At 72.0% G+C, this 57,671-nt stretch carries 42 protein-coding genes and 1 pseudogene (2 of these 43 only partly in view); 12 read left to right on the top strand and 31 right to left on the bottom strand.

What is annotated here, in order from left to right:
• From ACLIN4_RS25865 to ACLIN4_RS25835, 7 genes are all read right to left on the bottom strand, one after another.
• Positions 1–1,147 carry the 5' portion of a proline--tRNA ligase gene (locus tag ACLIN4_RS25865; RefSeq protein ID WP_100046239.1) on the bottom strand. 557 nt of this gene lie to the left of the window's left edge, so the window shows 1,147 of its 1,704 coding nt (coding positions 1–1,147); the start codon lies at positions 1,145–1,147; its stop codon lies beyond the left edge, outside the window.
• A 73-nt stretch (positions 1,148–1,220) separates the two neighbouring features.
• The gene (locus tag ACLIN4_RS25860) at positions 1,221–1,766 is read right to left on the bottom strand and encodes a GNAT family N-acetyltransferase (protein ID WP_289913118.1); all 546 of its coding nucleotides are present in this window, start codon (positions 1,764–1,766) and stop codon (positions 1,221–1,223) included.
• A gap of 65 nt (positions 1,767–1,831) precedes the next feature.
• Complete coding sequence (locus ACLIN4_RS25855; RefSeq protein WP_107480465.1) at positions 1,832–2,680, bottom strand: GNAT family N-acetyltransferase; 849 nt, start codon at positions 2,678–2,680, stop codon at positions 1,832–1,834.
• A gap of 100 nt (positions 2,681–2,780) precedes the next feature.
• Positions 2,781–3,938 (bottom strand): flavodoxin-dependent (E)-4-hydroxy-3-methylbut-2-enyl-diphosphate synthase, encoded by a 1,158-nt coding sequence (gene ispG, locus ACLIN4_RS25850; RefSeq protein ID WP_100046236.1) that lies wholly within the window; start codon positions 3,936–3,938, stop codon positions 2,781–2,783.
• A 225-nt stretch (positions 3,939–4,163) separates the two neighbouring features.
• Entirely contained in the window at positions 4,164–5,456 is a 1,293-nt protein-coding gene (locus ACLIN4_RS25845) for a M50 family metallopeptidase (RefSeq protein ID WP_289910857.1), read from the bottom strand.
• An 8-nt stretch (positions 5,457–5,464) separates the two neighbouring features.
• Positions 5,465–6,721: a 1-deoxy-D-xylulose-5-phosphate reductoisomerase gene (gene dxr / locus ACLIN4_RS25840; RefSeq protein ID WP_219184834.1), complete on the bottom strand. Its 1,257-nt coding sequence runs from the start codon at positions 6,719–6,721 to the stop codon at positions 5,465–5,467.
• 171 nt (positions 6,722–6,892) lie between these two features.
• Complete coding sequence (locus tag ACLIN4_RS25835; RefSeq protein WP_290013397.1) at positions 6,893–8,848, bottom strand: acyl-CoA dehydrogenase family protein; 1,956 nt, start codon at positions 8,846–8,848, stop codon at positions 6,893–6,895.
• 320 nt (positions 8,849–9,168) lie between these two features.
• Between ACLIN4_RS25835 and ACLIN4_RS25830 the strand changes: the two genes are divergently transcribed.
• Positions 9,169–10,182: a LacI family DNA-binding transcriptional regulator gene (locus ACLIN4_RS25830; protein WP_381912621.1), complete on the top strand. Its 1,014-nt coding sequence runs from the start codon at positions 9,169–9,171 to the stop codon at positions 10,180–10,182.
• Between the two features lie 166 nt (positions 10,183–10,348).
• Positions 10,349–12,391 carry a TIM-barrel domain-containing protein gene (locus tag ACLIN4_RS25825; protein WP_411576276.1) on the top strand — a complete coding sequence of 681 codons (2,043 nt, stop codon included), beginning with the start codon at positions 10,349–10,351 and terminating at the stop codon, positions 12,389–12,391.
• 65 nt (positions 12,392–12,456) lie between these two features.
• Here ACLIN4_RS25825 and ACLIN4_RS25820 read toward each other — a convergent pair whose 3' ends face one another.
• The 7 genes from ACLIN4_RS25820 to ACLIN4_RS25790 form a co-directional block, all read right to left on the bottom strand.
• Positions 12,457–13,164, bottom strand: coding sequence for a glycoside hydrolase family 12 protein (locus tag ACLIN4_RS25820; RefSeq protein WP_411576275.1), 708 nt, complete (start codon positions 13,162–13,164; stop codon positions 12,457–12,459).
• Positions 13,165–13,202: 38 nt separating this feature from the next.
• Positions 13,203–15,437: a glycosyl hydrolase family 95 catalytic domain-containing protein gene (locus ACLIN4_RS25815; RefSeq protein ID WP_411576274.1), complete on the bottom strand. Its 2,235-nt coding sequence runs from the start codon at positions 15,435–15,437 to the stop codon at positions 13,203–13,205.
• Entirely contained in the window at positions 15,434–17,410 is a 1,977-nt protein-coding gene (locus ACLIN4_RS25810; RefSeq protein WP_411576273.1) for a beta-galactosidase, read from the bottom strand. Before ACLIN4_RS25810 ends, ACLIN4_RS25815 begins: the two co-directional genes overlap by 4 nt.
• A complete protein-coding gene (locus ACLIN4_RS25805; RefSeq protein WP_411576272.1) occupies positions 17,410–19,635 on the bottom strand; it encodes a 1,4-beta-glucanase in 2,226 nt (741 codons plus the stop codon). The genes ACLIN4_RS25810 and ACLIN4_RS25805 overlap by 1 nt, the downstream gene beginning before the upstream one ends.
• 171 nt (positions 19,636–19,806) lie before the next feature.
• On the bottom strand, positions 19,807–20,733 hold the full coding sequence (locus tag ACLIN4_RS25800) for a carbohydrate ABC transporter permease (RefSeq protein WP_107478788.1): 927 nt from the start codon (positions 20,731–20,733) through the stop codon (positions 19,807–19,809).
• A 23-nt stretch (positions 20,734–20,756) separates the two neighbouring features.
• Entirely contained in the window at positions 20,757–21,794 is a 1,038-nt protein-coding gene (locus ACLIN4_RS25795) for an ABC transporter permease (protein ID WP_107478787.1), read from the bottom strand.
• 26 nt (positions 21,795–21,820) lie between these two features.
• On the bottom strand, positions 21,821–23,509 hold the full coding sequence (locus ACLIN4_RS25790; protein WP_289910158.1) for an extracellular solute-binding protein: 1,689 nt from the start codon (positions 23,507–23,509) through the stop codon (positions 21,821–21,823).
• A gap of 390 nt (positions 23,510–23,899) precedes the next feature.
• Between ACLIN4_RS25790 and ACLIN4_RS25785 the strand changes: the two genes are divergently transcribed.
• Positions 23,900–26,755: a glycoside hydrolase family 3 C-terminal domain-containing protein gene (locus ACLIN4_RS25785; RefSeq protein ID WP_289910160.1), complete on the top strand. Its 2,856-nt coding sequence runs from the start codon at positions 23,900–23,902 to the stop codon at positions 26,753–26,755.
• A 44-nt stretch (positions 26,756–26,799) separates the two neighbouring features.
• Here ACLIN4_RS25785 and ACLIN4_RS25780 read toward each other — a convergent pair whose 3' ends face one another.
• Entirely contained in the window at positions 26,800–27,510 is a 711-nt protein-coding gene (locus tag ACLIN4_RS25780) for a response regulator (protein ID WP_107478784.1), read from the bottom strand.
• Positions 27,507–28,709 carry a sensor histidine kinase gene (locus ACLIN4_RS25775; RefSeq protein WP_381912629.1) on the bottom strand — a complete coding sequence of 401 codons (1,203 nt, stop codon included), beginning with the start codon at positions 28,707–28,709 and terminating at the stop codon, positions 27,507–27,509. The genes ACLIN4_RS25780 and ACLIN4_RS25775 overlap by 4 nt, the downstream gene beginning before the upstream one ends.
• 142 nt (positions 28,710–28,851) lie before the next feature.
• Here ACLIN4_RS25775 and ACLIN4_RS25770 point away from each other — a divergent pair, with 142 nt between their 5' ends.
• The 3 genes from ACLIN4_RS25770 (at position 28,852) to ACLIN4_RS25760 (ending at position 31,636) form a co-directional block, all read left to right on the top strand.
• Complete coding sequence (locus ACLIN4_RS25770) at positions 28,852–29,982, top strand: glycosyltransferase 87 family protein (protein WP_411576271.1); 1,131 nt, start codon at positions 28,852–28,854, stop codon at positions 29,980–29,982.
• Positions 29,979–31,124 (top strand): glycosyltransferase family 4 protein, encoded by a 1,146-nt coding sequence (locus ACLIN4_RS25765; protein ID WP_382023021.1) that lies wholly within the window; start codon positions 29,979–29,981, stop codon positions 31,122–31,124. The genes ACLIN4_RS25770 and ACLIN4_RS25765 overlap by 4 nt, the downstream gene beginning before the upstream one ends.
• Before the next feature lie 98 nt (positions 31,125–31,222).
• On the top strand, positions 31,223–31,636 hold the full coding sequence (locus ACLIN4_RS25760; RefSeq protein ID WP_382023024.1) for a cytidine deaminase: 414 nt from the start codon (positions 31,223–31,225) through the stop codon (positions 31,634–31,636).
• Positions 31,637–31,718: 82 nt separating this feature from the next.
• Here the strand turns inward: ACLIN4_RS25760 and ACLIN4_RS25755 are convergent, their stop codons facing one another.
• The 3 genes from ACLIN4_RS25755 to ACLIN4_RS25745 all read right to left on the bottom strand — a co-directional run bounded on the left by ACLIN4_RS25755 (position 31,719) and on the right by ACLIN4_RS25745 (position 37,416).
• Positions 31,719–33,164 (bottom strand): aldehyde dehydrogenase family protein, encoded by a 1,446-nt coding sequence (locus tag ACLIN4_RS25755; protein ID WP_369179808.1) that lies wholly within the window; start codon positions 33,162–33,164, stop codon positions 31,719–31,721.
• A 296-nt stretch (positions 33,165–33,460) separates the two neighbouring features.
• Entirely contained in the window at positions 33,461–35,143 is a 1,683-nt protein-coding gene (locus tag ACLIN4_RS25750) for a PucR family transcriptional regulator (RefSeq protein ID WP_289910175.1), read from the bottom strand.
• Positions 35,144–35,292: 149 nt separating this feature from the next.
• Positions 35,293–37,416, bottom strand: a complete 2,124-nt coding sequence (locus tag ACLIN4_RS25745; RefSeq protein ID WP_269956024.1) for an ATP-binding protein — start codon at positions 37,414–37,416, stop codon at positions 35,293–35,295.
• A 266-nt stretch (positions 37,417–37,682) separates the two neighbouring features.
• On the opposite strand from ACLIN4_RS25745, the gene gabT reads away from it, so the two are divergent.
• Both gabT and ACLIN4_RS25735 read left to right on the top strand, forming a co-directional pair.
• Positions 37,683–39,017, top strand: coding sequence for a 4-aminobutyrate--2-oxoglutarate transaminase (gene gabT / locus ACLIN4_RS25740; RefSeq protein ID WP_107476603.1), 1,335 nt, complete (start codon positions 37,683–37,685; stop codon positions 39,015–39,017).
• 532 nt (positions 39,018–39,549) lie between these two features.
• Positions 39,550–40,236 (top strand): phosphatase PAP2 family protein, encoded by a 687-nt coding sequence (locus ACLIN4_RS25735; RefSeq protein ID WP_289910179.1) that lies wholly within the window; start codon positions 39,550–39,552, stop codon positions 40,234–40,236.
• Here ACLIN4_RS25735 and ACLIN4_RS25730 read toward each other — a convergent pair.
• The 8 genes from ACLIN4_RS25730 to ACLIN4_RS25695 all read right to left on the bottom strand — a co-directional run bounded on the left by ACLIN4_RS25730 (position 40,175) and on the right by ACLIN4_RS25695 (position 49,870).
• Complete coding sequence (locus tag ACLIN4_RS25730; RefSeq protein ID WP_411576270.1) at positions 40,175–41,986, bottom strand: chitinase; 1,812 nt, start codon at positions 41,984–41,986, stop codon at positions 40,175–40,177. The two genes, ACLIN4_RS25735 and ACLIN4_RS25730, sit on opposite strands and share 62 nt — an antisense overlap.
• Positions 41,987–42,073: 87 nt before the next feature.
• Positions 42,074–42,532 carry a hypothetical protein gene (locus ACLIN4_RS25725; protein ID WP_100044591.1) on the bottom strand — a complete coding sequence of 153 codons (459 nt, stop codon included), beginning with the start codon at positions 42,530–42,532 and terminating at the stop codon, positions 42,074–42,076.
• A gap of 131 nt (positions 42,533–42,663) precedes the next feature.
• Positions 42,664–44,091, bottom strand: a complete 1,428-nt coding sequence (locus ACLIN4_RS25720; protein WP_107476601.1) for an NAD(P)/FAD-dependent oxidoreductase — start codon at positions 44,089–44,091, stop codon at positions 42,664–42,666.
• Positions 44,092–44,126: 35 nt separating this feature from the next.
• Entirely contained in the window at positions 44,127–44,927 is an 801-nt protein-coding gene (locus ACLIN4_RS25715; protein ID WP_100044589.1) for an ABC transporter permease, read from the bottom strand.
• Complete coding sequence (locus ACLIN4_RS25710; protein WP_107476600.1) at positions 44,928–45,857, bottom strand: ABC transporter permease; 930 nt, start codon at positions 45,855–45,857, stop codon at positions 44,928–44,930.
• The gene (locus ACLIN4_RS25705; RefSeq protein WP_107476609.1) at positions 45,857–47,026 is read right to left on the bottom strand and encodes an ABC transporter ATP-binding protein; all 1,170 of its coding nucleotides are present in this window, start codon (positions 47,024–47,026) and stop codon (positions 45,857–45,859) included. Before ACLIN4_RS25705 ends, ACLIN4_RS25710 begins: the two co-directional genes overlap by 1 nt.
• 5 nt (positions 47,027–47,031) lie before the next feature.
• Entirely contained in the window at positions 47,032–48,279 is a 1,248-nt protein-coding gene (locus tag ACLIN4_RS25700; protein WP_107476599.1) for a polyamine ABC transporter substrate-binding protein, read from the bottom strand.
• A 55-nt stretch (positions 48,280–48,334) separates the two neighbouring features.
• Positions 48,335–49,870: a gamma-aminobutyraldehyde dehydrogenase gene (locus tag ACLIN4_RS25695; protein ID WP_382024892.1), complete on the bottom strand. Its 1,536-nt coding sequence runs from the start codon at positions 49,868–49,870 to the stop codon at positions 48,335–48,337.
• Between the two features lie 258 nt (positions 49,871–50,128).
• On the opposite strand from ACLIN4_RS25695, the gene ACLIN4_RS25690 reads away from it, so the two are divergent.
• A complete protein-coding gene (locus ACLIN4_RS25690) occupies positions 50,129–50,689 on the top strand; it encodes an NADAR family protein (protein ID WP_257101464.1) in 561 nt (186 codons plus the stop codon).
• A gap of 56 nt (positions 50,690–50,745) precedes the next feature.
• On the opposite strand, the gene ACLIN4_RS25685 is transcribed toward ACLIN4_RS25690, so the two are convergent.
• Positions 50,746–51,438, bottom strand: a complete 693-nt coding sequence (locus ACLIN4_RS25685; protein ID WP_289910194.1) for a DUF4190 domain-containing protein — start codon at positions 51,436–51,438, stop codon at positions 50,746–50,748.
• A 152-nt stretch (positions 51,439–51,590) separates the two neighbouring features.
• On the opposite strand from ACLIN4_RS25685, the gene ACLIN4_RS25680 reads away from it, so the two are divergent.
• From ACLIN4_RS25680 to ACLIN4_RS25670, 3 genes are all read left to right on the top strand, one after another.
• Positions 51,591–52,652, top strand: coding sequence for an adenosine deaminase (locus ACLIN4_RS25680; RefSeq protein ID WP_107476598.1), 1,062 nt, complete (start codon positions 51,591–51,593; stop codon positions 52,650–52,652).
• Between the two features lie 13 nt (positions 52,653–52,665).
• Positions 52,666–53,385: a glycerophosphodiester phosphodiesterase gene (locus ACLIN4_RS25675; RefSeq protein WP_289910198.1), complete on the top strand. Its 720-nt coding sequence runs from the start codon at positions 52,666–52,668 to the stop codon at positions 53,383–53,385.
• Positions 53,386–53,535: 150 nt separating this feature from the next.
• Positions 53,536–54,696 (top strand): serine hydrolase domain-containing protein, encoded by a 1,161-nt coding sequence (locus ACLIN4_RS25670; protein ID WP_411576269.1) that lies wholly within the window; start codon positions 53,536–53,538, stop codon positions 54,694–54,696.
• Here the strand turns inward: ACLIN4_RS25670 and ACLIN4_RS25665 are convergent.
• The 3 genes and pseudogenes from ACLIN4_RS25665 to ACLIN4_RS25655 form a co-directional block, all read right to left on the bottom strand.
• A pseudogene (locus ACLIN4_RS25665) lies at positions 54,674–55,227 on the bottom strand (HXXEE domain-containing protein). The gene ACLIN4_RS25670 and the pseudogene ACLIN4_RS25665 overlap by 23 nt on opposite strands.
• Before the next feature lie 16 nt (positions 55,228–55,243).
• A complete protein-coding gene (locus tag ACLIN4_RS25660) occupies positions 55,244–56,434 on the bottom strand; it encodes an ABC transporter substrate-binding protein (protein WP_411576268.1) in 1,191 nt (396 codons plus the stop codon).
• Positions 56,435–56,597: 163 nt separating this feature from the next.
• Positions 56,598–57,671: the 3' portion of a gamma-aminobutyraldehyde dehydrogenase gene (locus ACLIN4_RS25655; RefSeq protein WP_411576267.1), read on the bottom strand. 366 nt of this gene lie beyond the right edge of the window; the window shows 1,074 of its 1,440 coding nt (coding positions 367–1,440); its start codon lies beyond the right edge, outside the window; the stop codon is at positions 56,598–56,600.

The raw sequence follows: 57,671 nt of genomic DNA, 5'->3' as shown, positions 1-57,671 counted from the left end.
CCTCGAAGTCGCGGCCGGCGACGACGTTCTTCGCGTGTGTGTGCTCCTTGTTGGCGCCGGTGATCCAGGCGGTGCCGGGGGCCACGCGGGGGTCGGCGATGTACTTGACCTTCTCGCCCAGTCCCTGCGGGCCGACGTAGCCGCGGACCAGGTCGGGGCGGCCGACGAAGTCCTCGGCGGTGACCAGCTCGACGGCGGCCGGGGCGAAGTGCGCCTCGACCTTGTCCATGTCGACCTCGCGGTCGCCGGGGACGCCCACCGCGACAATCTCGCCGTCCACCTTGACGAGGAGGTTCTTGAGGGTGGCGGAGGCCGGGACGCCGAGGGAGGCGGCCAGGGTCTCGATGGTCGGGGTGTCGGGGGTGGGGATCTCCTCGGCGGCGGGTGCGTCCGTCGCGTCCACCGGCTGGAGGGCGTAGGTGATCGCCTCGGTGTTGGCGGCGAAGTCGCAGTTCGGGCAGTCCGCGAAGGTGTCCTCGCCGGCCTCGGCGGGGGCCAGGAACTCCTCGGACTTGGAGCCGCCCATCGCGCCGGCGGTCGCGGCGCAGATGCGGTAGTCGAGGCCCAGGCGCTCGAAGATGCGCTGGTAGGCGGCGCGGTGCAGGGCGTAGGACTCGGCGAGGCCCTCGTCGGCGACGTCGAAGGAGTAGGAGTCCTTCATCAGGAACTCGCGGCCGCGCAGGATGCCGGCCCGGGGGCGGGCCTCGTCGCGGTACTTGTTCTGGATCTGGTAGAGGATGACCGGCAGGTCCTTGTAGGAGGACGCCTGGTCCTTCACCAGGAGGGTGAAGATCTCCTCGTGGGTGGGGCCGAGGAGGTAGTCGCCGCCCTTGCGGTCCTGGAGCCGGAAGAGTTCGGGGCCGTACTCGTCCCAGCGGCCGGTGGCCTCGTAGGGCTCGCGCGGCAGCAGGGCGGGGAGCTGGACCTCCTGGGCGCCGATGGCGTCCATCTCCTCGCGGACGATGCGCTCGATGTTGCCGAGGACCTTCTTGCCGAGCGGCAGCCAGCTCCACAGACCGGCGGCGGTGCGGCGCACGTACCCGGCGCGGACCAGCAGCTTGTGGCTGAGGACCTCGGCGTCCGCCGGGTCGTCGCGCAGCGTCTTCGCCATCAACTTCGACATGCGCTGGACCTGTGCGTTGGCCATGGTTCTCGTGTCTCCTGCTGCGTAAGGGTGGTGCTAGGAGGTTAGCCGGGTGGTCCGGTGCGGTGGAAATCGGTTATCGACCGGCCGGTGACCGCCTGCGCAGCGGGAGCGGGGCTCCCATCACCGCGTACGGCTTGGGGGCGCTGGGGAAGAGGACCCGTCGGGCGAGGTCCTGGTAGCCGAGGGAGCGGTAGAGGCCGCGGGCCGGGCTCTCGGTGTCGATCGCGGAGAGGATCGAGCGGGGCTGGGTGGCGGCGTCGGTGATCGTGGTGATCAGGGTGCGGCCGACGCCGTGCTTCTGGTGGGCCGGGTGGACGTGGAGTTCGGTGATGACGAAGGAGTCGTCGAGCCAGGCGTCGTTGCCCTGGGCGCGGAGGTAGGGCTCGACGACGGTGGACCACCAGTGGGAGCGGTCGTTGGGCATGCCGTAGACGAAGCCGACGAGGTGGCCGCCGACGGTTGCGCCGAGGGCTCGGGCACCGGGGTAGGTCATGTGACGCAGGACGATCTGGCGCCGGACGGCGACCTCGTCGGGGCCGAGTCCGAAGGCGGCGGCCTGGACGGCCAGGGCCTCGTCGACGTGGGCGGAGAGGTCCAGCGGGCCGATCACGACGTCCATGGCGGGGAGCCTACAGGGGCGTTCCGGTGGTGTGCCCGGTCCCCCGCGCCTCGGGGGTGACGGCTTCAGAACAGCACGCTCATGAAGGCGCCCACCTCTCGGAAGCCCACCCTTCGGTACGTGCGTCGGGCCGCCGTGTTGAAGTCGTTGACGTACAGGCTCACCACGGGGGCGACGTCCGCCAGGGCGTAGCGCAGGACCGCCGCCATGCCCGGTGCCGCGAGGCCCCTGCCCCGGTACTCGGGGGCCACCCACACGCCCTGGATCTGGCAGGCGCGGTCGGTGGCGGCGCCGATCTCGGCCTTGAAGACGACCTTGCCGTCGGCGTCGAAGCGGGCGAAGGAGCGGCCGGAGCCGACGAGTTCGGCGACCCGGGCCTGGTAGAGGAGGCCGCCGTCGCCGGCCAGCGGCGAGATGCCGACCTCCTCGGTGAACATCGCCACGCAGGCCGGCATGATCCGCTCCATCTCGTCCTTGCGGACGCGGCGGACGTACGGGTCGGGGGCGATGTCGGCGGGGAGGTGGTCGGCGACCATGAGGGGCTGGTGGGCGCGTACCTCGCGGGCGGGGCCCCAGCCGGGTTCGAGGAGCCGCCACAGCTGGGCGGTGGTGTCGGCGGGGCCGACGATGGAGGAGCAGCGGCGGCCGGCCCGCCGGGCGCGGTCGGCGAAGGCGCGGACGGCGCGCGGGGTGGCGCAGATGGGGACGAGGTTGGCGCCCGCGTAGCACAGGGACGTCAGCATGCCGTGCTCGTACCAGCCCCACATCTCGCCGCCGAGACGCCACGGGTCGAGCCCGGCGATCTGCACCCGGGCGGTCACGAAGGCGTTCGCGACCGGCTCGCGGTCGAGGATGGCGAGCGCGGCGTCCAGGTCGCTCGGTTCGAGCACGCGGGAGGTGGTCTGCGTCAACACGTGCGGGGGCCTCACCCTGAGATCTGCTGGTCTCCGCACTGTACCTGCCACGAATATGCCGCGCCGCCCCCCGGGGCGACGCGGCAGGAGCGGCGGTGGGTCAGCCCGCGACGGACACCGAGGGCTCGCCGGAGGTCACGCCGTCGGCCTCCATCTGCTCGGCGATCTTCATGGCCTCCTCGATGAGGGTCTCCACGATCTTGGACTCGGGGACGGTCTTGATTACCTCGCCCTTGACGAAGATCTGGCCCTTGCCGTTGCCGGAAGCCACGCCGAGGTCGGCCTCGCGGGCCTCGCCCGGGCCGTTGACGACGCAGCCCATGACGGCGACGCGCAGCGGGACGTCCATGCCGGTCAGGCCGGCGGTGACTTCCTCGGCGAGCTTGTAGACATCGACCTGGGCGCGGCCGCAGGACGGGCAGGAGACGATCTCCAGGCCGCGCTGGCGCAGGTTCAGCGATTCCAGGATCTGGATGCCGACCTTGATCTCCTCGACCGGCGGGGCGGAGAGGGAGACCCGGATGGTGTCGCCGATGCCCTGGGAGAGCAGCGCGCCGAAGGCGACGGCGGACTTGATGGTGCCCTGGAAGGCGGGTCCGGCCTCGGTGACGCCGAGGTGGAGCGGGTAGTCGCACTGGGCGGCGAGCTGGCGGTACGCCTCGACCATGACGACCGGGTCGTTGTGCTTGACGGAGATCTTGATGTCCCGGAAGTCGTGCTCCTCGAAGAGGGACGCCTCCCACAGGGCGGACTCGGCCAGGGCCTCGGGGGTCGCCTTGCCGTACTTCTGGAGCAGGCGCCGGTCCAGGGAGCCCGCGTTCACGCCGATGCGGATCGGCGTGCCGTGGTCCTTGGCCGCCTTGGCGATCTCCTTGACCTGGTCGTCGAACTTCTTGATGTTGCCCGGGTTCACCCGGACCGCCGCGCAGCCCGCCTCGATCGCGGCGAACACGTACTTCGGCTGGAAGTGGATGTCGGCGATCACCGGGATCTGCGACTTCTTCGCGATCACCGGGAGGGCGTCGGCGTCGTCCTGGGTGGGGCAGGCCACGCGCACGATCTGGCAGCCGGACGCCGTCAGCTCGGCGATCTGCTGGAGGGTCGCGCCGATGTCGGACGTACGGGTCGTGGTCATGGACTGCACGGACACGGGGGCGTCGCCGCCCACCGCCACGGGCCCGACCTGGATCTGCCGGCTCTTGCGGCGCTCCGCGAGCCTGGTCGGAACGTCCGGCATGCCGAGAGAAATCGCAGTCATCTGCTGTGCAACCCCAAGTCGTGGATCAAGGTCCGGTCCCGTCAGCGGCGGGCTCCGGCATTCGAGATTACGGCACGGACATGAACGTCCGGCACACGGTGTACGGGAGATGCGCCCTTTGGCGTCCATCTGCCGTACGACGGGCGTGAAGCCCGGTCCGGAGGGACATACTCCCTGGATCGGGCTTCACGTCGGACCATACGAAAGGTCTGGTTCGTACGGGGATCAGCTGATCCGTACCGGGTTGACGACGTCCGCCACCAGGACGAGCAGTGTGAAGCAGACGAAGATGCCCGCCACCACGTAGGCCACCGGCATCAGCTTCGCCACGTCGAACGGTCCGGGGTCCGGGCGGCGCAGCACCTTGGCCGCGTTCCGGCGCAGCGACTCCCACAGGGCGCCCGCGATGTGGCCGCCGTCCAGCGGCAGCAGCGGGAGCATGTTGAAGAGGAACAGGGAGAGGTTGAAGCCGGCCACCAGCATGACGAACATCGCGAGCTGCTGGGTGGGCGGGATGTCGAGGGTGGCGATCTCACCGCCGACCCGGGCGGCGCCGACGACGCCCATCGGGGAGTCGGCCTCGCGGGGTCCGTCGCCGAAGGCCGCGTCCCACAGGGCGGGGATCTTGGACGGCAGCGCGGCCAGGGAGTCGACGGCGTCTCCGACCCGGTCGCCCATCCACGTCACGGACTGGCCGAAGTCCTGTTTGACCACGCCGGTGGCGGCGCTGAAGCCGAGGAAGCCGGCGGTGACGTACTCGCCCTCGACGATCTGTCCGTTGGCGTCCTTCTTCGCGACCTGGTTGGTGGCGATGGTCGCCTGGAGGGTCATCTCCCGGCCGTCGCGCTCGACGACGACCGGCACCGTCTCGCCGGGGTTGGCGCGGATCATGTTGGACAGGCGGTCCCAGTCGTCGGTGCGTACGCCGTCGAAGGCGACGATCTTGTCGCCCGCGCGGAGACCGGCCGCGGCGGCCGGCGAGGCCGGGTCGGACTTGGTGCAGTCGTCGCGGTTCTCGCTCTGCGAGATGACGCACTGGGAGACGGAGCTGACGGTGGTGGTCTGCTGGGAGATGCCGAAGCCCATCAGGACGGTGAGGAAGAGCACCACCGCCAGGACGAGGTTCATGAACGGACCGGCGAACATCACGATGACGCGCTTCCACGGCTTGCGCGTGTAGAACAGGCGCTTCTCGTCACCGGGCTGCAGTTCCTCGAAGGCGGCCGAGCGGGCGTCCTCGATCATGCCGCGCCAGGGCGAGGTGGAGCGGGCCTCCAGCTTGCCGTCGGCGCCGGGCGGGAACATGCCGATCATGCGGATGTAGCCGCCGAACGGGATGGCCTTGACGCCGTACTCGGTCTCGCCCCTCTTCCGCGAGAAGAGCGTCGGCCCGAAGCCGACCATGTACTGCGGCACGCGGATGCCGAACATCTTGGCGGTGGAGAGGTGCCCCAGCTCGTGCCAGGCGATCGAGAACAGCAGGCCGACCGCGAAGACGACTATGCCGAGGATGAACATCAGGGTCGTCATGCACGGGCCTCCGCCGTCTGTGCCGCCAGTTGCCGGGCCCGGGCGCGTGCCCAGGTCTCCGCTTCGAGGACGTCCGGGACGGTGAGCGAGGTTCCCGTACGGGGGGTGCCGTGTTCCTCGACCACCCGCGTGACGGTCTCCATGATCCCGAGATACGGCAGCGCGCCGGAGCGGAACGCCTCGACGCACTCCTCGTTGGCGGCATTGAACACCGCCGGGGCCGTGCCCGCGAGCTGCCCGACGTGCCGGGCCAGGTTCACCGAGGGGAAGGCCTCGTTGTCGAGCGGGAAGAACTCCCAGGTCGAGGCCTTGCTCCAGTCGAAGGTGGGGGCGGCGTCGGGGACGCGTTCGGGCCAGCCGAGGCCGACGGCGATGGGCCCGCCCATGTCGGGGGGCGTGGCGTGGGCCAGTGTCGATCCGTCCGTGTACTCGACCATCGAGTGGACATACGACTGCGGGTGCACGACCACCTCAATGCGGTCGAAGGGAATGTCGTAGAGGAGGTGGGCCTCGATCACCTCCAGGCCCTTGTTGACGAGGGTGGCCGAGTTGATCGTGATCACCGGGCCCATGGCCCAGGTGGGGTGGGCGAGGGCGTCCTCGACGGTGACGGCCGCCAGCTGCTCCCTGGTGCGTCCCCGGAAGGGGCCGCCGGATGCGGTGACGACCAGCTTGCGCACGTCGGCGCGGGTGCCGGCGGCCAGCGCCTGGAAGAGGGCGGCGTGCTCGGAGTCGACCGGGATGATCTGCCCCGGCTTGGCGAGGGCCTTGACCAGCGGGCCGCCCACGATGAGCGATTCCTTGTTGGCGAGCGCGAGGGTGCGGCCCGCTTCCAGGGCGGCCAGGGTCGGGGCGAGCCCGATGGAGCCGGTGATGCCGTTGAGGACGGTGTGGCAGTCGGAGGCGGCGACCTGGGTGGCCGCGTCCGGCCCGGCGAGGATCTCGGGGAGCGGCTCCCCGCTGCCGTACTGCGCCCTCAGGGCTTCCCGCAGCGCCGGTACGACGTCCTCGCGGGCGACGGCGACGGTCCGCGCCTTCAGCCGGTACGCCTGCTCGGCGAGGAGGGCGACCCGGCCGCCGTTGGCGGACAGGGCGGTGACCCGGAAGCGGTCCGGGTTGCGCAGCACGAGGTCGATGGCCTGGGTCCCGATCGACCCGGTGGACCCGAGGATCACCACGTCCTTCGGGCCGTCGCCCGCCACCGGGTCGTACACGAGGTGGGGGTCGGCGAGGGGGGCTGGACTGTCGCTCATTCCCCCATTGTGGCCGCAACGGCCCTCCGGGAGGACAGCGCGTCCCTCGCACGGGTGTCGCGCTGCCCGCAGGGGGTAGGGGCGGGGCCCTTCCGGCGTTCCCGCCGGGGCGCGGACGGCCCCGGCGGGAACCCTGACGCGCCCCGGCGGGAACCCTGACGCGCGACCGTCCTACCTGATGGGCCGGTGGACGTTGGCGCGCCGTGTTTCTCCGGGGGTGGCGTCCGCGATCCAGGGGCCTTCGCCCGACGGATCGACGATGCCCTGCTCCAGCCACTCGTAGGCGCCGCCCAGTACGCCCTTGACGACCTTGCGGTCGGTGTCGTCAGTGTTGGTCCACAGGCGGCCGAAGAGTTCCTCGACGCGGATGCGGGCCTGGCGGCAGAAGGCGTCCGCGAGCTGGTAGGCCTCGCGGCCGTGGTCGCCCTCGGCGCGCAGGTGCTCGGCGCGGACGCAGGCGGCGCTCATCGCGAACAGCTCCGCGCCGATGTCGACGATCCGGCCCAGGAAGCCCTGCTTGGTCTCCATCCGGCCCTGCCAGCGGGACATGGCGTAGAAGGTGGAGCGGGCGAGCTTGCGGGCGGTGCGTTCGACGTAGCGCAGGTGCCCGGACAGGTCCCGGTGACCGGGCGGGTGGAAGTCGGCGTACGAGCGCGGGAGCTGTCCCGGTCCGGCGATGAGCTTCGGCAGCCACTTGGCGTAGAAGACGCCCGCCTGCGCGCCCGCCCGCGCCTTGTCGGACAGGGTCTTGTCGGGGTCGATCAGGTCGCCGGCGACCGAGAGGTGGGCGTCGACGGCCTCGCGCGCGATCAGCAGGTGCATGATCTCGGTGGAGCCCTCGAAGATGCGGTTGATGCGCAGGTCGCGCAGGAGCTGTTCGGCGGGGACCGCGCGTTCGCCGCGGGCCTCGAGGGAGGCCGCGGTCTCGAAGCCCCGGCCGCCGCGGATCTGGACCAGCTCGTCGGCCATCAGCCAGGCCATCTCCGAGCCGTAGAGCTTGGCGAGGGCCGCCTCGATGCGGATGTCGTTGCGGTCCTCGTCGGCCATCTGGGAGGAGAGGTCCAGGACGGCTTCGAGGGCGAAGGTCGTCGCCGCGATGAAGGAGATCTTGGCGCCCACCGCCTCGTGCAGCGCGACCGGCTTGCCCCACTGCTCGCGCACCGCCGACCACTCACGGGCGATCTTCAGGCACCACTTGCCGGCGCCCACGCACATGGCGGGCAGGGAGAGGCGGCCGGTGTTGAGGGTGGTGAGGGCGATCTTGAGGCCGGCGCCCTCCGGGCCGATGCGGTTCGCGGCCGGCACGCGCACCCGGTGGAAGCGGGTGACGCCGTTCTCCAGGCCGCGCAGGCCCATGAAGGCGTTGCGGTTCTCGACGGTGACGCCCTCGGAGGCGGCCTCCACGACGAAGGCGGTGATGCCGCCCTTGCCGCCCGTCCCGTCCGCGGACTTCGGGACGCGGGCCATGACGACCAGCAGGTCGGCGACGACGCCGTTGGTGGTCCACAGCTTCACGCCGTCGAGGACGTAGTCGTCGCCGTCCCGGACGGCCGTGGTGGCCAGGCGGGCCGGGTCGGAGCCGACGTCCGGCTCGGTCAGCAGGAACGCCGAGATGTCGGTGCGGGCGCAGCGCGGCAGGAACGTGTCCTTCTGCTCCTGGGTGCCGAACATCTTCAGCGGCTGCGGCACGCCGATCGACTGGTGGGCGGAGAGCAGCGCGCCGATCGCGGGGTTCGCGGACCCGACCAGGGCGAGGGCCTTGTTGTAGTAGACCTGGGTGAGGCCGAGACCGCCGTACTTGGTGTCGATCTTCATGCCGAAGGCGCCCAGCTCCTTCAGCCCGGTGATCACCTCGTCCGGGATGCGGGCGTCGCGCTCGATCACGGCTCCGTCGATCTTCGTCTCGCAGAAGTCGCGCAGCTTGGCGAGGAACTCCTCGCCGCGCTGGACGTCCTGGTCGGCGGGGAGCGGGTGGGGGTGGATGAGGTCGAGACGGAAGCGGCCGAGGAAGAGCTCCTTGGCGAAGCTCGGCTTGCGCCAGTCCTGTTCGCGGGCCGCCTCCGCGACCTGGCGGGCCTCACGTTCGGTGACGGTGGGTCGGGAGGAGGGGGTGGTTGGTGCGGACATGAGGCTCACCTCGCCGCGAATCGGCATCGGGGGACGGTACGCCCGCGGAGGTCGCCGCGATTCGTCATACGCGAACTTGCGGACGTACGTTACTAGTCGGTGCTACCCGATCGTATGTACCCGATTACGGACGGCCCCACCACCCTTCGTGCGGCCGTTCGGCCGACGCACCCCGGGCAGGGCTGCGGGGGACAAAGCTGTCGAAGCGCTTCGACAGACTATGGACACTCACCCTCGGTGAAGCTACTGTCGAACCACCCTCACCCGTAGTTGCCCGCCCCGCGCGCTGTCGAAGCGCTTCACACATCTTGGAGAGCTGGATGGTCACCCTCGCCGAGGTCGCCCAGCACGCCGGAGTCTCGGCGAGCACGGTGAGCTACGTCCTCAGCGGCAAGCGGTCCATCTCCACCACCACCCGCCTGCGGGTCGAGGAGAGCATCCGGGAGCTCGGCTACCACCCGAACGCCGGCGCCCGCGCCCTGGCCAGCAGCAGGTCGAACATCATCGCGCTGATGATCCCGCTGCGCACGGACATGTACGTGCCGGTGATGATGGAGATCGCCATCGCGGTCGCGACCACCGCACGCACCCACGGGTACGACATCCTGCTGCTGACCGGCGAGGAGGGCCCCGACGCGGTGCGCCGCGTCACCGGGAGCGGGCTCGCCGACGCGATGATCCTGATGGACGTCGAACTCGACGACGAGCGGCTGCCGCTGCTGCGGGGCACCGACCAGCCTTCCGTGCTGATCGGGCTGCCCGCCGACACCACGGGGCTGACCTGCGTCGACCTCGACTTCCGGGCGACCGGCGCGCTGTGCGTGGAGCACCTGGCGAAGCTGGGGCACCGCGACATCGCCGTCATCGGCGAGGCCCCCGCGGTCTACGAACGGCACACCGGCTTCGCCGAGCGCACGCTCGACGGGCTGCGTTCCCGCGCGCGGGAGCTGGGGCTGCGGCTGCTGCACCGGCCCTGCGAGGGCGGGTACGACGCGATGGCCGCCACCTTGGCCCGGGTCTTCGACGAGCGCCCGGACACCACCGGGTTCGTCGTCCAGAACGAGTCGGCGGTCGAGCCGCTGCTCGCCCTGTTGCGCCAGCAGGGCCGGGCGGTGCCCGAGGACGTGTCGGTGGTCGCGGTCTGCCCCGAGCAGGTCGCCGTCCAGGCCTCGGTGCGGCTCACGTCCGTCGCCGTGCCCGCGCAGGAGATGGGCCGCCGCGCCGTGGAGCAGCTGATCGCCAAGCTCGACGGGCACGGCAGCGACGAGGTCGTGCTGCTCGCGCCGGAGCTGACGGTGCGGGCCAGCTCGGGCCCGGCACCCGTCCGGTCGTAGCGCTGCCCCTCCCCTGGCCCGTCGTCCCTGGGGCCGTCCTCTCCCAGCCAGTCCTCTCCCGGCCCCTCTCACCGAGCCTCGGACCTTCCTCGCTCGCGTTCCTCCCGCACGGCCTTCCTCCCGCAGTGCCTCTTCCACCCACAGGAACTCCCCAGGAGCATGCCTCGTGACTCAGCCTGCCCAGACACCGCCCAAGGTCAGCCTCGCCCAGTCCTCCCCCACCGTCGGCACGCTCCGCGAGCGGGACGGGGCGCTGGAGTGGAGCGGCCGTCAGGAAACCGTACGGATCGAGCCGTGGGGGCCGGACGCGGTCCGGGTCCGGGCCCGGCTCGGCGGCCCCGTGCTGGAGGATCTCCCGGGCGCCCTGCTCCCGGACGTCCCGGCGACCGGGAGCACCGTCAAGATCGAGGGCGGGCACGCCACGCTGACCGTGGGGGCGCTGACCGCGGAGGTCGACGCCGAGGGACTGGTCCGCTTCGTGCGGACGGCCGACGGCGGTGAGCTGCTGGCCGAGGAGCGCGCCCACTTCTGGTGGCCCGGCCCGCGCCTGTACACGGCGGTCGGCAACGGGTACCACCGGCTGGAGCAGCGGTTCGCCGCCTACGACGACGAGAAGCTGTACGGCCTCGGCCAGCACCAGCACGGCCGCCTCGACCAGAAGGGCCTGGTCGTGGACCTGGTCCAGCGCAACGCCGAGGTGTCCATACCCGTCCTCACCTCCAGCCGCGGCTACACGCTGCTGTGGAACAACCCGGCGATCGGGCGCGTGGAGCTGGCCCACAACGGCACGCGCTGGGTCGCCGACTCCGCCCGCCAGATCGACTACTGGATCACCGCCGGCACACCGGCCGACACCCAGCGCCGCTACAGCGCGGTGACCGGCCGTACGCCCATGCTGCCGGCGTGGGCGGCGGGCTTCTGGCAGTGCAAGCTGCGCTACCGCACGCAGGACGAACTCCTCGCCGTCGCTCGGGAGTACAAGCGGCGCGGACTCCCCATCGACGCCATCGTCTGCGACTTCTTCCACTGGACACACCTGGGCGAGTGGAAGTTCGACCCCGCCGAGTGGCCCGACCCGGCCGCCATGGTCCGTGAGCTGGACGAGCTGGGCATCAAGCTGGTGGTGAGCGTCTGGCCGTCGGTGTCCCCGCTCTCCGAGAACCATCCGGTCATGGAGCAGCGCGGCTGGTTCATCGGCACCCAGTACGGCCCGATGGCGCACGCCGACTGGCCGGACAAGGAGGTCGCGTCCACGGTCCAGGTGGCCTTCTACGACGCCACCAACCCCGAGGCCCGCGAGTTCGTGTGGTCGAGGGTCAAGGAGAACTACCTCGACCCGTACGGCATCACCGCCTTCTGGCTGGACGCCTGCGAGCCCGAGCTGAAGCCCGGCTTCCCGGAGAACCTGCGCTACTGGGCGGGGCCGGGACTGGAGGTCGGGAACCTGTACCCGGCCGAGAACTCCCGCGCCTTCGACGAGGGCCTGCGCGCCGCCGGCGTGGACGAGGTGATCACCCTCAACCGCTCGGCGTGGGCGGGCAGTCAGCGCCACGGCGCCGCGCTGTGGTCCGGGGACATCGGCACCGACTTCGCGACCCTGCGCCGCCAGGTCGCGGCCGGTCTGAACACCGCCCTCTCCGGCATCCCCTGGTGGAACACGGACATCGGCGGCTTCCACGGCGGCGACCCGGACGACCCGGCGTACCGGGAGGTGCTGGTCCGCTGGTTCCAGTTCGGCGCGCTGTCCCCGCTGATGCGCCTGCACGGCTTCCGCGACCCCGGGATGCCGCTGGGCCCGGACATGACCGGCGGCCCGAACGAGGTGTGGTCCTACGGCGAGGAGGCGTACCCGGTCCTGGAGAGGTACCTGTGGCTGCGCGAGCGGCTGAAGCCCTACGTCCTGGACGTCATGCGCGAGGCGCACGAGGACGGGCTGCCGGTGATGCGGCCGCTGTTCTTGGAGTTCCCCGAGGACCGGGCCGCGTGGGACGTCGACGACGCCTACCTCCTCGGCCGGGACCTGCTGGTCGCACCGGTGCTGACGGCCGGGGCGACGGAGCGCACGGCGTATCTTCCGGCGGGCGCGCGCTGGACGGACGCGTGGACGGGCGAGACGTACGAGGGCGGGGCCGCCGTGACGGTGGACGCGCCGCTGGACCGGATTCCGCTGTTCCTGCGGGACGGGGCGCGGCTGCCCGTCGCGGAGTAGACCGGAGGCGGACGCGAAGGGACCGGCCCCGGATGGGGCCGGCCCCCGGCCGTGGTGCGGTGGCGTCAGCCGCCGCTGACCGTCAGGTTGTCGGTGCGGAAGTCGAGTCCTCCCGCGGACGAGGTGATCTCGTAGCCGAACTGCACGTCACCGATGGTCTCGTTGCCCATCCAGCCCTTGGTGTCCTTGATCCACTTCAGGATCGGCAGGATGTCGACGGTGCCGGAGTTCGAGTCCGAGGTGCGAAGGAACGAGAAGACCTCGTTGGCCCCGTTGTCGCCCTTGTAGACGTTCCAGGTGTGACCGCCGAGACTGACGGTCCCCTGCGCGGTGCCCAGCGGGCCGACGGCGCCGTTGTGGTTGACCCAGAGCATGATCTCGTAGTCGTAGTCCGTGTCCCAGATGTCGTACGAGGTGTTGTACGCGCCGGACGTCGGGACCGTGACGTCGTAGCTGCTGCGGAGCGACCCGAGGGAGGCGATCGGCTTGTTGATCACCTTCTTGGCGTTCGGGTAGGACTTGATGCCGCCGGTGTTCGGGTGGTCGGCCCAGACGCCCCATTCGGTGCCGGAGTTGGCCCAGACGCACTGGCTGCCGGCGCCGGAGCCCCAGATGTTGTTGTAGAGGGTGTAGCCGTTCAGGGTCGTGTTGCCCCACTGGTCGCAGGAGTTCCAGACGGCTGCCTGGGCGGGGGCGGAGGCGAGGCCGGCGGTGGCGCCTAGCGCGAGGGCCGGGGCCAGCAGGGCGGTCAGGGTGCGGGTGCGTGGTGCCATGGCGTTTCCTTCCATGGGTGGGGGGAGGTGCGCGGGTGCTACCGCGTCTTCACGCTGATGACGCGGTCCTCTCCGGCGACGAGGTCGAGCGGTTCGGTGCCGGAGGGAGTCCTGAGTTCGATGCGGTGCGTGCGGCCTGGGCGCAGGACGGCCGTCGCCTCGCCGCCGGGCGTCCAGGCGAGGTCGAGTACAGCCCCGAACCGGGTGCGTACGCCCTTGATCTCGCCCTGCTGGCAGGACGCCGGGAGGGCGGGCAGCAGGACCAGCCGGCCGGGGGTGGACTGCACGAGCATCTCGATGAGCACGGCCGGCAGGGCGTGTGCGGCGTCCGCGTTGTAGACGTCTCGGTGGGGGTAGTGCGCGCTCATCAGGGAGGCGTGGAAGTAGTCGCCGTCGAGCACCCGGCCGAGGGCGTGGGCGACCCGGTCGCCGTCGCGCAGGCGTGCGGCGATCAGGGCGTGGTGGAGGTGGCCGTGGGCGGAGTCGTTCTCGGCGCCGCGCAGTTCGAGGGCGCGGTGGGCGGCCTCGGCGAGTCCGGGGGTGTCGTAGGGGTTGATCTCGTCGAGCGGCCAGACGCCGTAGAGGTGGCTGAGGTGGCGGTGGTCGTAGGTGTCCGTCAGGCCCGGCCGGGCCCATTCGGCGAGCGCGCCGTCGGCGTTGACCCGGTGGGGCGGGAGGCGGTCGGCGAGCGCGCGCCAGCGGTCGGCGTGCTCGGGGTGGCGGTCGGCGGCGGTCAGCAGGGCGTGCCGGGCGGCGGAGAGGTCCATGGCCGCGTCGACGGTGCCCCAACTCGCGTTCGCGGGGCGGTTCTCCGGCGAGTAGGAGGGGACGACGGCCACATGGCCGTTCTCGTCGGTGCGGGTGAGGAAGTCCTCGTAGAACAGGGCGGTTTCGGCGAGCGCGGCGGTGGTGCGGGGGTCGCGGGTGCCGTACGTCTCGTCGTGGTCGACGAGGGGCTTCAGCAGCCAGTCGGCGCCCGCCGTCCACAGGTGCAGGGGGTACTCGCGGCTGAAGTGGTACGTGTGCCCGGACTCGCCGTCGGTGTGGGAGGGAGCGACGACGCCCCGGGTGCCGAAGATCGCGCGGGCGTTGTCCCGCCAGTCCGGGAGCTGCCGGTGGACGAGGGCCGCGTGTGCCTCGGTGACCTCGGGGAGGGCGGCGGCGGCCGCGGAGGCGGTCTGGAGGTTGAGGTTGGCGTTGGTGGTGAACGCTCCCGACCAGGCCGTGTCCCAGTCGCCGGTCCACAGGCCGGTCAGGCGGGGCGGCAGCATCCCGCTGGCGGAGAGCAGGTGGTAGCGGCCGGCCGCGAAGAGCCGTTCCAGGAGCGCCGTGCCGCGCGGGCGTTCGAGCAGCGCGGAGCCCGGCAGGGCGCGTTCGGCGGGGTCGGCGGCGAGGTCGAGGGTGACGCGGTCGTAGGCGGTGCGGTGCAGGGCGAGGTGGCGGGCGAGGAGGCCCTCGTACGACGCCCCGTCCGGCAGGTCGCGCAGGGCGCGGCCCTCGGCGACCGCGTCCAGCTCGCCGGTGTGCCGGCGCACCCGGGTGAGGAGCAGGACCTCCGTTGCGCCCTCGACGAGTACACCGGGCGGTACCAGCTTCGTGGTGCCGCCGGTGACGGCGACCAGGGTGACGCCGGTGTACGCCAGGCCGCTGTCGCCGGGGTACCGGGCGCGCAGGCTGAGCAGGGCGCCCTCGGGGGTGAGGACGGCGCCGTGGCCGACGCCGAGCCCTGCGGGGGCGCCGGGCAGGCCGGGGTCGAGGGACAGGTCGAGGGTGAGGTGCGGGGCGGTGACCTGCTGGACGATCACGTCGTCGGCGCGGGAGACGAAGACACGGCTGGTCCAGGCGCCGCAGGTGGCGGTGGTCTCGCCGGTGGTGAAGTCGACCCGGCGGCAGTAGGGGGCGTCGGTGTCGCCGGGCGGCCGGTTCAGGCGGAGCCGGAAGGCGGGGTGGAAGGGGCGCACCCATTGCAGCGGGCGGCCGTCGGTGAAGCCCTCGGCCGCGGTGGTGTCGCCGCTCAGCAGGCGGTCCTGGAGGGCGGGGAGTTCGGCGGCGAGCCGGGGTGGCCGGCGGTGCTCCTCGTCGCCGGCGGGGCGGACGAGGGTGTGGTGGGTGACGACGACCCGGTCGGCGTGCGGATCGCCGAACACGAGGGCGCCGTGGCGGCCGTTGCCGCTCAGGAAGGCGTCCTCCCAGCGGGCGGCCGGTTCGGGCTCCCAGGTGCCGTGGACGGGCGTGCCGCTCGTGGCCGCGCCGGATGCGGGTGCGCCCGTCATGAGGCCGGCTCCGTGAGGACAGCGACGCCGTAGCGGCCGAGGGTGACGCGGTCGGTGACGGTCTCGCCGGTCAGCAGGTCCCGGTGGGTGCCGGGGACGTCGACGGTGACCGGTTCGCGGCCGTGGTGGAGGAGGAACAGCTGCTCTCCGCGGCGTACGGCCTCGACCTCGGCCGGGAGTCCGTCGAGCACCGGGCGGACGCCCGCGTCGGCACAGGCGCGGGTGAGGAGGTCGCGCAGCGCCCCGGGCTCGGGGAGGGTGGAGACGTACCAGGCGCGGTCCTTGCGCAGGACGGCCGGGAGCCCGTCCAGCTCGCCGCCCTTGTAGGGGACGGTCTCGGTGGCGGTGCCGTCGGGTTCGATCTCCTCCGACCACAGGGTGCCCCGGAATCCGTCGCAGGCGGCGGTCTCCTCCGTCTCCAGCGGCCACCACTCGTGCAGGGTCCGGATGCCGAACAGCTCGCGCAGCCGGGCGTCCATGCCGCCGGGCCTGACCCGGTCGTCCTCGTCGGCGATGCCGGTGAGGAAACCGCAGACGAGGGTGCCGCCGCGGCGGACGTGGGCCAGGAGGTTGTCGATCGCGGCGTCGGTGAGGGCGTAGAGCTGGGGCACGACGACCACGCGGTAGGGGGTGAGGTCGTGTTCGGGGTGGGCGAAGTCGGTGGTGAGGTGGGCCTCCCACAGGGCCCAGTGCCAGGCGTGCAGGACGTCCGGGTAGTCGAAGCGGGTGGAGGGGCGGCCGTCCTGGGCGCCGGCCCACCAGGAGTGCCAGTCGTGCAGGACTGCGACGTCGGCCGTGACGTGGGTGCCCGCCACGTGCGGGCCGAGCTTCGCCAGGTCCGCGCCGAGCTGCCTGACCTCCTGGTACGTCCGCCCCCGCTCCCCCGCGTGACCGACCATCCCGGAGTGGAACTTCTCGGCCCCCTGCCTCGACTGCCGCCACTGGAAGTAGCAGACGGCGTCGGCGCCGCGCGCCACGGCCTGCAACGACCACAGGCGGTTGAGGCCGCGCGGCTTGGGGTGGTTGGCGCCGCGCCAGTTGACCGGTCCGGCCGCCTGCTCCATGAGCATCCACGGGCCGCGCGCCTGGGAGCGGGTCATGTCCTGGACGAGGGCGCCGTGCTGGGCGCCGAGGGGGTCGCGCGGGTCCGGGTAGAGGTCGACGGAGACGACGTCCTCCTCCTCGGCCCAGCGCCAGGCGTCCTGGCCGAACCACAGCGGCATGAAGTTGGTGGTGACCGGCAGGTGCGGGGTGTGGCGTCGGACGATGTCGCGCTCCGCGGTGAAGCACTCCAGGAGCATGTCGGAGGTGAAGCGCCGGAAGTCCAGCACCTGGGTGGGGTTCTTCAGGTAGTGGGTGCGGCGGGCCGGGAGGATCTCCTCCCAGTCGCCGTAGCCCTGGCTCCAGAAGGCCGTGCCCCAGGCGGTGTTGAGGGCGTCGAGGGTGGAGTACCTGTCCTTGAGCCAGCGGCGGAAGCGGACGGCGGCCTCGTCGCCGTGGTCGGAGGTGCAGTACTCGTTGTTGATGTGCCACATCGTGAGCGCGGGGTGGCCGGCGTAGCGGGCGGCCAGGGCCTCGGTGACGGCGGCGGCGTGGCGGCGGTAGGTGGCGCTGGAGTGCGAGAAGTGCTGGCGTCCGCCCCACCGCTCGGTGCGGCCGTCCTCGTCGACGGGCAGGGTGTCCGGGTGCAGCCGGCCCAGCCACGGCGGGGGCGACGCGGTGGGGGTGGCGAGGACGACGCCGATGCCGTGCGTGTGCATCAGGTCCATGAGGCGGTCCAGCCAGCCGAATTCGTACGCGCCGGGGCGCGGTTCGAGCCTCGCCCAGGAGAAGACGCCGAGGGTGACCGAGTTGACGCCGGCGGCCTTCATCAGGCGGACGTCCTCGTGCCAGGTCTCCTCCGGCCACTGCTCGGGGTTGTAGTCGCCTCCGAAGAGGACGCGGTTGCGGGTGGTGTCCGCGAGGCTGGGCATCAGGTCGGTTCTCCGTACTGGATGCCGCGCCCGTTGGTGGCGAGGTAGACGCGGCCGTGGACGCGGGGGTCGCCGGTGATGGTCTCGCCGGTCCAGCCCCACTGGTGCTGGTCGTCGTTGATCCGCGTCCAGGTCCGCGCCTCGTCGTCGGAGCGGTAGACGGCGGTGATGGCCTCGGTGGAGCCGACCTGGTAGATCGCCGGGTAGTCGGCGCCGTCGGCGGCCTTGCCGAAGCCGAGGGTGTGGGAGGCCCAGCAGCTGTCGACCTTGGTGAAGGTGGTGCCGCCGTCGGTGGAGCGGTAGAGGCCGTTCCACTTGGTGCTCAGCCACAGGTCGCCGCTCCGGCCGGGCGCCGCGACCAGCTTGAACTGGCTGTCGCCGGCGGGTAGTCCGGTCGCGCGGGCGGTGAAGGAGCGGCCGCCGTCCGCGCTGGCGAGCAGCGTCCCCGCATCGGTGTCGTAGGCGTAGAGCACCGTCGGGTCCACCGGGTCGGCGACCGGCGTGGCGCCCTTGGGGAAGGAGGGGACCTCGGTCCAGGTCGTGCCGTTGTCCGCCGAGCGGTATGCCGGGTGCTTGGTGCCGTCCCAGTGCACGAAGGACCACAGCAGCACACTGCCGTCGGCGTTGGTCGCGATCGGTCCCGGGGCGTCCTTGGCGATGCCGGGCTGGGACGCGAAGGGCGCCCAGGTGATCCCGCCGTCGCGCGAGTAGGCGCCGTTGCCGTGGTCTCCCCAGCCCGCCCGCACGACGTACGCCGGTCTGCGCGCGGCCTGCGCGAGTCCGGTCGCCGATCCGGACACCGGGTTGGTGGCCATGCCGCGCGCCGGGGACGCCGTGAGCCGCTCGTGGTACATGACGCCGATGTCCCGCGACCCGCTGAGCAGGTGGGCCCGCCCGCGCGGGGGTGAGATCAGCTGGGTCACGGACGTCTCCTCCAGGCCGCGGATCTGCGGGGCCCAGTGGCGCAGGTCGCGGGTGCCGTAGAGGGTGGCGCCGGTGCCGTACACGAGGTGCTTCGAGTCGTACGGGTCGAGGGCGACGGCCTGGATCCACCAGCCGAACTTGGGCTGCTCCTCGCCCCACCGCAGGTAGGGGGTCTCGGACACGTCTAGGACGGCGGACTCCTTGAGGGACGTCCAGGTGCGGCCTCCGTCGGTGGTCCGGAACAGCGTGTCGACGGCCGCCCACCGGTTGTTGGTGGAGACGACGACGGTGCCGGGGCGGCGGGCGTCGACGGCGACGCCTCCGTATCCGAAGCTGTCGGTGGAGCCGTCGTCGCCGGTGCCTCCCGGCTCGACCGGTGTGACGTCGGTCCAGCGGCCGTCGGTGGTGCGCAGCTTGTGCACGCTGCCGGTGGACTGCCCGTTGGGTCCGGGTGCGTCGGCGTACGTCACGTACAGCTCACGGCTGTGGGCCTCGTACGCGGCGCGGACCGGGACCTTGGCCGCGGTGCCGGAGGGCTGCCCGGGGACGGCGTGCCAGGTGGTGCCGTCGGTCGTGCGGAACAGGTTCGGTGCGCTGCCGTCGGCGTCGCCCCAGCCGGCGTGGACGGTGCGGCCCGCGGCCACGAGGAGGGTCACGCCCTGACCGGTGGCGGTCGCGGTGGCGGGGAAGCCGGGGGCGGGGGCCCAGGTGGCGCCACGGTCGGACGACCTCCACAGGCCGTCGTGCCGGGTGCCCAGCCAGAGGGTGTCGCTGTCGCGGGGGTCGACCAGCAGCCGCTCGCCGGTGCCCCGGCCGTCCTCGTTGGCGCCGAGCTTCACGGTGAGGTCGGTGCGCCGCCAGGTCCTGCCCCGGTCCTCGGAGCGCAGGATCGCGCCGTTGCCCGACCACGCCTGGGAATAGGTGCCGCAGGCCAGGTAGAGCCGGTCCGGGTGGGCGGGGTCGACGGCCATCGCCTCGACGCCCAGGAGGTTCCAGTCGTCCCAGCCGATGTGGTCGAGCAGCGGGGTCCAGCGGGCGGCGCGGTCGTCCCAGCGGTAGGCGCCGCCGATGTCGGTACGGGCGTAGGCGAGACCGCGGACGCGGGGGTGGAAGAGCACGCCGGTGATGAATCCGGTGCCGCCGATGACGACGTTGCGCCAGCGGTAGGCGGCGGTGCCGTCCGCCGCGTCCTCGGCGGCGTGCGCACGCCGGGGTGCGACGGGGACGGCGGTGAGTGCGGCGGCGGCCGCGGTCCCGGCGAGAACGGCACGCCGGCTCGGGCGTGACACGGACGCATGCATGACATACCTCGTTCTGTGCGGCTCGGGGAGGGACGGGGCGGGGCGTGCGTGAGGGGTCCGTCGTGGCCGGCCGCTGGTCAGGAGCGGACGGCCACGGCGGGGATCAAGGGGCGGGTGGCCACGGCGGGGATCGAGGGGCGGACGGCCACGGCGGCGATCGAGGGGCCGGCGTCAGCCCTTGACCGCGCCGGTCAGCATCCCCTTCTTGAAGTGGCGCTGGACGAAGGGCGACAGCACGGCGACGGGCAACAGGGCCATGACCATGACGGCCATCTGCACAGCCAGGCCGGACAGCTCACCGGTCTTGATCGCCTGGCCGAGGCCGACCGGCGCCTCCTGCTTCTGCACGAGCTGGATCATGACGTTCTGCAGGGGCAGCATGTCCTGGTCGTTGAGGTACAGGGAGGCGTTGAACCATGCGCTCCAGTAGCCGACGGCGTAGAACAGGGTGATCACCGCGACGACCGCGCGGGACAGCGGCAGCACGATCTGCCACAGGATGCGCAGGTCCCCGGCGCCGTCGATGCGGGCGCTGTCGATCAGTTCCTGCGAGATGCCCATGAAGAAGCCGCGCAGCACCAGGATGTTGAAGACGCTGATCGCGCTGGGCAGGATCAGCGCCAGGTAGCTGTCGGTCAGGCCCAGGGACTGCACCAGCAGGTAGGTGGGGATGAGGCCCGCGCTGAAGAACATCGTGGCCAGCAGCACCATGAGGATCCAGCGGTGGCCCAGCGAGCCGCTGCGGGACAGCCCGTAGGCGCACAGCACCGACACCGCCATCGAGAACAGGGTGCCGACGAGGGTGACGCCGATGCTGACGAGCGCGGCCCGGGTGACCTGGCCGCCGCTGAGCAGTTCCTGGTAGGCGACGAAGGTGATGTCCGTCGGGATCATCACCAGACCGCCGGCCTCGTCGATGGCCTTGCGCGAGGAGAGGCTGGTGACGACGACGATCCACAGCGGGAACAGGATGCCCAGGCAGGCCAGGAGCAGGACCAGGCCCTTGCCGGCGAGCCCGGCCGGGCTGGGCTTCTCCTCCCACACCGGCCGGGGCGGGGCCGCCCAGCGGCTCGGCCTGCGTGCGGGTTCGTGGCTCACGGCGGTCGTTTCCTGAACGGCGGTCACTTCTTGTACACCCCCTGCTCGCCCATGAGGTGGGCCACCTTGTTCGCGATGAGGACCAGGCCCAGACTGATGACGCCCTTGACCAGCCCCGCGGCGGCGGCGTAGCCGAAGTCCTGGTTGCGCACGCCGTTCCACCACACGAAGGTGTCGAGGACCTCCGCGGCTCCCGGTCCGACGGCGTCGCGTTGCAGGAGGATCTGTTCGAAACCGACCGTCAGGGCGTCGCCGACGCGCAGCACCAGCAGCAGGGCGATCACCGGGCGCAGGGCGGGCAGCGTGACGTGCCACATGCGGCGCCAGCGGTTGGCGCCGTCCATCGCGGCGGCCTCGTACAGGTCGGGGCTGACCGAGGCGAGGGCGGCGAGGAAGACGATGATCCCCCAGCCGGCGTCCTTCCACACGCTCTGCGCGGTGACCAGGAACTTGAAGGTCTCCGGGTCGGTCATGAGGCTGAGCCCGTCGTACCCGTGGTCGCGCAGCAGCTGGGAGAGGAGCCCCGCTCCGCCGAGCAGCTGCTGGAAGACGGCGATGACCAGCACCCAGGAGAAGAAGTGCGGCAGGTAGAGGATGGCCTGCGCGACGGCCCGGACGCGGGGCCGGACCACGCTGTTGATGAGCAGCGCGAGCAGGATGGGGACGGGGAAGTACAGGACGAGCTGGAGCACGAAGAGCACCAGCGTGTTCTGCACCGAGTTCCAGAAGGCGGAGTCCTCGAAGATCCGCTGGAAGTTCTCCAGCCCCACCCAGGGGCTGTGCAGGATGGAGACGATCCCGTTGTCGCTGATGTAGGGGTCGTACTCCTGGAAGGCGACGACGTTGCCGAGGATCGGTACGTAGTTGAAGAGCAGTACCAGCAGGACGGCCGGCAGCGTCATCAGCAGCAGTACGCGGTCCCGACGGAACCTCAGTCGCAGGCTGAGCTTCCCCGTGCTCGGCTTGCCCTTCCGGGGGCCGGTGGCGTCGCCGGACGCCACCGGGGTCTTCTTCGTCGCATCGGCCTCGGCCCTGGCCCGAGGCACCGTGCTGTTCGACACGGCCGTTCTCCTTGCCTCGGTACCGGTCAGCCCGTCGCCGTGCCGTTCTCGTCGAGCAGCTTCTTGTACCAGTCGCGCAGCTTGTCGCCGCCCTTGCTCCGCCAGTCGGAGACGGCCTGCTGCATGTCGCTGATCTTCTTGCGGCCGCGGATGACGTCGTCCTCCAGCTGCTCGAAGTCGTTGGAGAGGTTGGTCCAGCGGGCGGGCTCGACGATCTGCATGCCGTAGAACGTGGACTTCTTGGTGAAGGCGCCCATCCGCTGCTGCCACTCCACCTGCCCCTTGGCGACCTCGGGGAAGTCGGGGTGGGCGATGGTCGGAGCGGGGCTCGCGACCATCACGTAGGCGTTCATCACGTCGATGTTGCCCTGCTCGGTCTTGGTGGGCACCCCGTCCTTGACGGTGTAGTGGGTGCCCTCGACGCCGTAGTTGGTGGCCATGTACTCCTTGGTCCCGTACGGCGCGGCGGTCGTGTTGGCGACGGCCAGCACGTCGCGGATCACGGACTCCGGGGCGTCCTTGTTGACGAAGGCGAAGATGCCGGCCGGGTTCTGCGCCCACAGCGTGGGGTCACCGCCGTCGTGTCCCCAGATGTCCATGCCCCAGATCTTGAACTCGGGGTTCTGGACGGCCTGTTCGGCGGTGCGGCTCCACCACTGCGAGGAGTCCTGGTTGTAGACGAGGAACTCGCCGGCGGCGAACTTGGGTCCGGGGTCGGCGGCGTTGGACTTGCCGAGCTTGGCGTCGGGGTGCACGACGCCGGCGGCGAAGAGCTTGCGCGTCCACTCCAGGGCCTCGAGGTACTCGTCGGTCTCGATGCGGTAGACCAGCTTGCCGTCGACCTCGTTCCAGCCGAGGGACTTCTCGTTGCCGGAGAGCACACCGAAGGCGTTGAAGGCGGTCCACTTCATGTCCAGGCAGGCCCAGCGCTTGGCCTTCGCGTTGGTGGCGTCCTTGGCCAGCGCCATGAACTCGTCGCAGGACCGGGGGACTTCGTAGCCCTCCTTCTCGAAGATGTCCTGCCGGTACAGCGGCACGATGCCGGTGACGTACGAGGACGGCATCGGCAGGCCGCGCAGCTTGCCGCCGAAGATGGACCGCTGCCAGGCGTCGGTGGGGATCGCCGCGAGGTTGGGGTACTCCTTGACCGCGTCACCGGAGAGGTAGGGGCCGAGGTCGGCGAACTTGCCGATGATGGCGCTGGGTATCTTGCCGGTCATGTTCCAGCCGGGCACGACCACCACGTCGGGCACCTCGCTGGAGGCGAGGACCGCGCCGAGCTTCTGGTCGTAGGTGTTGCCGTCCTGGTTCTGCCAGACCACGTCGACGCCGATGAGGTCGTTCATCGCCTTGTAGTAGGCGTTGTCCTCCTTCGGCGGGGAGCCCCAGAACGGCGACATGATCGTGACCCGGCCGCCCTTGCCGAGCTTCTTGGGCACCGAGGTCTTCAGGTCCGCGAGGTCGAGCTTGCCGGTGAAGCCGATCGCGGAGCCGTTCTTGCTGGGGATGTCGGGGGTGACCACGTTGCTGGCCACGTACGCCGGCAGCAGCTTCTTGGCGTCCTTGCCCGACGTGGTGCCGTCCCGCGAACCGCCGTCGGACCCCCCGCCGCAGGCGGAGAGCAGCGGCACCCCTCCCGCCACCGCTGCGGTGACGGCCGCGGTGGAGGCGAGGAACTTTCTCCGGCTGGGACCGGAGGCGGCGTTCGGCGTCATTGCGTCAACCCTTCATGGCGCACCAGGACACCCGGCGGTGGCCGTCGGCTGCGGTGTCTTCACTGGAACTGGCTGAGCTGAAGCGGTCGTCGGAGGAATGCGCGGTTCCGGATGCACCGGAAGGTGCGTCCTCGGTTCACCGTCTCCGTAGTCGAAGCGCTTCGATGTTGCAGTGAGGTTAAGTGAACGTCTGGGGGCGCACAAGGGTCGCTTCCAAGATTCCTCCGAGGTTTGCCGGGCCGGACGGCGACTCACCGTGGTCATACGGCACTTGGATTGTGACGAGAGGCCGGAGTCGGTGTGCGCATACGGCTTGACACCCACCATGACGCCGACTGAGCATCGAAGCGCTTCGAAAGCGCTGCCGCTCCATCGCAAGGGGAACCTCACGTGACCGCACCCACGCCGCCCACGCCGCCTTTCCGCGATCCGCACCTGCCGTTCGGGAAGCGCGTCGACGACCTGCTGTCGCGGCTCACGCTCGACGAGAAGACCGCCTTCCTGCACCAGTTCGCCCCCGCCGTCGAACGCCTCGGTATCGCCGCGTTCCGCACCGGCCAGGAGGCGCTGCACGGGGTGGCCTGGATGGGGCCGGCGACCGTGTTCCCGCAGGCCGTGGGTCTCGGCGCTACCTGGAACGAGGACCTGGTGCGCCGCGTCGGCGAGGCGGTGTCCAAGGAGGCCAGGGCGATGCGCGCCCGCGACGAGCGCGTCGGCCTCAACGTCTGGTCCCCGACCGTGAACCTGCTGCGCCACCCCCTGTGGGGCCGGAACGAGGAGGGCTACTCCGAGGACCCGAAGCTCACCTCGGCCATCGCCACCGCGTACACCCGCGGCCTGCGCGGCGACCACCCGACGTACTGGCGCACCGCGCCCGTCCTCAAGCACTGGCTCGCGCACAACAACGAGACCGACCGGGACACGTCCTCGGCGTCCGTCCGTCCGCGCGTCCTCCACGAGTACGACCTGCGCGCCTTCCACGAGACGGTGGAGGCGGGCGCGGTGGCCGGGGTGATGCCCGCCTACAACCTGGTCAACGGCCGCCCCAACCACGTCTCCCCGTACCTCGGCCGGCACCTGCGCACCTGGACCGAGGACGACCTCCTGGTCTGCTCGGACGCGGGCGCGCCCTCCAACCTGGTCGACTCCGAGCACTACTTCGACACACACGAGGAGGCGACCGCGGCGGCGCTGCGGGCCGGCGTGGACAGCTTCACCGACCACGGCACGGACTCCTCGAAGATCGTCGCCCGCGTCCGGGGCGCCCTGGAGCGGGGCCTGCTGACCGAGGCCGACATCGACACCGCCGTACGCCGGCAGCTGTCGGTCCGCTTCCGGCTCGGCGAGTTCGACCCGGAGCGGGACCCGCACGCCGTCACGGCGGACACCGCCACGGACTTCGACACGCCGGAGCACCGGGAGCTCGCGCGGGAGGCGGCCGAGCAGGCAGTGGTCCTGCTCAGGAACGACGGTGTGCTGCCGCTGGCCCCCGACACCCGGATCGCCGTCGTCGGCCTGCTCGCCGACGAGTGCAAGCTCGACTGGTACAGCGGCACGCTCATCCACCGCTCCACTCCGCTGGAGGGCCTGTACGAGCGCTTCGGCGCCGAGCGGGTGAGCTTCGCCGAGGGGGTGGACCGGGTACGGCTGCGCACCCGTGACGGCAGGTTCCTGCACGTACTGCCCGCGGACGACTCCCCCGCCGAGTCCCGGGGTGCCGAGGGCGCCCTCGATCCGGCCCTGATCGCCGGCCGCACCGACCTGCCGCCGCTGACCGCCGACGCCACCGGCACCGAACTCTCGCTGGCCGACTGGGGCGAGGGCGTCCTCACCCTGCGCGCGCCGGACGGCCGGTACCTGTCCGTCGCCGAGGACGGTTTCGTGCGCGCCTCCGCCGACCAGCCCGGCGGCTGGGTCGTCCAGGAGACCTTCCGGCTCGAACCCCATGGCGACGGTCACCTCCTGCGGCACTCGGGAACGGGTCGCCCTGTCCATGTCGCCGCCGACGGCCTGAAGGTTGCCGCGGACGACGCGGACGCCGAGGTCTTCGAACTGGTCGTCGCCGAGCGCGGCGAGGACGCGGTGGCGCGGGTGGCGGCCGGGGCGGACGTGGTCGTGGTGGTGGCGGGCAACGACCCGCACATCAACGGCCGGGAGACGGAGGACCGTACGACCCTGCGGCTGCCGGCCCACCAGGAGCGCCTGCTGCGCGCCGCCCGCGCCGCCAACCCGCGCACGGTGCTGGCGCTGGTCTCCGCCTACCCGTACGCGGTCGAAGCCGACGCGCTCCCGGCGGTGCTGTGGACGGCGCACGGCGGTCAGGCGGCCGGCACCGCGCTGGCCCGGGTCCTCGCCGGTGACGTCTCCCCCGCCGGGCGGCTCCCGCAGACCTGGTACGCCGACGACGCCGACCTGCCCGGCCTGCTCGACTACGACGTGATCGGCAGCCGCCAGACCTACCTGTACTTCGAGGGGACGCCGCTCTTCCCGTTCGGGCACGGCCTGTCCTACGCGTCCTTCGGGTACGCGGACCTCTCCGCCCTGGCCGGGGACGACGCGGTCCGCGTGTCCTTCACCGTCACCAACACCGGGCAGGTCACCGCCGACGAGGTGGCCCAGCTCTACGCCCGCGCCGAGGAGCCCTCGGTCCCGCGCCCGCGCCGGGAACTGCTGGCCCACCGCCGGCTCACGCTGGCCCCGGGCGAGCGGGCCGAGGTGTCCTTCGACGTCCCGCTGTCCGCGTTCGCGTTCTGGGACGTCGCGCACGGCCGGTGGCGGCTGGAGCAGGGCCCGTACGCGCTGCTGGTGGGCGCCTCCAGCGAGGACGTGCGCCTGTCGACGACCGTGACCCTCGCCGGGGACCCGGCCGCTCCCCGTCCGGTCCGCGAAGCCGGCCTGGACGCGGCCGACTTCGACGAGCAGAGCGGCACGGAGATCGTCGACCGGACGAAGGTGTCGGGCGACGCGGTGACGCCTGCGGGCGGCGGCTCCGGTGAACTCCTCTTCCGCTCCTGCGACTTCGGTCCCGGGGTCACCTCGGTGACCTTGTCGGTGGCGGGCGGGGGCACCGCGGAACTCTCCCTGGACGGAGGCCCGTCGGCGGCGGCACTGTCGCCGCGGACGCCCACCGCGGGGCCCTACGACTACGTGGAACTCGCCGCCGACTTCCCCGCCGACGGCGTGCACGACCTCCGCATCAGGCTGCGCGGCTCTCTGCGGCTCGCGCACGTCGGCTTCTCCGGTTGAGGGTCCGGAACGGCCGACGCGGGGCAGGGGCCCGGCACCGGTGACTACCGGCGCCGGGCCCCTGGCTCACCGCCCGCCCGGACCAGCCCCATCTCGTAGGCCACGATCACGGCCTGCGCTCGGTCGCGCAGCTGGAGCTTGGTGAAGAGGCGGTTGATGTGGGTCTTCACTGTGTGGTCGGTGATGGTGAGGCGGTCCGCGATCTCCGCGTTGGACAGCCCTCGGGCGATCAGGGTCAGCACCTGGGTCTCCCGCGCCGTGAGGTCGGCGGGCGGGCGGACGGGCAGCCGGGAGGCGCGCGCGTGGACGAACTCGGCGATCAGCCGCTTGGTGATCTCCGGTGACAGCAGGGCGTTGCCGTCGGCCACCACCCGCACGGCGTGCAGCAGTTCGGGGAAGGTGGCGTCCTTGAGCAGGAAGCCGCCCGCTCCGGCCGCCAGCGCGTCGTACACGTACTCGTCGAGGCCGAAGGTGGTCAGCATCAGCACCTTCGTCGCGCCCTCGGAGGCGGCCAGGATCTCCCGGGCCGCGTCGATGCCGTTCTTGTGCGGCATCCGGATGTCGAGGAGGGCGAGGTCGGGGCGGGTCTCGGCGGCGATGCGCACCGCCTGCACACCGTCCTCGGCCTCGCCGACGACGTCTATGTCCTCCTGGGTGTTCAGGAGGTTGACGAAGCCGGTGCGTACGACCGCCTGGTCGTCAGCGACCAATGCCCTGATCACATGTGTCTCCGTCTCCAGCTCCACGGGGGTCATCCGGTCCCCCAGGGAAGTTCCGCCTCCACGAGGAAACCACCGTCAGGGCCCGCGCCCGCCCTGAGCCCGCCCCCCACGAGGGCCGCCCGCTCCCGCATCCCGGTCAGGCCGTGACCGGTACCGGTGCCGGGCTCCGGGCGGGCGCCGGGCGCGGGGCCGTCGTCGCGGATGTGCAGTCTGAGCACCCTGTCGGCGCCGTAGTCGACCTCCACCACCGTACGGGCGCCGGGCGCGTGCTTGCGTACGTTGGTCAGCGCCTCCTGGATGATGCGGTAGGCGGACAGCTCCCACGCGGCGGGCAGCACCACCCGGTCGCCGGTGATCCTGAGTTCGGCCGTGCCACCCACCGCACGGTGCTGATCCATCAGTTCGGCGAGGTGGTCCAGAGTCGGCTGGGGTTCGGTGAGCGCGGTGTCACTCCTCGGGGTGCGCAGGACTCCGAGGAGACGGCGCAGTTCTGCCATCGAGGAGCGGGCGGTGGTGGCGATCTGCTGGAAGCCCTCCCGGGCCTCGGGCGTGAGCCCCGGGGTGGTGTACGTGGCGCTCTCGGCCTGGACGGCGATCATCGACACCGAGTGGGAGACGATGTCGTGCAGCTCGCGGGCGATGGCGGCCCGCTCGGCCTCGGCGGCCTGCTGCCGCTCCATGGCGATCAGCCGGGCCTGCGCCAGGTGACGTTCGTTGCGCGTCTCCTCCCGGGAGCGCACCGCGTCACCCATCATCACGGCCCCGAAGATGACCACGCTCAGCAGGAACGACTCGGCGAACAGACTGAGCGAGCCCTTCTCCCAGAGCGCGGGCACCGGCAGCTCCATCCGCGACCAGGTGTTGATGTGCACCAGGTTCACGCACAGCGCGCCGAGCGCCCCGCCCGCTACGGCGGCGGCGGGGTGCAGTACCCGGTTCCGGCCGAGTGAGTAGCAACCGATCAGTCCACTCGCCGTGATCGAGAGGTACAGGTTGACGTCCCCGGCGAACCCGATGAGCCCCGCCGCGACCGTGAGCATCGCGACGGGCGGGAAGGACCGCCGCCACATCAGCGAGGCGGCGGACACGAGCACCCCCACCGTGGTCGTGACGGACCCCGGAAAGGCGATCAGTTCCGTGACGGCGCCGGCGGTCAGGACGCCGCCGGTGACCCACGGGTAGGCGGGCGCGGCGATCCAGGCGTGGAACCGCTGCTGTAGCGACGTACTCATGCCCCCATGATCCAGGCGGGGGCCGCGCCACACGTCACCGCTCGGGTTGAGATGGCGGGTGGATCTCGTACCACGGGTTGAGTCCCGAGTACGCAGCCTCGGTTGACGCCGTCCGGCCTGCGGGTTCCTAGCGTCGACCGGCATGAGGAAGACCCTTGAGGAGCAGGCCGCGAAGTACGCCGCCCGCCCCGTCGAACGGTACGCGTGGGCCGGGTGCGCGCTCGTCGCATCCGGGTTCGCGCTCGTGTCCGACGTGGCGCCGCACCGGGTGTGGGGGTTGACGGCGGGTGCGGGGTACGCGGTGGCGGCGTTGCTGATGTCGGGTTCGGGCGCGCGCCGCGCGGCCCGTGCGGTCGCCGTGCTGGGAGCAGTGGTGGTGCCGCTCGTCGGCCTGGTGGCCGCGGGGCTCGGGCAGTTGGAGGTCACGGTCGTCGAACGGTCGGGGCGGCTGCTCGCGACGACCGGGAACCCGTACGTCACCGAACCCTCGGCCGTGGCCGACTTCAATCCGTACCTGCCCGGGACGGCGCTCTTCGGCCTGCTGCCCGGGGACGCCCGCTGGTGGCTGGACGGTGTGTTCGTCGCGGCCCTGGCCGGCGCCGGGCTGCACAGGGTGTGGTTGCTCGCCTGCCCGCTGGTCGCGCTCCCTCTCGCGGTGGGCGGAGTCGACCTGCCGGTGGTCGGCCTGATGTGCCTGGGCGTCTCACTCGCCGGGCGGGGGCGTACGGGCCCGGCCGGCCTGGTGATCGGTGCCGCCGCCGCCCTCAAGTGGACCGCCTGGCCGGCGCTTCCCGTGGTCCTCGCGCTGATCGTCGTGCGCCAGGGCTGGCGGGCCGCGCTGCGGTTCGCGGCCGTGGGCCTGTCCACCGCGACGGCGGCGGTGTTGCCCTTCGTCCTCGCCGATCCCCACGGCTTCTACCGGAACGTCGCCGCGTTCCCTCTCGGTCTCACCGCCACCGCCTCCCCCGCCGCGAGCCCGCTTCCCGGACATCTGCTGGCAGCGCACGTCCCCGGCGGCACGGTGATCGCGTCGGCGCTGCTCTCCGCGGCCGCGCTGCTGATCGCCCTCTCGCTGGCGGTGCGCCCTCCCGGGACCGTGCGGGACGCGGCCGGCCGGCTGGCGCTCGGTCTCGCCGTGGCGACGGCCCTGATGCCCGCGACGCGCTTCGGCTATCTGGTCTGTCCACTGGTGCTGGGAGTACTGGCCCACCGATCGGCGGACCGCGGCGCCGCGGTCACCCCTTCGCAGGAGAAGAAGGCGGCCATCGCATGACGAGCCCGTCTCGCGCCCGCACGCTGATCGTGACCAACGACTTCCCGCCCCGGCAGGGTGGCATCGAGACCTTCGTCCGCGAACTGGCCGACCGATTCCCGCCCGATGAGGTGGTCGTCTTCACCTCGACGCCGACGGACACGGCGGCCCCCGAAACCGGCGAGGACTTCCCGTACCCGGTGATCCGCCATCCGGTCCGGACCCTCCTGCCCACGCACCGGACCACCCGGCACGCGGCGTCCGTGGCCCGCCGGTACGGCTGCGACCGGGTGTGGTTCGGCGCGGCGGCACCCCTCGGACTGATGGCGGGACCGCTCCGGCGTGCGACGGGCATCCGGACCGCCGTCGCCACCACCCACGGCCACGAGGTGTGGTGGGCCCGTGCGCCCGGAACCCGGGGGCTGCTGCGCCGCATCGGCGCGGAGGTGGACACGCTGACCTGGCTGGGCGGGAGCACCCGGGGTCCGATCGAGTCCGCCCTCGCGCCCGGGACGCGAACCGCCCGCCTGGCCCCGGGCGTGGACGCCCGGGCCTTCCATCCCGCTGTGGACGGCGCCCCGGTCAGGACGCGACACGGCCTGGGCCACCGCCCCGTGATTCTCTGCGCGGCCCGCCTGATCCCGCGCAAGGGCCAGGACACCTTGATCAGGGCGTTGCCCTGGGTACGCAGGGCGGTGCCCGACGCCGTACTGCTCCTGGTCGGCGACGGCCCGTACGCCCCCGCGCTGCGCCGTCTCGCGTTCGACGAGGGTGTCCTGGACTCCGTCGTCTTCGCCGGCGGTCACCCCCATCGCGCGCTCCCGGCGTTCTACGCCGCCGCCGACACGTTCGCCATGCCCTGCCGTACCCGCAAGCGCGGCCTGGAGGTGGAAGGGCTGGGCATCGTCTACCTGGAGGCCGCCGCGTCCGGACTCCCGGTCGTGGCGGGCGACTCGGGCGGTGCCCCGGACACCGTACGCGAGGGCGAGACGGGCCATGTCGTCGACGGCAACTCGGTGGCGGCGACGGCGGACCGGCTGATCCGGCTCCTGCGCGATCCCGCACTCGCCCGCGCGATGGGCGCGAAGGGACGCGACTGGGTGCGCTCGGAGTGGACTTGGGATCGTTCCTGGGCGGTGTTGAGGGACCTGCTGTCGGGGTAGCCGGCGAGGTCCGGCACAGTGGGCCCTCCGGCCGAACCCCCGCGCACCGGCCCCCCGCTGACGGCCGCGCGCCGCCCGGAACCGACGAAAGCAGGACGATGACCACGCAGCACCATCCCGTCGACCACGAACTCGTCGAGGCCGCGGCGCACGTGGCCCGCACCCGTTGCCGGGGCGACAACCACACCATGGCCGCCGCGGCCCGTGCCCGGGACGGCCGGATCGTCACCGCGGTGAACGCCTACCACTTCACCGGCGGTCCCTGCGCCGAGCTGGTCGTCATCGGCGCGGCGGCGGCCCAGGGCGCCTACGAGCTGGACACGATCGTCGCCGTGGGCGACCGCGACAGGGGGATCGTGCCGCCGTGCGGCCGGTGCCGTCAGGTCCTTCTCGACTACTTCCCCACCCTGAAGGTGATCGTCGGCGACGGTGACCTCGTCCGGGCTCTTCCGGTCGCGGAACTGCTCCCCGAAAGCTACGTCTGGGCCGACCACCAGCTGGACGCGGACTGAACCCCGCCGCCCGTCACCGGAACGCACCGGCGGCCCGAACCCCCGCACAGTGGGTTCGGGCCGCCGGCCTTTCAGGGGTGGGTCACAGGGCGAGGCCCGTCAGGACCAGCACCCGCTCGTAGGTGTAGTCGTCCATCGCGTACTTGACGCCCTCGCGGCCCACGCCGGACTGCTTGGCGCCGCCGTACGGCATCTGGTCGGCGCGGTAGGAGGGGACGTCGCCGATGACGACGCCGCCGACCTCGAGGGCGCGGTGGGCGCGGAAGGCGGCCTGCAGGTCGTGGGTGAACACGCCCGCCTGGAGGCCGTACTTGGAGTCGTTGACGGCGGCGAACGCCTCGGCCTCGCCGTTCACCTTCTGCACGCTGAGGACCGGGCCGAAGACCTCCTCGCAGGCGAGGGTGGTGTCCGCCGGGAGGTCGGTGAGGACGGTCGGCGCGTAGGAGGCGCCGTCGCGCTTGCCGCCGGTGTGGAGGGTGGCGCCCGCCGCGACGGCCTCGTCGACCCAGGACTCCACGCGCTCGGCGGCGGCCTCGCTCACCAGCGGGCCGACGTCCGTGGCGTCGTCGTTCGGGTCGCCCGTGACCTGGGCCTCGACGGCGGCGACGATGCGCGGCAGCAGGCGGTCGTAGACGGCGGCGTCGGCGATCACGCGCTGCACGGAGATGCAGGACTGGCCGCCCTGGTAGTTGGAGAAGGTCGCGATGCGCTGCGCGGCCCGGTCCAGGTCCTCGTCGCTCGCCCAGTCGCCGAGGACGACGGCCGCGCCGTTGCCGCCCAGTTCCAGGGTGCAGTGCTTGCGCGGGACCGAGTCCATGATCGCGTAGCCGACGGTCTCGGAGCCCGTGAAGGAGATGACCGGCAGGCGCTCGTCCTGGACGAGGGCGGGCATCTTGTCGTTGGACACCGGCAGGATGCTCCAGGAACCGGCGGGCAGATCGGTCTCGGCGAGCAGTTCGCCGAGGATCAGGCCGGAAAGGGGCGTGGCGGGGGCCGGCTTGAGGATCATCGGCGCGCCCGCGGCGATCGCGGGGGCGATCTTGTGGGCGCACAGGTTGAGGGGGAAGTTGAACGGCGCGATGCCGAGGACGACGCCCTTCGGGAAGCGGCGGGTGAGGGCGAGCCGGCCCTGGCCGCCCGCGTCGGTGTCCAGGCGCTGGGCCTCGCCGCCGTTGAAGCGGCGGGCCTCCTCGGCCGCGAAGCGGAAGACGGACACCGCGCGGCCCACCTCGCCGCGGGCCCACTTGATCGGCTTGCCGTTCTCGGCGGAGATCAGGCGGGCGATCTCCTCGGTGCGCTCGACCAGCCGGCGGCTCACGTGGTCCAGGGCGGCGGCCCGGGTGTGGGCGGGGGTGGCGGCGAACTCGTCCCGTACGGCGTACGCGGCGGCCACGGCCTCCTCGACCTGGGCGTCGGTCGGGAGGCTCACCGTGCCGACGTGGCTGCCGTCCCAGGGGGACGTGACGTCGAAGCCGGCCTCGCCGGTGGCCTGGCGGCCGGCGAGCCAGAAGGCGTGGGTGGAAGTCATTGTGGAGTCCCGGCCCTTCCGCGTTGGGGTGTGTGCGTACGTGCGTACGGGGTGCGGGGTCCACGGTAGGGCGGGGGACGGTGGGGGGCGTTTGTCCGGGGTGTAGTGGTGGGGACGGGTTGTTCGACGGTGTGGCAAAGGTGGGGTGGACGTGGTGGCGCGCGGCTCGTGGCCGGTGGGGTTCTCGCCCCCCGCCGCCGCCCCGTCCCTGGGGGCCGCGCGCCCCGTCCCTGGGGATTTCGCGCCCAGACCCCCGCTTTCGGCCCGGACGGCCTCGTCCTCGATCGCCGGGGGGCCTATTCGGACGACGTCGCCTTCAATGCGAGCCACAGCTCCATCCGGACGTCGGGGTCGTCCAGGGAGCGGCCGAGGATCTCCTCCACCCTCCGCATGCGGTAGCGCAGGGTGTGCCGGTGGACGCCGAGGTCGGCGGCGGCCGCGTCCCACTGGCCGTGGCGGGAGAGCCAGGCGCGCAGGGAGGCCACGAGGTCGCCGCGGCCGGTCGCGTCGTGGTCCCGCAGGGCGCGCAGCAGGCCGTCGGCGAAGGCGCGTACCGCGTCGTCGGCCAGGAGCGGCAGGACGGAGCCGGCCGCCAGGTGCTCGTGTTCCACGCAGACGCGCCCGCGCCGGCGGGCCACCGACAGGGCTTGTTCGGCCTGTTTGTAGGCGGTGGACGCGGCGATGGGCCCGGACGGCGCGGACAGGCCCACGACCAGGCCCTCCACGTCGCCGTTCGGCGTCGGTTCGGGCGCCGGGCGGGTGCCCTCCAGCCCCCTCGCGTACTCGACGCAGGCGGCGACGGCCGCGCCCTCGTCCGCGGCCAGCGCCACCAGCCGCTCGCCCTCGGGAACGACGAGCACCGCCTCACCGGCGCGGGCCGCCGCCGACTCCACGACCTCGGCGAACGCACCGAGCGCATCGGCGCCCGGGTCGGCGGCGGCCGACGCGGCGGAGGACTTGGCCGTGGCGGCGCCCCCGCGCGCCTGCCCGCCGGCGTGCGCCCGCGCGGCGGACGCCGAGGCCGACTCGGCGACGATGATCCGGAAGGGGGCGTCCAGCAGGCCGCCGTACAGGTCCCCGGCGACCGTGCGCGCGTGGTCGGGTTCGCCGGCCAGCAGCATGCGCAGGACGGCGCCGTCGATGCGCAGCCCGGCCTCGTGCAGGGAGCGTGAGCGTTCCGTGGTGAGGGTCAGCAGGGCGATGGCGGAGTGGACGGCGTACCGCTCGGCGGTGCCGGGGGCGGCGGCGGTGCCGACGGCGAGGGCGGAGCGGGGCCTGCGGGAGGTGCCGAGGGAGTGGAGTTCGACGCGGTCGGCGTTCTCGGGGTGGTCCGGGTGTTCGCCGCCGCCGACGACCGAGGAGGCGGGAGCCGGGCGCTCCCGCAGCCGCTGCACGTCCGCCGTGAGGCGCGCGGCCCTGCGGCCGGCCCACTCCGGGGCCGCGGCGACGACGGCGCCCGAGGCGTCGTACAGCGCCGCCCAGCCGTCGACCTGCGCGGCGAGCGCGGCGAGCAGCCCCTCCGGGCCGTCGGTGAGCGCCTTCCTGGTCAGCTCGCGCTGGGCGGCGAAGCCCGCGGTGACCGCCCGGTACTGGTCGGCGGCGATGGCGGCGGACACGGCCTTGCTGATGGCGAGGAAGGGCGTGCGGCGGGGCACCTCCAGCAGCGGCAGCCCTTCCTTGCGGGCCGCTTCGACCAGCGCCTCGGGGATCTCGTCGTAGTTGACGCCGACGGCGAACCCGAGGCCCACCACCCCGGCGCCGGCCAGCCGCTTCACGTACCGGTGCATCGCGTCGGGGTCCCCGGCGTCCAGCTTGAGCGCGGTGATCAGCAGCAGCTCCCCGCCCTCCATGTAGGGCACGGGGTCGGCCAGCTCACTGACGTGTGCCCAGCGCACCGGCACGTCGAGGCGGTCCTCGCCCGCGCGCACGGTCAGCTTGAGCGCGGAGTGGTGGACGAGCGAGGCGAGCGTGGGGGGCATGGGGGCCTGGGCCTTCGGGTCTGCGTCGGTGAGGTGGGTGGGGCGGGATGGTCGTACGGTGAGACGTCTGTGATCTTTTGGCCGTCGCGTATGAACGACCTGTGTCGATTCTGCCTCACTGTACGGTCCCCGGGGGCCCGCCGGTCAGGTCACCCGCGCAGGTCCACCAGGAGCGGCGGCGCGTGCTCGCCCTTGACGCTGGTCAGTGACAGCACGGCGTGCCCCGCCGGTACCGCGTGCGCCAGCTCGGACGCCGACCAGCGCTCGCGCTCGACCTGGCGTACGGTCACCGCGCGCGCGGTGGGCGCCTTCCCGGTGATCACCCGGCGGAGCATGTGGACGGCCTTGCCCGCCGGGGTCTCGGCGATGATCTGGCGGTCGGTGACGTCCCGGGCCTCGGTCCACTCCTTGCCCCACACCTCGGCGAAGTCCTGCCCGTCCCAGGGGGTGAGCCCGGACAGCGCCATCCGGCAGCCGATGGCCCCGAGCAGCGGCCCGCGCAGGGGGCGCGGTACGTCGTCCAGGGTGCGCAGGGTCAGGACGACCCCGGCGCCCGCCGAGCGCAGCCGCTGCACGCCCCGCACGGCCTCCGGCGTCACCACACCGCTCGCGTCGTCGATCACCAGGCAGGCGAAGAGGGACCGGTCCTCCCGCACCGAGACGCTCGCCGTGAACTGGGCGAGGATCAGCCGGGCCAGCATCCGGGACGCGTCGGCGTGCCCGCGCTCGGGCAGGTCGATGCGGACCCGGACGGGGTGGTCGAGGGCCTTGAGGGAGAAGGGGCGGGACTGGCCCGAGGTGTCGAAGAAGGGCGCGAAGGCGGGCCGGTCGAGCAGTGCGACCCGGTCGGCCAGGACGCCGCCCACGTCGCCGGGGTGGCCCATCTGCCGTTCGCGGGCGTCCAGCTCGCGCAGCAGGGAGTCCTGTCCGGCAGCCCGCAGTTTCTGGCGCAGCTCGGTCAGCGGCCCGGGGGTCCCGTCGAGGAGCTGCCTCAGTTCCGGGACACCGGGGAAGCGTCCGTGCACCGCGCGGAACGGGCCGAGGAGCTGGGCGAGGACGGTGGCGGAGCGACGGGTGTCGCCGCCCGTGTGCGGGTCGGCGAGGTCGCCGACCAGGGCTTCGGCGAGGACGACGGCGGCCTCGTCCGGGTCGGTGGTGCCGCCGTACAGGTCGAGGTCGTACACGGAGTCGGGGTTCCCGATCCGTACGACCACGTCGTAGGCGTCGGCCGGGCCGAGGTCCGCGCCCGCCGCGCCGACCACGACGACCGCGGCGCGCCCGGCGAGCGCGTGCAGGCACAGCGACTCGGTGAGCGGCCGCACCAGGCTGCCGGTCTTGCCGGAGCCCGCCGGGCCCACGGCGAGCAGGGAGGTGCCGAGCAGGTCGGGGCCGAGGGCGAGGCCGACGCCGCGGTAGGCATAGGGGTTGCGGGCGTCGTCGGCGGCGGTCCCGATGCGTACCTGCCCGGTGACCAGGTCGTGCCGGGCCTGCCGGACGGGCAGGTCGCGGGCGCCGGAGGGGTGGGGGCAGGCGCCGGAGCCGTGGGTGAGCACCGCGTCCGTGAAGGTGGCGAGGCTGTGCCGGCCGCTGCGCACGCCCTGCCAGGCGCGGGTGATGCGAGCGTGGTCGACGTCCCGCATGAGGCCCTGGCGCGCTTCCCTGGCGAGCCGCTCGGCGGCGTCGTGGGCGCCGGCGGCGCGCAGGGCGGGCCAGTCGACGGGGTCCTCGTCGGGAGCCGCTTGCGGCTCCCGCGGCGCGGGGCGTCGCAGCCGGGGCTTGACGAGCCGGCGCCAGACCTCGTCCCAGCGGCCCAGCCGACCGACCCCGATCATGATCGCGAGCACGACGAGCAGGGTGTAGCCGTCCCAGACGATGAGGTTGACGATCTGGCTGTCGCTGGTGCGCCAGGAGTCCGGGGTGAGCAGTTCCAGGGGGAGGATCCACCAGCCGCCCAGGTAGCCGTTGGCCAGGAGCGACCAGATGAGCCACCCGACCAGGAACGCGATCAGTGCCCCGCTCAGCAGCTGCCTGGTGGGCATCTGCTCCGGCTCCTGTGCCGACCGCGGCCGGTGCCCGAACCGCCACACGCCGGGCAGCGCCTCGGGACGGGCGGTCCGCAGCCACGCCACGAACGCGGAACCGTCCGGCAGGGGCGGCGCCCCCGGAGGCGCCGGCGGCCGCGGCGGCATCGAGGGGACCTCCGGAGGCCCCGCCGGGCGCGGCACAGGATTCGCATGCGTACCCCGCGCGTCCCGCATCCCGTCGCTGTCCATCGCCCGTGCCCCCTGACCAGCCGCTCCGTCCACCATCAGCGAGCCAATCTAACGCCCTCCCAAGGGGAGTTCACCGCTTACGCGGCCGGGCCCGCACCGACGTGTCCACAGGTCGCCGTATCCATCACCTGTCCACCACGGACAACCGGCACCGCGGACAACGCCCACATGGAGCATGCCCGCTCCCCCGTCCCGGTCCTAGCCTGCGAGAAAAGAAGCCAAGCGTCCGTAAGATCCCACAGATCGCGCAAGACCCAGGAGCCCCCATGACCGCACTTGAGCAGGAGCGCCGCGTCGTCACCGCCATCCCCGGCCCGAAGTCGCAGGAGCTGCAGGCCCGCCGCACGGCCGTGGTCGCGCAGGGTGTGGGCTCCACGCTCCCGGTCTTCGTGACGCGCGCCGGCGGCGGCGTCATCGAGGACGTGGACGGCAACCGTCTGATCGACTTCGGTTCCGGCATCGCCGTGACCTCCGTCGGCGCCTCCGCCGAGGCCGTGGTGCGCAAGGCGTCCGCGCAGCTCGCCGACTTCACCCACACCTGCTTCATGGTGACGCCGTACGAGGGCTACGTCGCCGTCGCCGAGGCGCTGGCCGAGCTGACCCCGGGCGACCACGCCAAGAAGTCGGCCCTGTTCAACAGCGGTGCCGAGGCGGTCGAGAACGCCGTCAAGATCGCGCGTGCGTACACCAAGCGGCAGGCGGTCGTCGTCTTCGACCACGGCTACCACGGCCGCACCAACCTCACCATGGCGCTGACCGCGAAGAACATGCCGTACAAGCACGGCTTCGGTCCCTTCGCGCCCGAGGTGTACCGCGTGCCGGTCGCCTACGGCTACCGCTGGCCGACCGGTGCCGAGAACGCCGGCCCCGAGGCCGCCGCCCAGGCGATCGAGCAGATCACCAAGCAGGTCGGCGCGGAGAACGTGGCCGCGATCATCATCGAGCCGGTGCTCGGCGAGGGCGGCTTCATCGAGCCGGCCAAGGGCTTCCTGCCCGCGATCAACCAGTTCGCCAAGGACAACGGCATCGTCTTCGTCGCCGACGAGATCCAGTCCGGCTTCTGCCGCACCGGCCAGTGGTTCGCCTGCGAGGACGAGGGCATCGTCCCGGACCTGATCACCACCGCGAAGGGCATCGCGGGCGGTCTGCCGCTCGCCGCCGTCACCGGCCGCGCCGAGATCATGGACGCCGCGCACGCGGGCGGCCTCGGCGGCACCTACGGCGGCAACCCGGTGGCGTGCGCGGGCGCGCTCGGCGCCATCGAGACGATGAAGGAGCTGGACCTCAACGCCAAGGCGAAGAACATCGAGGCGATCATGAAGTCCCGCCTCACCGCCATGGCCGAGAAGTTCGACGTCATCGGCGACGTCCGGGGCCGCGGCGCGATGATCGCCATCGAGCTGGTCAAGGACCGCGACACCAAGGAGCCGAACCCGGAGGCGACCGCCGCGCTCGCCAAGGCCTGCCACGCCGAGGGCCTGCTGGTCCTGACCTGTGGCACCTACGGCAACGTGCTGCGCTTCCTGCCCCCGCTGGTGATCGGCGAGGACCTGCTGAACGAGGGCCTCGACATCATCGAGCAGGCCTTCGCCCGCGTCTGAGCGAGCACCCGTGCACGGCGCCGGGGGAACCCGTGAACGGGCGCCGGACGAGCACGTGCGCGAGGACCCGAACGCGCATCTGAGCTGCGTTTCGCACGCCTGGCGCGGCGAACCGCAGAGCGTGTGAAGAACGTGTGCGGGGTGGATGGCAGGACGCCGATGGCCCTGTCCTCGGCCCACCCCCTGCCGTAGGTTCTACGCAGATGAGAGATACACCCGCCCACAGGGGACTGTGGGCGGATCTCAGGCCGAGGCCTCCCCAGCTTCGACCTGGTCGTGCCTCGCGCACAACCGGAACCCGTGGGTTCCGGGTCTCCTCACCGATCGGACGGTCGCCCGCCCCAAACCCCCCGGGGCGCGCGACGTTCCGGTCAGGACGGCCGCCCCGGCATCCGGGACGGCAGGTTCACCGAAGGGCCGGCACACTCCCCCCCTTGCGCCGGCCCTTCGGTGTGTTCCCGAGCCGGCCCTCCTTCGACATCCGCTCCAGGCGGTGCGGCGCCGCGCCGGAGCGCCTGCGAAGCTGGGCGTCATGCCGGTCCCCCCGCCCCGCGCGCTGCCCGCCCTCCTCGCGCTGCCCGTCGTCCTCTTCGCCCTGATCACCTGGCAGGTCGCCGCTGACGGCCCGCTGATCGACGCGGACGAGCGGCTGAGCAGGGCACTCGTCCACCCCGACCGGCTCTCCGAGCTCCTGGCCGACCTCGGCAACGTACCGGTGGCCGTGCCCGTCCTCGCCCTCGCGCTGGTGTGCGCGGCGTGGCACGGGCGCGCCGGCGGTACGGACCGCTGGTGGCTGCCGCCCCTGGCCGGGGCCCTGGCGATGGCTCTGGTGCCGGCGCTGGTCGCCCCGCTGAAGGCGTGGACCGACCGCCCCGGTACCCCGGCGGTGCCCCCGGCCGTCGGCTACTACCCCTCCGGCCACACCGCGACCGCGGTCGTCGCGTACGGCGCGGCGACGCTGCTGCTCCTTCCGCTGCTGCGGTCGCCGGCCGTCCGCCGCGGGCTGGTCGTGCTGTGCGCGGTCCTCGTCCTCGGCGCCTCCTACGGGCTGGTGCGCCGCGGCTACCACTGGCCGCTGGACGTGGTGGCGAGTTGGTGCCTGGGCGCGGTGCTGCTGGCCGGGTTCGCGCTGGTGGCCGGCCGCACCGCGCCGCCGGTCACCCGAAGTACGCGTCGAAGTTCTTCTGGAACTCCCAGTTCGAGTAACGGTCCCAGTTGATCGACCACGTCATCAGGCCGCGCAGGGCGGGCCAGGTGCCGTGGGTCGCGTACGAGCCGCAGTCGGTCTTCTCGGTCAGGCAGTTCAGGGCCTTGTTCACCTCTGCCGGGGAGACGTACCCGTTGCCGGCGTTGGTGGAGGCGGGCATGCCGATGGCGACTTGGTCGGGGCGCAGGGGCGGGAAGACGTTGCCGGCGTCGCCGGCGACCGGGAAGCCGGTGAGGAGCATGTCGGTCATGGCGATGTGGAAGTCGGCGCCGCCCATGGAGTGGTACCGGTCGTCCAGGCCCATGATCGGGCCCGAGTTGTAGTCCTGGACGTGCAGCAGGGTCAGGTCGTCGCGCAGGGCGTGGATCACGGGCAGGTACGCCCCCGCCCTCGGGTCCTGGCCGCCCCACTTGCCGGTGCCGTAGTACTGGTAGCCGAGCTGGACGAAGAAGGTCTCCGGGGCCATCGTCAGCACGAAGTCGTCCCCGTACCTCGCCTTCAGGGTCTTCAGGGCCGAGATGAGGTTGACGATCACCGGGGTTCTGGGGTTCTTGAAGTCGGTGTCGTCGGCGTTCAGGGACAGGGAGTGGCCCTCGAAGTCGATGTCGAGGCCGTCGAGTCCGTACTCGTCGATGATCGCGGAGACGGACGAGACGAACTTGTCGCGGGCGGCGGCGGTGGTGAGCTGGACCTGCCCGTTCTGGCCGCCGATGGAGATCAGCACCTTCTTGCCGGCCGCCTGCTTGGCCTCGATCGCCGCCTTGAACTCGGCGTCGGACTCCACGTTCGGGCACTCGGTGACCGGGCAGCGCTCGAAGCGGATGTCGCCGGAGGTGACCGAGGTGGGCTCGCCGAAGGCCAGGTCGATGACGTCCCAGCTGTCGGGCACGTCGGCGAGGCGGGTGTAGCCGGAGCCGTTGGCGAAGCTCGCGTGGAGGTAGCCGACCAGGGCGTGGGCCGGGAGGTCGGCGCCGCCGCCGTCCGGTTGCCCGGCGGTGGTCGCGGTGACCGTGGCCGAGCGGGCGGACTCGCCGGCGTCGTTCACCGCCGCGACCTGGAAGGCGTACGCGGTCGAGGGAGCCAGGCCGGTCACGGTGGTGGAGGTGCCGGTGACCGTGCGGACCTTGGTGCCGTCGCGGTAGACGGCGTAGCCGGTCGCGCCCGGGACCGGTGACCAGGACAGGGCGACGCTGGAGGAGGTGACGGAGCCGGCCGTCAGACCGGCCGGGGGCGCCGGTGGCTGACCGGTCTCGCCGCCGGGACCGGTGAGCGAGATGTCGTCGGCGTGGTAGGCGCCGGTGCCGTACCAGCCGTGGGTGTAGACGGTGACCCGGGTGGTGGACGGGCCGGTGCGGAAGGTGGTCGTGAGCCGCTGCCAGTCGGGGGCGGACTGGGCCCAGGTGGAGACGTCGGTGGTGCCGGTGCCGCTCGCGCCGAGGTAGACGTAGGTGCCGCGGACGTAGCCGGTCAGCGTGTACTGGGAGTCCGGTTTCACCGTCACCGTCTGGGCGCAGCGGGCGTTGTCGGCGCCGGCCGGGGTGGCCTTCAGGGCCGAGGTGCCGCTGCGTACGGGCGAGGTCACGGTCGTGCCGGCGGTGCAGGTCCAGCCGTCGAGGCCGGACTCGAAGCCGCCGTTCCTCGCGAGGTCCGCGTCGGCCGCACGGGCGGCCGACGAGAGCGCGGTCATGCCGGACGCGGCGAGTGCCGCGACGGTGAGCAGCGTGACGAGGGGGCGACGCGCGAGTGGTCTGGAGCGTTCCACAAGTACCTCCGGACATGGGGGAGATGGGGAGGGTGGAGCGCGCCCAACTTGGTCCAGACCAATTCTGTTGTCAACCCCTTGCGCACCTCACCCCCGGCCGTCCTCCACCGCGAGAGCCGCCGCCGCCTCGTGCATCGCCAGTTCGAGGAGCGCCGGGTCGGTGAGGGTGCCGGTCCCGTCGGGCGGGATCAGCCAGCGGGTTCCGCCGGACGACACGCCTCCCGGGTGCGGCACCACGATCCAGGTGCCGAGTCCGGCCGTCCGGACGCCGGTGCCGACCCAGCGGGCCGCCGTGCCGGGCGGCACGAAGAAGCCCGTGCGCGCGTCGCCGAAGTCGACGAGCACCGGGCCCGGTTGGTCCAGGACGCGGGAGAGCACGTCGAGGGTCGGGTAGCCGAGCCGGCTCGGCAGTATGAGCACGTCCCAGGCCTTGCCGGCGGGCAGCAGGGCGACCCCCAGGGGGTTGCGCTCCCACTCCTGCCGACAGGACTCGGGATCCGGTGCGACGGATGCCAGCCAAGCGACCGCCGTCTTCGCGCCAGGCATGTGAAGACCTCCCTTTCACTCGTGGACGCGGGATGCGTCACGAGGGAGAGGGAGGTCTCCCGGCGGCATTACGCGGGTTGCGGCGCCTCGTTGGCGTGAACCCGGTCACACGGGCGGCGTCCGCGGGGCGCTCAGCTGTCGAAGCCCAGCCCGAGCCTGTCCATCGTCCGCAGCCACAGGTTGCGCCGCCCGCCGTGCGCGTCCGCGCGGGCCAGCGACCACTTGGTGAGCGCGATGCCGGTCCAGGCGAAGGGCTCGGGCGGGAAGGGCAGCGGCTTCCTGCGGACCATCTCCAGCTCCGTGCGCTCGGTGCGCTCCCCCGCCAGCAGGTCCAGCATCACCTCGGCACCGAAGCGGGTGGCGCCCACGCCGAGGCCGGTGTACCCGGCCGCGTAGGCCACCTTCCCCTGGTGGGCGGTGCCGAAGAACGCCGAGAAGCGGGAGCAGGTGTCGATCGCGCCGCCCCAGGCGTGGGTGAAGCGGACGCCCTCCAGCTGCGGGAAGCAGGTGAAGAAGTGCCCGGCGAGCTTGGCGTACGTCTCGGGACGGTCGTCGTACTCGGCGCGCACCCGTCCGCCGTACGGGTAGATCGCGTCGTAGCCGCCCCACAGGATCCGGTTGTCGGCGGAGAGGCGGAAGTAGTGGAACTGGTTGGCGCTGTCGCCGAGTCCCTGCCGGTTCCTCCAGCCGATCGAGGCGAGCTGCGCGTCGGTGAGCGGCTCGGTCATCAGGGCGTAGTCGTAGACCGGGACGGTGTACGAGCGGACCCTGCGGACCAGGTTCGGGAAGACGTTGGTGCCCAGCGCGACCGTGCGGGCGCGGACGCCGCCGTAGGGGGTGCGTACGGCCATACCGGCGCCGTACGGCCGCAGGGTGAGGGCCGGGGTGTGCTCGTGGACGCGGACGCCGAGGTCGAGGCAGGCGCGCTTGAGGCCCCAGGCGAGCTTGGCGGGGTTGACCATGGCCACGCCCCGGCGGTCGTACAGGCCGGCGTGGAACGTGGGTGAGTCGACCTGTTCCCGTACGGCCTCGGCGTCCAGGTACTCGACTCCGTCGGCCAGACCCTCGGCGCTGATCTCCCGGTGCCAGTCGTGAAGCTCCCGGGCCTGGTAGGGCTCGGTGGCCACGTCGATCTCGCCGGTGCGCTCGAAGTCGCAGTCGATGCGGTGGCGGGCGACCGCTTCCTCGATGGCGTCGAGGTTGCGGGCGCCGAGTGCCTCCAGCCGGTGGATCTCGTCGGGCCAGCGGGTGAGGCCGTTGGACAGCCCGTGGGTGAGCGACGCGGCGCAGAAGCCGCCGTTGCGGCCGGAGGCGGCCCAGCCCACCTCCCGGCCCTCCAGCAGCACCACGTCCCGCCCCGGGTCGCGTTCCTTGGCGATCAGCGCGGTCCACAGCCCGCTGTAGCCGCCGCCGACGACCAGCAGGTCGCAGGTCGCGGGGCCGGTGAGCGCGGGCTGCGGGCGGGGGCGGCCGGGGTCGTCCAGCCAGTACGGGACCGGCTGGGCGTCGGAGAGGGATTTCGTCCAGTCGTTGCTGCGGCTCATGGCGCTCGGGGCCATGATTTCAACTCCCTACGAATGCGGTACGCGAGGCACTATGCCTTGCGGCGATTCCGGCGGTTGCCGATGACCATGGAGGCCAGGACGAACAGCACGGCGATGACGAACATGGCCGTACCCACGACGTTGATCTGGACGGGCGTTCCGCGCTGGGCCGATCCCCAGACGAACATGGGGAAGGTGACGGTGGAGCCCGCGTTGAAATTGGTGATGATGAAATCGTCGAAGGAGAGCGCGAAGGCGAGCAGCGCTCCGGCGGCGATCCCGGGGGCGGCGATGGGCAGCGTGACCCGGACGAAGGTCTGGAAGGGACCGGCGTACAGGTCCTGCGCCGCCTGCTCCAGCCTCGGGTCCATCGACATCACGCGCGCCTTGACCGCCGTCACGACGAAGCTGAGGCAGAACATGATGTGGGCGATCAGGACCGTCCAGAAGCCGAGCTGGGCACCCATGTTGAGGAACAGGGTGAGCAGCGAGGCGGCCATCACGACCTCGGGCATCGCCATCGGCAGGAAGATCAGCGAGTTGATCGCACCGCGTGCCCGGAACCGGTAACGGACCAGCGCGAAGGCGATCGCCGTGCCGAGTGCGGTGGCGCCCAGCGTCGCCCAGAAGGCGATCTGGAGACTGAGCGACAGGGAACCGCACAGTCCGGAGACGCCGCACGGGTCCTTCCAGGCGTCCGTGGAGAACTGCTGCCATTCGTAGTTGAAGCGCCCGTTGGGTTTGTTGAACGAGAAAACCGTCACGATGACATTGGGCAGCAGGAGATAAGCGAGCGTCAGCAGCCCGGCGATCACTACCAGATTGCGCTTGAACCAGTTGACGAAGGCCATTTAGACCAGATCCTCCGTCCCCGACTTGCGGATGTAGAAGGTGACCATGGCGAGGATCGCGGCCATCAGGACGAAGGAGAGCGCCGCCGCCGTCGGATAGTCCAGCACGCGCAGGAACTGCGACTGGATCACGTTTCCGATCATTCCGGTGTCCGCCGAGCCCAGCAGGGACGCGTTGACGTAGTCGCCGGTCGCCGGGATGAAGGTCAGCAGCGTCCCGGAGACGACGCCGGGCATCGAGAGCGGGAAGGTGACCTTGCGGAAGACCGTGGACGGCTTGGCGTACAGGTCGCCCGCGGCCTCGTGCAGCCGGCCGTCGATGCGCTCCAGCGACGTGTACAGCGGCAGGATCATGAACGGCAGGAAGTTGTACGTCAGGCCGCAGACCACCGCGAGCGGCGTGGCCAGCACCCGGTCGCCGGCCGTCCAGCCGAGCCAGCTGGTGACGTCCAGGACGTGCAGCGTGTTCAGGACGCCGACGACCGGGCCGCCGTCCGCGAGGATCGTCTTCCAGGCCAGGGTGCGGATCAGGAAGCTGGTGAAGAACGGCGCGATCACGAGGATCATGATCAGGTTCCGCCAGCGCCCCGCGCGGAAGGCGATCAGGTAGGCGAGCGGATAGCCGAGCAGCAGGCACAGCACGGTCGCGGAGGCGGCGTAGGCGACCGAGCGCAGGAACTGCGGCCAGTACTCGGACACCGCGTCCCAGTAGGTGACGAAGTGCCAGGTGACCTTGTAGCCCTCCTCCAGCGAGCCCGTCTGCACGGACGTGGAGGCCTGGTAGATCATCGGCGCCGCGAAGAAGACGACGAGCCACAGGATGCCGGGCAGCAGCAGCCAGTACGGCGTCCAGCGGCCCCTCTTGCGCGGGGGCTTGTGCTCCGGCGCGGGCGGGGAGAGCGGTGGTGGCGCCTCGGTGAGGGTGGACATCAGGCGGTCTCCCCCTCGGCGACTCCCGCGTCGATGTCCTGGGCGGCGTCGAGGCCGAAGGTGTGCGCCGGGTTCCAGTGCAGGACGACGTCGGCGCCGGGGGCGAGGCGGGCGTCGCGGTCGATGTTCTGGGCGTACACCTCGAACTCGGGGCAGGCCGCGCAGTCCACGACGTACTGCGTGGAGACGCCGATGAAACTGGTGTTGGAGATCTTGCCGGTGACGCGGTTGCGGCCCTCGGGGATGGTGCCGGCCTCGTCGGCGTGGGTGATGCCGATCTTCTCCGGGCGCACTCCGACCAGGACCTTGCCGCCCGCCCGGGCCGGCGCGGAGCAGCGTGCGCCGGGCAGGACCAGCTTGTCGCCGGCCGCCTTCACCACGACCTCGTCGCCGCTGCGGGTGTCGACCTCGGCCTCGATGAGGTTGGAGGTGCCCAGGAAGTTGGCGACGAAGGTGGTCCGCGGGTTCTCGTAGAGGTCGGCGGGGGCGCCCATTTGCTCCACCCGGCCCCCGTTCATCACGGCGACCTGGTCGGCCATGGTCATGGCCTCCTCCTGGTCGTGCGTGACGTGCACGAAGGTGATGCCGACCTCGGTCTGGATGCGCTTGAGCTCCAGCTGCATCTGGCGGCGCAGCTTGAGGTCGAGGGCGCCGAGCGGTTCGTCGAGGAGCAGCACCTTGGGGTGGTTGATCAGGGCGCGGGCGACCGCGACGCGCTGCTGCTGGCCGCCGGAGAGCTGGTGCGGCTTCTTGCGGGCCTGCTCGCCGAGCTGGACGAGGTCGAGCATCTCCCCGACCTGCTTCTTCACGCTCTTGATGCCGCGCCGGCGCAGGCCGAAGGCGACGTTCTCGAAGATGTCGAGGTGCGGGAAGAGGGCGTAGGACTGGAAGACCGTGTTGACCGGCCGTTTGTACGGCGGCAGCGCGGTCACGTCCTGGTCGCCGAGGTGGACGGTGCCGCCGCTGGGCTCCTCCAGTCCGGCGATCATGCGCAGGGTGGTGGTCTTGCCGCAGCCGGAGGCGCCGAGCAGGGCGAAGAAGGAGCCCTGGGGCACGGTCAGGTCGAGCGGGTGCACGGCGGTGAAGGAGCCGTAGGTCTTGCTGATGCCGGAGAGGCGGACGTCGCCGCCGTGCTCCGTCGCGTCTGTGCGCGTCTGCGTCGTCGTCATCGTCGTCACGCCCCAGTGAGCTTCGCGAACTTCTCTTCGTAGGCCGTCTCTTCCTTCGGGCTCAGTGAGCGGAAGGCACGGGACCGGTCCTGCATGGCCTTGTCGGGAATGATCAGCGGGTTGTTCGCCGCGTCCTCGTCGATCTTCGCAAGCTCGTCCTTCACCCCGTCCACGGGACAGACGAAGTTGATGTAGGCGGCGAGCTGCGCGGCCGGCCCCGGCTCGTAGTAGTAGTCCATGAGCCGCTCGGCGTTCGTCTTGTGGCGCGCCTTGTTGGGGACCAGCATGTTGTCGCTGGACGTGATGTACCCGCTGTCCGGGATGACGAAGTCGACGTCCGGGTTGTCCGCCTTGAGCTGGACGACGTCCCCGGCCCAGGCCAGGCAGGCCGCGAAGTCGCCCTTGCTGATGTCGGCGGTGTAGTCGTTGCCGGTGAAGCGGCGTATCTGGCCGCTGTCGACGCCCTTCTGGAGCCGGGCGATGGCCGCGTCGTAGTCGTCGTCGGAGAAGCGGGCCGGGTCCTTGCCCATGTCGAGCAACACCATGCCGACGGTGTCGCGCATCTCGGTGAGGAAGCCGACGCGCCCCTTGAGCTTGGGGTTGTCGAGCAGGTCGGAGACCGTCTTCACCTCGACGCCGTCCAGCGCCTTCTTGTTGTAGGCGATGACGGTCGAGATGCCCTGCCAGGGGTACGAGTAGGCGCGGCCCGGGTCCCAGTCGGGGTTGCGGAACTGGGGTGACAGGTTGGCGAAGGCGTGCGGCAGGTTGGCCGGGTCCAGCTTCTGGACCCAGCCGAGGCGGATCAGGCGGGCGGCGAGCCAGTCGGTGAGCACGATGATGTCGCGCCCGGTCTCCTGGCCGGCGGAGAGCTGCGGCTGGATCTTGCCGAAGAACTCGCCGTTGTCGTTGATGTCCTCGGTGTACTTGACCTTGACGCCGGTGCGCTTCGTGAACGCCTCCAGCGTGGGGTGGCGCCGGCCGCTCTCGTCGACGTCCATGTACTCGGTCCAGTTGGAGAAGTCGACTACCTTCTCCTTCTTGGACCGGTCGTCGGACGACACGCCGCCCTCGGTCTTGCCGGCCGGCGGGATGCCGCAGGCGCTCAGTGTGCCGAGGCCGCCGACCGCGAGCGCGCCGCCCGCGGAGGCGCGCAGCAGTGAGCGGCGGGTGAGGGCGGCCCTGCCGCTGGTGAAACTGCGCCGCATGGCGGCCGCTCGGGCCGGGGACAGGCGGTCGGGCTCGTACTGCTCCATGCGCGTGGTTGCCCTTTCGGGTGTCTCGGCCGTGGTCGGCGGCCTCTCGTCGTGACTATCGGTCCCCGAAGACGGTGCGGTGCCAGTCCTTGGCCGCCACCGCGGTGTTGTCGAACATGACGTGCTTGACCTGCGTGTACTCCTCGAAGGAGTAGGCGGACATGTCCTTGCCGAAGCCGGACGCCTTGTATCCGCCGTGCGGCATCTCGCTGATGATCGGGATGTGGTCGTTGATCCACACGCAGCCCGCCTTGATCTCGCGGGTGGCGCGGTTCGCCCGGTACACGTCCCGGCTCCAGGCGGAGGCGGCGAGCCCGTACGGGGTGTCGTTGGCCAGCCGGATGCCCTCGTCGTCGGTGTCGAAGGGCAGGACGACCAGGACCGGCCCGAAGATCTCGGACTGAACGGCCTCGCTGTCCTGCGCGGCGTCGGCGATGAGGGTGGGCCGGTAGTAGGCGCCGTCCTTCAGGTCGCCCTGCGGTGCCTCGCCGCCGCACACCACGCGCGCGTAGGAGCGGGCCCGGTCGACGAAGCCGGCGACGCGGTCCCGCTGGACGTGGCTGACCAGTGGTCCGAGGTCGGTGCCGGGAGCGAAGGGGTCACCGACGCGGACGGTGTCCATGAGGGCGGCGGTCTTCTCGACGAACGCCTCGTAGAGGGGCCGCTGTACGTACGCGCGCGTGGCGGCCGTGCAGTCCTGGCCGGTGTTGATGAGGGCGCCCGCCACGGCTCCGTTGACGGCGGCGTCGAGGTCGGCGTCGTCGAAGACGAGGAAGGGCGCCTTGCCGCCGAGTTCCAGGTGCAGGCGCTTGACGGTGGCGGTGGCGACCTCGGCGACGCGCTTGCCGACGGCGGTGGAGCCGGTGAAGGAGGTCATGGCGACGTCCGGGTGGCCGACGAGGTGCTCACCGGCCTCCCGCCCGGTCCCGCTGACGATGTTGATCACACCGTCGGGGATGCCGGCCTCGGTCGCCGCCTGCGCGAACATCAGGGAGGTCAGCGGGGTGATCTCGGCGGGCTTCAGCACGATGGTGTTGCCCGCGGCGATCGCCGGGAGGATCTTCCAGGCGGCCATCTGGAGGGGGTAGTTCCAGGGCGCGATGGACCCGACGACGCCGATCGGCTCGCGGCGCACGTACGAGGTGTGGTCGCCGGAGTACTCCCCCGCCGACTGCCCCTGGAGGTGCCGGGCGGCGCCGGCGAAGAACGCCGCGTTGTCGACCGTGCCCGGCACGTCGAACTCGCGGGTCAGCTTCAGGGGCTTGCCGCACTGGAGCGACTCCGCGCGGGCGAAGTCCTCGGCACGCTCGGCGAGGACGGCGGCGAACCGGTGCAGGGCGTCGGAGCGCTCGCCCGGGGTGGCGCCGGCCCAGCCGGGGAACGCCTCCCGCGCGGCGGCGACGGCCGCGTCGACGTCGTCGGGACCGGCGAGTTCGTAGGTCAGGACCTCCTCGCCGGTCGCCGGGTCGACGACGGTGTGCGTGCGCCCGGAGGTGCCCTTCGTCAGACGGCCCGCGATGTACTGGGCCCCGCCCGCGAAGCGGTCCTGGGCCGGGAATCGGTCCGGGGTGTCGTTGCCCGGGTTGTGCATGTCGGCTCTCCTCGGTCTCCCCGTGACAGGGGCCGGCGTGGCTCAGGCTCGATGTGAGTGCCGATCCTGACAGAGCACTAGACCTCCAACAAGTGATTCCGTTGTTGCCATTTGGTTACGCGACGGAATCTGTCGACCAGGTGTCGAGTCGCCACGGAAAAGGACGGACGGAGTGTCAGTGGTGCGTGCCAGACTCGCGTGCATGGAAGGACCACGGGGGCGAAGGACCACGGGGCGAAGGAGAGGGGCACGGGGGCCGTGGAGATCATCGACAGCAGGGAAGCCCTGGTCGAGAGGGTCCGGGCGGGCGCGAGGATCAAGTACCTCTGCTTCTGGGGGCACCGGCCGCGCCCCGACGGCCTGATCGGCCCGAGCTGTCTGAGCCAGTGGTGGCCGTCGCCCTTCACCGTGTCCGGGGTGGAGTACGCGACCGCGGAGCACTGGATGATGGCGGGCAAGGCCCGGCTCTTCGGGGACGCGGAGGCGGAGCGCCGGGTGCTGGCCGCGGAGCATCCCGCCGAGGCCAAGAAGGCGGGGCGGCTGGTGCGCGGCTTCGACGAGGCGGTGTGGGAGCGGGAGCGCTTCTCGATCGTCGTCGAGGGCAGCGTCCGCAAGTTCGCCTCGGACCCCGCGCTGCGCGGGTTCCTGGTGAACACGGGCGACCGGGTGCTGGTCGAGGCGAGCCCGGTGGACCGGGTGTGGGGCATCGGCCTGGCCGCGGACGACGAGGCGGCGACCGACCCGGCGCGGTGGCGGGGGCCGAATCTGCTGGGGTTCGCGCTGATGAGGGCGCGGGAGCGGTTGCGCGAAGGCGGCTGACACCCGCGGAACGGACCGCGCGGGCGCCAGCCGCCTCTGCTCGGCTGCTCAGCCGCTCAGCTCTGCGCCTGCGCCGCCACGGAGACCGCCGCCGGGCGCGGGGCGCCGTAGTAGGGGTCCTCGTACTCCGAGTCCTCGTTGATCGCGGTGATGATCGCCGTCGCGATCAGGGCCATCACGGCGATGCCGAGCACGATGCCGATGATGCCCATGATGAAGCCGGCCTGGGCCTGCCCGTGGTTGTTGGCCTCGCCGCGCTCGGCCTTGCGGCGTCCCTTGACGCCGAAGACCACGGCGAGGATGCCGAGCACCAGCGAGACGATGCCGTACGCGCAGAACATGCAGCAGGCCAGGATGCCGAGCACCATCGCCGCGGTGCCCATGCCGTTCTGCGGGGGCAGCGGGGCGCCGCCCCAGCCGTAGCCGCCCTGGGGGTAGGCGGGGTAGCCGTATCCGCCCTGGACACCGGGGCCGCCGGGCGCGATGGGCGGAGGCGGCACCGCCGCCTCCGGCGGGGGGAAACCGGCGGCGGGCATCGAGGCGACCGTGGCCTGGTTGTGCACCGACGGCGGCTGCGCGGGCGGCTGCTGCTGCCAGGGCGGCACGCCACCGGCGGCGGGCGGAGCCGGCTGCTGCGGCACTCCCGGCGCGGCGTCACGGTCCTTGTCCAGCGACGGCCTGCTCTCCGGGGGAGCCCAGGGGTCCTGGGCGCCGTTGGAGTCCCCGCCCGGCCGTGTCGCGTCCGTCATTTCCGTCCCCCTGGGTCGATCGTGCCCGCCATGCTACGGGCCATGTCCGTCCGGCGTGAGACCGGCCTACGATGATCCCCGAAGCACCGATCAGCCGATCACCCGCGTCCCGCCGCCGCGCGGCCCGGGGACGCCGTTCCGGGGAGGAACCCTTGACCGAGCACCTCGTCGACCCCGCCGTCCCGCGCGACCTGCACGCCTTCATCGCCGGACTGCCCAAGGCCGAACTGCACGTCCACCACGTCGGCTCCGCCTCCCCGCGCATCGTCTCGGAACTGGCCGCGCGCCACCCCGACTCCAAGGTCCCCACCGACCCCGAGGCCCTGGTCGACTACTTCACCTTCACGGACTTCGCGCACTTCATCGACGTGTACCTGTCCGTCGTCGACCTGATCCGCACCCCGGAGGACGTCCGGCTGCTGACCTACGAGGTGGCCAGGGACATGGCCCGGCAGCAGGTGCGGTACGCCGAGCTGACCATCACCCCGTTCTCCTCCACCCGGCGCGGCATCGACGAGGGCGCCTTCATGGACGCGATCGAGGACGCCCGCAAGGCGGCGGAGTCCGAGTTCGGGACCGTACTGCGCTGGTGCTTCGACATCCCCGGCGAGGCCGGTCTGGAGTCCGCCGAGGAGACGACGCGGCTCGCCACCGACGACCGGCTCCGCCCCGAGGGCCTGGTCTCCTTCGGGCTCGGCGGACCCGAGATCGGGGTGGCCCGGCCGCAGTTCAAGCCGTACTTCGACCGCGCGATCGCCGCCGGACTGCACTCGGTGCCGCACGCCGGCGAGACCACCGGCCCGCAGACCGTGTGGGACGCCCTCACCGACCTGCGCGCCGAGCGCATCGGGCACGGCACCAGCTCCGCCCAGGACCCGAAGCTGCTGGCCCACCTCGCCGAGCACCGCATCCCCCTGGAGGTGTGCCCGACCTCCAACATCGCCACCCGCGCGGTGCGCACCCTGGACGAGCACCCCATCAAGGAGTTCACACGTGCCGGGGTGCTGGTGACGATCAACTCCGACGACCCCCCGATGTTCGGCACCGACCTCAACAACGAGTACGCCGTCGCCGCCCGGCTCCTCGACCTCGACGAGCGCGGCCTCGCCGACCTGGCGAAGAACGCGGTGGACGCCTCGTTCCTGGACGCGCCGGGCAAAGCGCGGATCAGGGACGAGATCGACGCGTACACCGCCGCCTGGCTCGCGTCCTGAGGCGGGCGCCGCGATGAGCCCCGTACGCGACGTGACCGCCGTGGCCCACCGCGGCGACCCGTACCGGTACCGCGAGAACACGCTCGTCTCGCTGCGTTCCGCGCTCGACCGGGGCGCGGACGCGGTCGAGACCGACGTACGCCTCACCCGGGACGGCGTTCCCGTGCTGCTGCACGACGAGACGCTGAAGCGCCTGTGGCAGCACGACCGGCCGCTGCGGTCCCTGTCGGCCGACGAGGTGCGCGGGTTGACGGCGGGCAGGGTGCCCACGCTGGCCGAGGCCCTGGCCGCGACCGACGGCAGCCGGCTGATGCTGGACCTGCCGGGCGGGCCGGGCGAGCGGGCGGTGCGGCGCATCGTGGACGTGGTCCGCGAGTGCGGCGCCCGGGACCGCGTGTACTACACGGCCGGCCCCGCGGCCATGCTCGCGGTGCGCGCCGCCGACCCCGCCGCCGAGATCGCCATGACCTGGACGACGGCGGCACCGCCCCGGCCGGCGCTGCTGGCGGCGGTGCGGCCGAAGTGGCTCAACTACCGGTTCGGGCTGGTGGACAGGGCCTTGGCCGAGCGGGTCCACGGCGACGGCTGCCTGCTGTCGGTGTGGACCCCGGACACCCGGCGCTCCATGCGCCGGCTGATCGCGCTGGGCGTCGACTCGATCACCACCAACCGCATCGACACGCTGTGCGCGCTGCGCGACGGCAACGGAGCCGCCCGGTCCCGTAAGGGATGACCCCGGACAACTCCCGTCCCGCTCAGAGGAGTTCCCCGAGGTCGACTACGGGGCGGGAGCCCTACTCACCGACGATCCGCCAGGGCGCGCGGCGCACAAGGATGATCGACGATCCTTCCGCCGCAACCGCCGTCACCCCTGGAGCAGTCGATGCGTGCCCGTACCCACTCCGTTCTCGCCGCCTCCGTGGTCCTCGCCCTGGCCGCCGGACCGTTGGCGGCCCCGGCGTTCGCCGCGCCGCTCGCCACGGCATCCAGATCCGCCGACCAGGACGGGCCGAACGAAGCGGCCCTGCGCGCCGCCCTCGCCGGGCTCCCGAACCAGCACGCCACCGCCGCCCTCGTGCGGGTCGGCACCCCCGACGGCCACTGGCACGGCAGCGCGGGCGTGCGCGACCTGGCCGGTGACCGGCCGGCCCGCCCCGACGCCCGCTTCCGGGCCGGCTCGGTCACGAAGGTCGTCACCGCCGCCACCGTCCTGCGGCTCGCGGCACAGGACGAGATCGATCTGGACGCGCCGGTCCAGGGTTACCTACCCGACCTGTTCACATCGGAGTTCGAGCAGCCGATCAGCGTGCGCCAACCGCTGAACCACACCAGCGGCATCAAGCCGGGCGACGGCCTCGGTGACGACTTCGCGGAGGTGTACGCACACCGCTTCGAGACCCTCACCCCGCAGCGGGTCGCGGCGTCGGCGATCGCCAAGGGACCGGAGGACTTCACCCCGGGGACGCGGCAGCAGTACCGGAACATCAACTACACGGTCCTCGGCCTGCTGATCGAGAAGGTCACGGGGCACTCGTACGCCTCCGTCGCCACGCGCCTGGTCCTGCGCCCGGCCGGCATGCACCACACGTACTTCCCGGGCACGGACCCCCGCATCCGGGGCCCGCACAATCGGGGCTACCAGGCGGTGGAGCAGCCGGACGGCACGACGAAGCTGGTCGATGTGACCGAGTGGAACCAGGCGGACCGCTGGGCGGCCGGCGACATGATCTCCACCACCGCCGACCTGGAGAAGCTGCTCACCGAGCTGTTCCGGGGAAGGATCGTGCCGCAGCCCGAGCTGGAGGAGATGTTCACGACCCCGGCGGGTGTCCCGGGCGCGCGGCGCAGCGCGGGGCTGGAGTACCAGGAAGTCGACGGCAAGGTCTTCTGGGGCAAGTCGGGGTCCCGCTACGGATACAGCGCCCTCATCGGCGGTACCCGCGACCTGAGCCGCACCCTCGTCCTCTCGGTCAACGCCACGGACGCCAAGAGCGCGGAGCGGAACCCGGTCCTCGACGCGATCACCTCGGCCGCGCTGAAGTAGCCCCCGTCAGCCGCCGCGCCACCGCGTGCGCCCCGGCCGTCGCCGCGCCCGCGAAGCCGAGCCCCACGGCGAGGTCGCGCGGGCGCGTGGCGCGCAGGACACCGGCGCGGCGCAGCCGGTGGCGGGCCCAGAGCGTGAACGGGACGACGACGAGGGGCGAGGTCGCGGACCCGGGCGTGCAGCCGCGCACCAGTGCCGCCTGGGCGAGGTGGACCAGGCCGTGCAGACCGAAGGCGTTCAGCGCCGCCTGGTACGTGGCCGACCGGCCGCCGGTGAGCCGTCCCGCGGCGGACGCGCGGCCACGACCGCGGCCATGGCCCCGACCGCCACCGCGAACTCCCGCCCGTCGACCGAACCGGCCCGCCGCCACACGGCCTCCGGCACGGTGGGGAACCGCTCGCGCAGGGCGGGCATCTCGCGCCGCCACCAGCCCGGCACGGTCGCCAGTTCCTCGGCGTCGTGCAGCGCCCAGGCGGTCGGCGGCCAGAGCGTGACCGCCGCACCGACCTTTTCATCGCCGGGTGAATTCACCCTACCGGTCAGTCTGCTACACGCCCACGATGCCGTTCCACCGCTTCGCGAACTCCGTCCTCTCCCCCGCCGCGATGTCCCGGGCGACGGCGAGCCGTTCGCGCATCGCCGCGTCCGGGAAGATCAGCGGGTCCTCGGCCAGGGCGGCGGTCTCCGCGTCGTCGGAGGAGGCGAGCACGTCCCGGGCGGCGGGGACGGGGCAGACGTAGTTGACCCACGCGGCCAGCTCGGCGGCGACCTCCGGCCGGTAGTAGAAGTCGATCAGCCGCTCCGCGTTGGCCTTGTGGCGGGCCAGGTTGGGGATCATCAGGGACTCCGACCACAGCTCGGCGCCCTCCTCGGGGACGACGAACTCGATGTCCGGGTCGTCCGCCTGGAGCTGGACCACGTCACCGGAGTAGGCCTGGCAGGCCAGGACGTCACCGCCGGCGAGGTCCTTGATGTAGTCGTTGCCGGTGAAGCGGCGGATCTGGCCCCTGCCCACCTGCTCCTCCACCCGGTCGCACATCGCGTGGAAGTCGTCCGCCGTCCAGTCGGTGATGTCGACGCCGTCGCCCTGCATCAGCAGCGCGAACGCCTCGTCCATGCCGGAGAGCAGGGTCACCCGGCCCTTGAGGTCGTCCGCCCACAGGTCGGAGACGTGCCGGATCTCCCGGCCGAGCCGGCGGCGGTTGTAGGCGATGCCGGTGATACCGGACTGCCAGGGCACGGTGAACTTCCGCCCGGGGTCGAAGGCGGGCGAACGCAGCAGCGGGTCCAGGTACTCGGTGACGTTCGGCCGGCGGGAGCCATCCATCTCCTGCACCCAGCCGAGCCGGACGAACCGGCCGCACATCCAGTCGCTGATGACGATCAGGTCGCGATCGGTGGGCCGGTGGTTCATCAGGGAGGGGCTGATCTTGCCGAAGAACTCGTCGTTGTCGTTGATCTCCTCGACGTACTCGACGGAGATACCCGTCTCGTGCTCGAACGCCTCCAGCGTGGGCCGCCGGCTCGGGTGCGCGTCGTCGGTGTCGATGTACAGCGGCCAGTTCGCCCAGGTCAGCCGTGGATCCGTGGCGGACCGGTCGGGGGCGGCGCGGTCGCCCGGGGCGACGTACGCGGCAGGCACACCGCAGCCGGCCAGGGCGCCGAGCGCGGCGGAACCGCCCAGGCCGCGCAGCAGGGTACGACGGGACAGCGAGGGCGTCTCGGGGAGCGGGGGCATGGCACGAAGGATCCCCCGCCCGCGCCCACCGGGACAATCGACGCTGCGTCGAGCGGGCCCGTACAGGCCCGACACCCTGTCGACCGGGGCGAGTTCACGCTTCACGCGGCGCGGCCCCGGACGGGGGCTCCCGTCCGGGGCCGCACACGTGGAACCGGGTCCGTCACGCGTCCAGCGACGTCATCACGTGCTTGATCCGGGTGTAGTCCTCGAAGCCGTAGCCCGACAGGTCCTTGCCGTAGCCGGACTTCTTGAAGCCGCCGTGCGGCATCTCGGCGACCAGCGGGATGTGGGTGTTGATCCACACGCAGCCGAAGTCCAGCCGCTTGGACATCCGCATGGCGCGGCCGTGGTCCTTGGTCCACACCGAGGAGGCCAGGGCGTACTCGACGCCGTTGGCCCACTCGACCGCCTGGTCCTCGTCGCGGAAGGACTGGACGGTGATGACGGGGCCGAAGACCTCGTTCTGGATGATCTCGTCGTCCTGCTTGAGGCCCGAGACGACGGTCGGGGCGTAGAAGTAGCCCTTGTCGCCGACCCGGTGGCCGCCCGCCTCGACCTTGGCGTGGGCGGGCAGCCGCTCGATGAACCCGGAGACCTGCTTGAGCTGGTTCGGGTTGTTGAGCGGGCCGTACATGACGTCCTCGTCGTCCGGCTGACCGGTCTTGATCTCGGACGCGGCCTTCGCGAGCGCGCTCACGAACTCGTCGTGGATCGACTCGTGGACCAGCACGCGGGTGGCCGCGGTGCAGTCCTGGCCGGCGTTGAAGTAGCCCGCCTCCGAGATGCCCTCGACGGCCTTGGGGATGTCGGTGTCCTCGAAGACGACGACCGGCGCCTTGCCGCCCAGCTCCAGGTGGACCCGCTTGAGGTCCTTGGACGCCGACTCGGCGACCGACATGCCGGCCCGCACGGAGCCGGTGATGGAGGCCATCGCCGGGGTCTCGTGCTCGACCATCAGACGGCCGGTGTCGCGGTCGCCGCAGACGACGTTGAAGACGCCCTTGGGCACGATCGAGCCGATGATGTCGGCCATCAGGGCGGTCGAGGCGGGGGTGGTGTCGGACGGCTTGAGGACGACCGTGTTGCCCGCGGCGAGGGCCGGGGCGAACTTCCACACGGCCATCATCATCGGGTAGTTCCACGGCGCGACCTGCGCGCAGACGCCGATCGGCTCACGGCGGATCATGGAGGTCAGGCCCTCCATGTACTCACCGGCGGCGCGCCCCTCGAGCAT

The sequence above is a fragment of the Streptomyces mutabilis genome (assembly GCF_046628145.1).
Lineage (GTDB): Bacteria > Actinomycetota > Actinomycetes > Streptomycetales > Streptomycetaceae > Streptomyces > Streptomyces mutabilis.
The sequence above is the reverse complement of the archived record's forward strand: the minus strand, read 5'-3'. Positions and strand labels throughout refer to the sequence as shown.

Bases quoted from the DNA above. Each gene is read 5' to 3' on its own strand.
- ACLIN4_RS25675 (WP_289910198.1), top strand. From the start codon at position 52,666: ATGAGCCCCGTACGCGACGTGACCGCCGTGGCCCACCGCGGCGACCCG.
- ACLIN4_RS25685 (WP_289910194.1), bottom strand. From the start codon at position 51,438: ATGACGGACGCGACACGGCCGGGCGGGGACTCCAACGGCGCCCAGGAC.
- ACLIN4_RS25755 (WP_369179808.1), bottom strand. From the start codon at position 33,164: ATGACTTCCACCCACGCCTTCTGGCTCGCCGGCCGCCAGGCCACCGGC.
- ACLIN4_RS25750 (WP_289910175.1), bottom strand. From the start codon at position 35,143: ATGCCCCCCACGCTCGCCTCGCTCGTCCACCACTCCGCGCTCAAGCTG.
- ACLIN4_RS25780 (WP_107478784.1), bottom strand. From the start codon at position 27,510: ATGACCCCCGTGGAGCTGGAGACGGAGACACATGTGATCAGGGCATTG.
- ACLIN4_RS25710 (WP_107476600.1), bottom strand. From the start codon at position 45,857: ATGTCCACCCTCACCGAGGCGCCACCACCGCTCTCCCCGCCCGCGCCG.
- ACLIN4_RS25700 (WP_107476599.1), bottom strand. From the start codon at position 48,279: ATGGAGCAGTACGAGCCCGACCGCCTGTCCCCGGCCCGAGCGGCCGCC.
- ACLIN4_RS25760 (WP_382023024.1), top strand. From the start codon at position 31,223: ATGACCACGCAGCACCATCCCGTCGACCACGAACTCGTCGAGGCCGCG.
- ACLIN4_RS25765 (WP_382023021.1), top strand. From the start codon at position 29,979: ATGACGAGCCCGTCTCGCGCCCGCACGCTGATCGTGACCAACGACTTC.
- ACLIN4_RS25735 (WP_289910179.1), top strand. From the start codon at position 39,550: ATGCCGGTCCCCCCGCCCCGCGCGCTGCCCGCCCTCCTCGCGCTGCCC.
- ACLIN4_RS25720 (WP_107476601.1), bottom strand. From the start codon at position 44,091: ATGGCCCCGAGCGCCATGAGCCGCAGCAACGACTGGACGAAATCCCTC.
- ACLIN4_RS25770 (WP_411576271.1), top strand. From the start codon at position 28,852: ATGAGGAAGACCCTTGAGGAGCAGGCCGCGAAGTACGCCGCCCGCCCC.
- ACLIN4_RS25660 (WP_411576268.1), bottom strand. From the start codon at position 56,434: ATGCCCCCGCTCCCCGAGACGCCCTCGCTGTCCCGTCGTACCCTGCTG.
- ACLIN4_RS25670 (WP_411576269.1), top strand. From the start codon at position 53,536: ATGCGTGCCCGTACCCACTCCGTTCTCGCCGCCTCCGTGGTCCTCGCC.
- ACLIN4_RS25820 (WP_411576275.1), bottom strand. From the start codon at position 13,164: ATGGCACCACGCACCCGCACCCTGACCGCCCTGCTGGCCCCGGCCCTC.
- ACLIN4_RS25705 (WP_107476609.1), bottom strand. From the start codon at position 47,026: ATGACGACGACGCAGACGCGCACAGACGCGACGGAGCACGGCGGCGAC.
- ACLIN4_RS25695 (WP_382024892.1), bottom strand. From the start codon at position 49,870: ATGCACAACCCGGGCAACGACACCCCGGACCGATTCCCGGCCCAGGAC.
- ACLIN4_RS25715 (WP_100044589.1), bottom strand. From the start codon at position 44,927: ATGGCCTTCGTCAACTGGTTCAAGCGCAATCTGGTAGTGATCGCCGGG.
- dxr (WP_219184834.1), bottom strand. From the start codon at position 6,721: ATGAGCGACAGTCCAGCCCCCCTCGCCGACCCCCACCTCGTGTACGAC.
- ACLIN4_RS25830 (WP_381912621.1), top strand. From the start codon at position 9,169: ATGGTCACCCTCGCCGAGGTCGCCCAGCACGCCGGAGTCTCGGCGAGC.
- ACLIN4_RS25775 (WP_381912629.1), bottom strand. From the start codon at position 28,709: ATGAGTACGTCGCTACAGCAGCGGTTCCACGCCTGGATCGCCGCGCCC.
- gabT (WP_107476603.1), top strand. From the start codon at position 37,683: ATGACCGCACTTGAGCAGGAGCGCCGCGTCGTCACCGCCATCCCCGGC.
- ACLIN4_RS25835 (WP_290013397.1), bottom strand. From the start codon at position 8,848: ATGTCCGCACCAACCACCCCCTCCTCCCGACCCACCGTCACCGAACGT.
- ispG (WP_100046236.1), bottom strand. From the start codon at position 3,938: ATGACTGCGATTTCTCTCGGCATGCCGGACGTTCCGACCAGGCTCGCG.
- ACLIN4_RS25745 (WP_269956024.1), bottom strand. From the start codon at position 37,416: ATGGACAGCGACGGGATGCGGGACGCGCGGGGTACGCATGCGAATCCT.
- ACLIN4_RS25845 (WP_289910857.1), bottom strand. From the start codon at position 5,456: ATGTTCATCCTCGGCATAGTCGTCTTCGCGGTCGGCCTGCTGTTCTCG.
- ACLIN4_RS25790 (WP_289910158.1), bottom strand. From the start codon at position 23,509: ATGACGCCGAACGCCGCCTCCGGTCCCAGCCGGAGAAAGTTCCTCGCC.
- ACLIN4_RS25805 (WP_411576272.1), bottom strand. From the start codon at position 19,635: ATGCATGCGTCCGTGTCACGCCCGAGCCGGCGTGCCGTTCTCGCCGGG.
- ACLIN4_RS25815 (WP_411576274.1), bottom strand. From the start codon at position 15,437: ATGACGGGCGCACCCGCATCCGGCGCGGCCACGAGCGGCACGCCCGTC.
- ACLIN4_RS25810 (WP_411576273.1), bottom strand. From the start codon at position 17,410: ATGCCCAGCCTCGCGGACACCACCCGCAACCGCGTCCTCTTCGGAGGC.
- ACLIN4_RS25860 (WP_289913118.1), bottom strand. From the start codon at position 1,766: ATGGACGTCGTGATCGGCCCGCTGGACCTCTCCGCCCACGTCGACGAG.
- ACLIN4_RS25725 (WP_100044591.1), bottom strand. From the start codon at position 42,532: ATGCCTGGCGCGAAGACGGCGGTCGCTTGGCTGGCATCCGTCGCACCG.